Here is a 47,566-nt window from a genome sequence, read left to right on the forward strand (position 1 = left end):
ATATATATAACATAAAATATAAACTTAACATTATGATTTATTCTTATTTTAATCCACAAATATAAAATAAGAAATATTTGCAGCTAAAAAATATTCTATCGTGCACAGCTGCTATGAAAGTTTTACAATTTTCTACCTATAATACAGAAACTACCCCCTTTGAAGTTTTTGGTGCAAAAAACACATCCAACGGAACTTATGGGATATTCACGCAAAAGATGATCAAAAATCATCAACGAATATTTAACAATAACGAGAGAATAGATATACAAATTGCTGTTCCTAAAAATACTTTTACGGCTGAAAACTGAAGAAACAAACAGCATAATCGAATGACTGAAGAGCATAATTATTGATAAATATAAGGCAATTGATTGATGTATAAAGAATATTCACTGTTTTGCCTAGTGAATGATCCTCCCCAATACCGTAAAATTCTTTCATTTCAAACCTGTTCCATATTGAATCAACCAAAACTATGTCTCTTGTACGTCACAAGAATAGCTTCGCGTATGGGGCAAAATTATATAAGAGAGGCATGCCTTTTCATCAACCGTCTTAAGCGCCAAGGGCTGTATCACAACATTAGGAGCCGGCCCAAATGTGCAATGGAATTGCTATTTTTCAAGTGTAAAGGTGCGGCTTGCTCTTTGATAATCATAAAGAGGATGAGGCTCTACGAATTTATCATCATACCATTCGCGAACGCCGTCACGAAATGAGCTGTGCTACTTTAAAAAAACGAGCGTTAGGGCCTTTTAAAAAGATCTCTTTGAAGAAAGTCCTTAAATAACCGCTCATTTCTTCTTCTTATAGCATATCTTCTCCTAAAGCAGAGTAAGATTTCTGAGTGCCTAAACAACCCATCTCACCGCTATAGAACTTTTATAACGATTATCCTGAATAGATAATTTATAAATAGTATGCTGCATCGTGGTTTTAGCATAAGCTAACCAAGCGAAGTTTTATGAAATACATTATTTCATTACTTTTTATGATCATGAAAAAAGCTTTTCTGAAGCAAAACTTTAAATCATAGAGAACACTACAATATAATTCGTTTTGTTATTTACAATAAAAACATAATGATATAAAAGCTGATTGGGTACTTGCGCCATCAGGGGAATGAAGTAAGCATCAAAGCATACCAAATACTAAAGGCATATCTATGTGTAAGAAATCTATTTATAAGAAAAATTTTTTGTTATGTACAATTGCTGGAACTTTCATTTTTTCTCATTTCGGTTCAACTTATGCAAATACACCACCTCCTAAAATTATTGATGAGTTTAAGTTAGAAAATGGAGAAGAAAAGACTCTTAATAATGTTTTTATCCGCAATGGATTGAGCGCTGTGTACGCCTCTAAAAAAGCAACTGCCACAATTACAAACTCCACAATACATTCAGCTTCGTTTGCATTTGCGGTATCACAAGGGGGACGCATTAATGCTAAAGAAGTTAACGCCAATGCCTTGTATACTGGTCTATCAATTACAAATGGTATCATTAACATTGAAGATTCATTCATAGAAGCCAAAAGAAAATCCGGTATTATTTATCATAGCATTTTAGATTTTTTTCTAAAAGATGGTGAAGAAGTTATTAATAAAGCAATTCTTACCAACACAAAACTTCTTGTAAGAGAAGGTGTTGGTATTTTGGGACCTTCATCTTCAAAGTCTGTTGCCGAACTTCAACTTAGAAATTCAGAAATTCGTGCTGATGTATTATTACAAAATAGTGTAAAAAAGAAAACAGATTCAGATCCTCATCCTGTGACTTTTGTATTAACTGCCGATAATTCGATTATGGAAGGAAGGGCAAGAACCTTAGCAGTAAATACGACTGTTTTTAATTTAAACAACAATAGCAAATGGTATTTAAATGTAAGTAAACATGATATAAATCGTGATTTTAGTTCATTTAATTATGCGCTCTATGACATTGAGCAACGAACACTGTCTACCATTTCAGTTTTGAACTTTAATAATAGCTCTATTGTGTTTAATATGCCACATACGCTAGCACAGGGTCAATATCAAACCTTGAGTGTAGGACGAACCATTGAAGTTCCTCATTCACAAGAAAACAGTGACTCCGCAACAAAAGCCGTTTACAATGCAACAGGCAATGCAAGGATTTATTTCAATACAGAATGGAGTGATGGTCTGACAAAAGAACAACAAAAAACTGACCGCCTTCTTGTCCACGGGGATGTGTCAGGTACGACAACAATTCATTTCAATCGTCTTTTAAAAGGTGTGCCATTAAAAACAGAAGCTTCTATTCCCGCGAATATGCGTGGTTTGTCACTCATACAAGTATCTGGACAGGCAGATAAAAATTCTTTCAAATTAAAAAATGGCTACGTCACAATGGATGGGTTGCCGTATAAATATATACTCAATGGCTATGGACCGACATCAAAACTTGGGAAAGCAGAACACGCGCAAAGCCATTTAGGAGAAGTATCTCAACAATCAAAAGAAAAGAGCTCCTCAACCGACAAAACTCCCGTTGTAGTAGGGGGCGCGGTTTTAGGAGTTGAGAATAATATAAAAGGTGCATCAACATCAAATTCTGAACAAACAGACAGCGTACAAAACCATTTGAGAGAAAATAAAAATTTCTGGGATTTCCGCTTGCAAAGTGCAACGCTCGATAATGAAGGAAAAATCAGAGCTCTCGTTCCTCAAGTGGCAAGCTATTTGGTGATGCCTAACACTCTATTCTCAGCGGGATTGGCTGATGTAAACAATCAAAACGCTTTGCTAAACACGATGCAAGAAAAAGGCTTTGAGACAAAAGATCATAAAAACAAAGGCATCTTCTTCTCGGCTTATGGAAATAAGATGACATTATCCTCCCACCGTACGCCATTACAATATAGCTATGGAGCCGATATTCACTATGCTGCTTTACAAGCAGGCTTTACATTAGCCGCTCTAGAAGATCAAAACATGACCACCAATTTTGGTCTTTTAGGGACATATGGGAAATTAGCTTTCACTCCAAAAGATATGGAAGGCGCTGACAAGAGTACACTCAATAAGTGGTCAGTGACTGCATACAGTGGCCTGTATCATAAAAATGGGACATATGTCCATGCACTCTTCTCCTATGGGAGGCTTAAGGGAGATATCACTACAGCCCTCATAGGGAAGACTGCGGAATTGACAAACGCTGGTACATTTAGTGCATCGGCAACCATTGGACAAAAGTTTGAAACCGGTACGAAAGGATTAATCTTTGAACCACAAGCACAAGTTACTTATCAACGTCTTATGCTTGGCACACTCTCAGATGTTGATCGCTTTGATGTGGATATGGGCAATCCGCATCAATTGTTGGGGCGTGTTGGTGGGCGCTTAACGCAAACCACACTTCTTACTGAAAACAGCGGTATTTTTTCTTTCTATGGTAAAATGAATATTATGAAAGCTTTTTCTAACAATGATACAATACAGATTGGTGAATCGTTCCAACTTGATGCTATGGGAGCAGCCATTGAAGGTGGACTTGGTGTGAATGCACAATTGTCCAATAACTTCTCCCTTCACGGTGATGTTAGCTATCAACAAAAGCTTGAAAAAACCGGACTATCGGGAGCAAGCTTTTCAGGCGGAATACGCTATCAGTTTTAAATCAAAACTGTGAAAACAGCCTATTCATTCTATTCAATTTAACAAAAAGGCAGCACAATATGCTGCCTTTTTTGCAATTTTTCGTCAAGAGCTGTCAATAACAGTGCTTTCTATACACCTTTTTTGAGAGGATTAATTCATTCAAAGCAAATGCAATAAAATTCTTTATCCCTCAATAACTGTTGAATTCTCAAGAGAGCGGCCTTTTTGATGTATAAAATCAAATAGATTCAATAAAAATTTTTGTATATCGATTTGACTTCAAAAAATTCATCGTGAACAATTCTATATGCAAGAAAATCAACTAAAAGCTTTTTGTAAGCGCACAACAAATCATCTCCAAAAACTTTGTAGCGTTTTTATAACAACAGCTTTAAGCAATAAACATCCTTGTAAAATATTTTTATTCTTAACACTTTAAAACAAAAATACTTATCAAGCTCAGTTTTCTGAAATCCATCATCGCTGGATTGCACTTTCTATTTTAAAAACTCTTCTCAGACCAATTTTTTAACGATAAATAACAAAACATAATATTCGTTTTGTTATTTACAATAAAAACATAATGATATAAAAGCTGATTGGGTACTTGCGCCATCAGGGGAATGAAGTAAGCATCAAAGCATACCAAATACTAAAGGCATATCTATGTGTAAGAAATCTATTTATAAGAAAAATTTTTTGTTATGTACAATTGCTGGAACTTTCATTTTTTCTCATTTTGCTCCAACTCATGCAAATATACAACCTCCTGAGATTCCTACGGTCCAAGTCGCTAATGGAGAAGAGAAAAACCTTAATAACGTTTTTGTTCGTGGTAAATATGATACCGTAGTTGCTAAAAAAGGTCGCGTTAGCATTACAAACTCAATAATGCACTCAGGCTTTACTTTGCTTTCTGTCGCATCAGGTGGTCAAATTAATGCTAAAGGTATTGTGGGAAGGGCAGAAGAGCGTGGTTTGTCACTCACAAACGGTATAATCCATGTTGAAGATTCAACCATAAACGTTGTAGGTCACAGTAAAAATTATGGTATCAACTTTGGTTATATTCTAAGCTCCACAATACAAGAAGGAGAAGAAGTTGTAAACAAAGCCATTCTTAATAATACAAAACTTCTTGTAAAGGATGGTGTAGGTATTTTTGGTCCTTATTATTCCAAAGCTGTTGCAAATGCGGTATACCTTAAGAACTCAGAAATTCGTTCTGATATGTTATTAAAAAACGAAGGCTCCCCCTTCACTGAGATTGGACCCACCACTTTTACATTAGACGCTGATAATTCAATTATGGAAGGAAGAGCTAAAACACTTCCTCAAAATACGACGGTTTTTACCCTAAACAATAACAGCAAGTGGCATTTAAAAATTAGTTTATTTGAATTGGAAAATAGTTTTAGTCTATATGATTACAAGCTCCTTGATCTTAAACAACGTGCGCAATCTGTCATTTCAGTCTTAAACCTTAATAACAGCTCTATCATATTTGATGCGTTGCATAAACTAGCAGACAATCATTATCAAACCTTACATGTAGGAAAACATCCACAAAAAACAGAACAAAACAGAAGCTCCGATGCAACAACCGTTTACAATGCAACAGGTAACGCAAGGATTTACTTTAATACCGAATGGAGTAGTGGTCTTACAAAAGAACAACAAAAAACTGACCGTGTTCTTGTTCATGGCAATGTCTCAGGCACCACAACGATCTATTTCAACAATCTTTCAACGCACGCAGAACCATTCGATAATAAAGAAGCAAAAGGGGCAATTCGTTTGAATATGCGTGGTCTCTCACTCATTCAAGTTTCTGGAAAGGCAGATGAGAATTCTTTTAAACTTGCCCATGGCTACACTACAATGGGAGGCTTACCTTATAAATATATACTCAATGCCTATGGACCAACATCCAGCCACGGGAAAGCGGATAATCAGCAAAGCTTTTTTCCAGAAGGTGAAGGATTTTGGGATTTCCGTCTCCAAAATGCTACTCTTGATTTAGGGGAAAAAATCAAAGCTCTTGTTCCCCAAGTGGCAAGCTATTTGGTAATGCCTAACGCAATATTTTCCTCTGGATTAGCTGACGTAAGCAATCAAAATACACTGTTAGATGATATGCACTCAACAGTTTTTGGATTAGAAGGTCATAAAAAGAAAGGTGTCTTCTTATCAACTTATGGCAACAAAGTAACCTTATCTTCCAGCCGTAGTCCATTAGAATATGGTTATGGTGCGGATGTTTGCTATGCTGCCTTACAAGCAGGCATGACATTAGTAACGCTAGAAAATCAAAACTTAACCGCAAATTTGGGTCTTTTAGGCACATATGGAAAGCTCGCTTTTACGCCAAAGGATATGGAAGGTTCTGACAAAAGCACACTAGATAAATGGTCCTTTACGGCCTATGGGAACCTCCACCATGACAATGGTCCTTATATTAATGCACTCGTCTCTTATGGCTTCTTAAATGGACATATCACAACAGCCCTTATTGGCAACACCACAGAGTTAAATAATACGGATATATTGAATATATCAGCAACCGTTGGACAAAAATTAGCAACCGGTGTTGAAGGATTGTCCTTTGAACCACAGGCGCAACTGATTTATCAACATATTGCATTTGGTATGCTTTCAGATATCGATAACTTCGAGGTTAATATAAGCACCCCACATCAATGGTTGGTCCGTATTGGAGGGCGTTTAACGAAAACCATACTTCCTATTGAAAACGATCGTGTTCTATCTTTTTATGGTAAATTGAACGTCATAAGAGCTTTTGGTGAAAAAAACACGATCGATATTGCTGAACCTTTCCGTCTCGATTCTATGGGATCGTCCCTTGAAGGTGGGCTTGGCATTAACGCGCAACTTTCCAAAAATATCGCACTTCATGCTGACGTTAATTACCAACATAAACTTCAAAAAGCTGGATTCTCTGGAATTAATTTTTCCGGTGGTATGCGTTATCGCTTTTAGAAATCTTAGCTTTCACGTTTGACACATAAGCAGCGCTGGAATGTAAGCAGTGCTGCTTATATTTTACCCATTACAAAAAATCGTAATGTGTAAGAGAGTAGTTCATTTTTTATCAAAACAAAGAAATATCTTAAGGAACGTCTTTATGCATAAGAATCTTTTGTTATGTACAGCCGCTTGTACTTTGTTTTTTTCTTCTTTTGCCTTCACGTCTACCAGTATTGCCTCTAGCCTAAGCCATGAAACACGCCGTTTCCTTGAAGGAATTACCAAATTACCATCTGTTTATGTCGTTTCACCATACAAGGATAGTTCATCCTTAAAAACAGATCGTGGAATTACACAGCTAGAGATAAACAAAAATACGCAATCTGATATTGATCCCCAAATAAACACTGCTTCCTCAGCATCAAAAACAGCTCGTGACACATCCACACAAGCTCATGTGAAATTGCCCACAAAGATTGATAGCACCCCCATCGTTCATACTGAGAACACATCTTCACTTACAAATGATAAAACGACCATAACTTCTTCTGCTCTTGATGGAGAAACAAACGGCAAAACGCTTACACCACAAATAGAAAATTCTTTAGTCATGCCTATTGCGATGTTTACTGCTGGGATTTCTGATGTCAACAATCAAAATATCCTGTTAGACAATATGCAAATAACAATGTTTGAACCCAAAAATTATCAAGAGAAAAGTATTTTCTTCTCCACTTATGGCAATAAGAACACATTTTTCTCTCACCTACAGTCAAAACAAGAGAGCATTCAAAAAGCACAAGATAATGTTCAAGCAGAACAAGGGGGCATTCATGTAGATATTCGTTATGCTGCTTTGCAAGCAGGGGCAACATTAATCGCGCTAGAAGATCAGAATATCAGCACCAATTTTGGTTTTTTCGGAACATATGGAAAATTATCTCTTGCTCCTAAAAATGCAGAAAGCTCTCATAAGAAGATGTTTGATAAATGGTCCCTCACCGCCTATGGAAACATTCAGCATGACGGTGGCATCTATGCAAGTGCATTTCTTTCTTATGGAATTTTTAAAGAAAAGATGAGAAAAGATTTCATCAAAGATACCCCCAAAGTCAATAATCATACAATATTAGGAGCGGCTGCAACTGTTGGTCAAAAATTATCAACCAGTTTTGCAGGTGTCATCCTAGAACCACAAGCACAACTTGTTTATCAGCGTCTCATACTTGGCTCTTCCCCACATAACAATTCTTCCTCAAATGACAGCGCTTCTTCAGATGAGGATAACTCTAAAATAAACATAAGCAAACCTGATCAATGGTTACTCCGTATTGGTGGGCGTTTAACGCAAAACAAAGGTCATGCCCTTTCCTTTTATGGCAAACTGAATCTGATCAAAACTTTTAATAATAATTTTCAACCTGCTGCTATGGGATCTTCAGTCGAAGGTGGTTTTGGTCTTCAAGCGCATTTATCGCAAAATATCGAGCTTCATAGTGATCTGAGCTATCAACATAAATTCAAAAAAGCGGGTATCTCTGGAATAAATATTTCTGCTGGAATGCGCTATCACTTTTAAAAAATACTTGTATTGCTATCTTGAAATATAAAGAGCTCTCATTATGTTTCGTTTTGTCTCTTACAAAAGAGACATAATGAGGTCAAAGTTTTATCTTTGTATTAAGAGAGGGGGAAAATATTTAGGAATACATTTATATGAAAAAAAGCTTCTTATTCTATACAGTTTCCAGTATTCTGTTTTATTCTTCATCAAGCTTGTCTTATACTGTTCATCATGGAACTTCATATAATGAATATGATGGTGTTTCACGCGCGAATTTGCAAACAACAAGTGAGGCATTATACCCACCTCCACCAATAGGTGCTAACTCAGAGAAGTATCCAGCTCCTCCTATTACTATAGATACATCCACATTTTTTAATCAATCTAGAAATACAAATGGATATAAAACAACTTATCCAGCTCATTCTTCCTTTTTACCTTCAGCGCCCAGCGCACTTACGCCGCCTCCCCCATCTAGCGCCACAACAATAACCACTTCTCCTAAAAAAACTGAATCTACAACGCCTCCTTCGACAAGAACTATAACGCCCAAGGTTTCTTCTCAAAATTCTGAAGAAAACAATCCATCCACAAAATTAACGAATGAAAATGTAGCTTCTTCCTCGAGTAAAAAGCCTGCACCTAGTCAAGAAAGTAAACAAACATCAAAGACTGAAGCGACAGAAGTAGCAAAATCGAGAAGACGTTCAGGTGTGTCCTCTTCCTCCACAGACCCTTACAGCGAAAAAACACCTGCGAATTCTGCTGTATCTTCCCAGCCAAAAGCTATACAATCTTCACCCAATTTACAACCAACATCCGCGCAATCTGAATCTGTGCAAAAAGTACCTGCAAATTCTGAACCTACAGGACCAAAAGTTACAAGACCAACCATAAAGGCATCACCAGCGCCTAAAGAGCCAAACCTCTCATCAATATCTTTAAGACCCGCAGCTGGAAAGCCGACATCACAGGAACCATCAGAATCTGTAAAACAAGCGCCCGCGCAATCTTCATCTCCACAAAAAGCACCTGAAAAATCAGAGCTTGCACAAATCGAAGATATAAGCGCTAGAGTTGTAGCTAAGAACGGTGAAACTGTTACTCTGCATAACAAAAAAATTCAAGACAGATGGAATGCTGTCCATGCAGAGGGGAACAATTCAAAAATCCAAATGAACAAGGGAAACATTGATGCCGGTTTTATTGCTCTGAGTGTATCAGAGGGTGGAGAAATTGATGCCACAGATATTATGGCAACAGCAGAAACAGCTGGTTTGCTCAACATAGAGGGGACAATCAATCTAAAAGATTCAAGTATCCATGTCACAGGGGGATCTGAAGCGAGTGGTATTATTTTCCGTAATAATCTATATCGCGCCCCTCAAAGGAGACACCCACGCAATGCTGCAAGAAATGCCACCCCCGTTCAAGAAGAAGTTCAAAAACAAGATATTGCCGGTAAAGTAAATCTAGAAAACACAAACCTTTTCGTTGACCATGGGGTTGGGATCAACCTTTATGGAACAAATACAAACGGTGTCGTCAGCCTTAAAAATTCAACAATTCATGCTGATGTTTTATTAAAAAATATAAAAAACGAAAGTGCCTTTACAAACACCCTTACACTGATTGCGGACAAGTCTTCTTTAGAAGGCCATGTAAGAACTTCTAAGGATAATAGAACAGTTTTTAATCTAAAAGAAGCAACGAAATGGCTCTTAAAACCCAATAAAAACGCTGTCAATAATGATCGTATCTCAGATGACAATACTGTTTCAAATGACTATGGACAGTTTGGTCTTGATAAAATTTCATTCTCTAATCTTTCTGTGTTGCGCCTTACAGACAGTGCCATTATGTTTGATCAGCCTATGGAAGAACAGTACCAGACATTGTTTATAGGACCTAATCTTCCGCAAGAAGATGAAAAAGCCCGTCCAGGTGTGGTTTATAGTGCAACAGGTGTTTCAGAGATTTATGTAAATACTCAATGGAACAAACATTCTCCTGTCACGGAACAACAGACCGACCGTATTGTGATTAATGGAGATGTATCAGGAAACACCATTGTTCACATTAATCTCCAAGAAACAGATAAAAAAATAATGGATGACTCTGCTGTTTGGCGAGAACAAATGGCGTCACTTCCTTTAGCGACACATGGGGTTTCAATCATTCAAGTTTCCGGACAAGCAAATGAAAATTCCTTCACGCTCGCAGGAAACTATATGACAATAGGTGGACAGCCTTATAAATATGTCCTCGCAAGTTATAAACCAGGAACCTCTCATGAAAGCCAAAATCTTTTTGGCAAGAAGAATGATTTCTGGGATTTCCGCTTACAGAATGCCTATATTGATAAGGATAAAAAAGTTCGAGCACTTTTACCACAGGTGGCAAACTATTTAACCCTGCCCAATACTTTATTTTCTTCTGGATTTGCTGATATCAACAATCAAAACACCTTGTTAGACGCGATGCAAACAACGGTATTTGGTGCAGAAGATCATCAACAGAATAATCTCTTTTTCTCTTCCTACAGCGAGAAAGTCACCTTATCTTCCAACCGCGGTCCACTGCGCTATGGTTATGATGCTGATGTGAACTATGGCGCTTTACAATTGGGGGTCGTATTAGCCGCCTTAAAAGGAAAAGATATAAGCACACATTTGGGTCTTTTAGGTACATACGGAAAACTTGTCTTTATACCAAAAGAGATGCAAGATTCTGAAAAGACAACCCTTGATAAATGGTCTCTCAGCGCTTACAGCGCCATTAAGCATAGGAATGGTCTATATCTTAACACACTCCTTTCTTACGGAAGGTTAAAAGGGAATATTACCACAGCTCTTGTTGGAAATGCTGCAAAATTGGATGGTACTGAGATCCTTAATCTTTCTGCAACCCTTGGTCAGAAATTAGCAACCGATACAAAAGGGCTGGTCTTTGAACCACAAGCGCAATTGATTTATCAAAACTTCATGTTTGATATTTTCTCAGATGCCAACGGCTTAAAAGTAGATATGGGCAATCCGCATCAATGGTTGGTTCGTTTGGGTGGACGTTTAACAAAAACGATAATGGCTGTTGAAGAAAACAAGGCTGTTTCCTTCTATGGTAAAATGAATTTTATCAGAACGTTTGGTGATGGTAAAACAATAAAAATTGCTGATACCTTTGATCTTGATCCTACCGGCTCTTCAATTGAGGGAGGCGTGGGGGTGAATGCCTATCTTTCTCAAAAGATCGTGCTGAACGGCGATATTAGCTATCGACAAAAACTGCAAAAAGCGGGTATCTCCGGTATCAATTTTTCTGGCGGAATACAATATCGTTTTTAAAGCAAAAGCACTTTTAACTTCAATAAAATAAAAGAGCAGCACAATGTGCTGCTCTTTTATTTAAACTTATATTTTTAAAAATTCTCAAAAGTCATTACACAATCAAAACTTTTTGCTTGCACATCATAAGCGGAGAAAACCTGCGTGACGTGAAACGGTACAAAAAAACATGCCTCTTTATGAACCACAACAGAAAGCAACACAGGAAATTGGCAAAGTGAATAATAACACCAGCTTACTCCCTTGATATGCATAAAAATAGCAGCCTTTTTTCTACCACTCATAGAGGCTTTATATACTTCATGAAACGCCCCATACCTATTCATGAGCATTACCGTGAAATGAGTGTGAACATTGGAAAAGTTTTCTCCCAAATAAACATGTGAATGGGAAATCTATTCTATTTGGGGGCTTTTATTTTGTATGCGGAGTGTTTTCTCATGAAAGCTCTCCCTCTCTCATTATAATATCTCAGCCGTGTTAAAAACAAAACAAGTTATTTTGGTTGTTGTTTAAGAATAACCCCGTAATAGCTGCCTTAAATTAACAACCCAGTTTTTTCCTTTATGAAAAACAGATCTGAAAACATAAGTTTCGTGAGCGAGTCTTAAAAAATTTGAACGGCAAACAGTATCTCATTAAAAAGTCTACCCATTCTAAGAAAAATGATTTTTATTGCCAAACTGCTGAAATTACTTTATGAATAAAAAGGTGTTTTGGTCGCATACGCAACGACCAATAGGGATTAAAAGCCTGAAGACTCAAACATGAATTTATCCCACTTTGTGGGTATCTCGGGATTCCGGGAGATTTTTCTATATCCAAGTGCATCTCAGCACTAAAAGCAAAATGCTGATTTGAGTTCAGTGCTTTTAACTCCCGGAATACTTATGCGAGGGCGCTCGCAACCGGAAGGGGGAAAATGCAAACTCAGAACCTTAATATTGATCTTTTTGTCGGCAAAAAAAATTCGCTTGCCACGAAAAATGTTGGGAATGTCTCAAAAAAACATTAGGACAACACTTAAACGTAAGTTTTCAACAAATCCAGAAATATGAAAAAGGCTTAAACCGTATGAGCGCAGGACGGTTAAAGGAAATTTCCGATATCCTAAATGTTCCGATTTCCTTTTTTTACACGGATATCATCACAAAAGAAAACACCCCGTACCATCATGAAGAAATCGCATCAAGCAAAGAGGAGTTTTTGCTTTTAAAAAGTTTTAGAGTCCTGACATCTGTTAAACAAAAAGCCATTTTAAAATTAATTTCTGATCAAACTTAAAATATTTTAAATGATCTTTATACTTTAATCTTCTTTCTATATTAAAGAACAAAGCGCTAATTTCTATAAATAAGTTTATTTTTAGCAAATTTTACTTAGCTGATTTCCTACGATATGGAACACGATATTTTCTCTTCATAAGCATTCATGCTTTTCATAAGCATTCGCAAAAGGATTTAGAAACGCACCATGGCAACAGCGTTTTTTTCTCCTAAGATCTATAACAATCCAGCTTCTCATCAAGCCGTTTTCGCTACTGACCGCTCCATAAATGCATTTCCTAAATATCTCTGCGGCTATCATTTCTGTAAAATAACATATTGATTTATCATGATAAATCATCCTTTTTCTACTTTAATACCAAATAGTGTAGGATTCTCTCGTCGCCCCCTTCTCCTATTGATAAATCAATCAAAATCACTTGTTTGTACACACCAGCAAGAGTGGTATATGAGTAAAAAAGAATAAAAATGCTCCAATAATCTCAAGTGCCAAAAGCTATCACAACATTAGATCTGCAAAATGACATTGCTAAAAAATATGACAATGCCAACTTACTTCTTTATAAGGATAGGAGTGTTCTATAGACTTGATATTATTCCCATGGAGGCCTTTTATACCTTCATGAGACCGCCCCCATTACAGGCACCATGGCATCACAAACCGCCATTACGAAATGGATGTACAAGCCTTGAGAAAGTTTCTTTAAAACAAGCACATATGTTGGGAACAATAAGTATATTATTTTTGAATCATTCTGTTTTGCATGAAGGGCGTGATCCCATTAAAAAACGCAATAAACAAAAATATGAAGAAATGTATCAGCTTCACTCTTTAAAAGACAGTGCTTTAAATTCTTTTAAAAGCCGTAAAGCTAAAAAATGATGGTAAAAATTATCACCTTTACAGCTTTATAATTCTCCCCCCAATGAAGCTGCCTCCCCTTTTCAAATATGACAATCTCTACAGAGATACGCTCACTCCAATCTGGCATACAAAAGCGGCAACAGAAGAGAAAATACTAAACCATCTTAACTCTTATCTCAAAACATAGAGCTTCCAGTGACTAACCGCTTCATATCCCTAAACGCAAAGGAGGCTGTTTTACAAGTCATCATAAGAAGGAATCAAATTTTCTTCCCTCTTCTCCGAACGAAAAAATGAAGTGCCCTATTAACTCTGTCTTTAAAACAATGCTCTCTAAACAATTTGCCTTCTCTTAAAGCCAGTTCCACTTGGCTCCCCACAAAGGTAAGTGCTTCACATCAGCTTAAAAGAGACTGTTTAAAAAACTCTGTTTTATAGCATAGCGGAATGACCATTTAAATACCCAAGCGCGCTTAAAACCTAGAGGGGAGATCAACAAACATACTCTTTATTCAAACCAATGCCCTACCTTATCATTATAATCATATAGAACAGCGGATATGAAGCAAATTTAGGATTATTCTTCTAATTCTTTTACAAGTCCAGATAGCTGCATGGCTTGCGAAAGATCATTAACTGTACTTAAATGCGTTTGAAGTAATTCACTATTACGATGTATCTTTTTTTGTAAATCAGACAGCAAGCTTTCAACCTCATGCTCAATATCTTGATTCATGTAGCGTCTTACATCGCTCATAGATTTATTAAGATCACGCAAACCACGTATTTTACATGAATTTATCTCTTCGTAATCTGGAACACCATTGCTTTCTAGCATATTGCTTTCATAATCAAGCACTTGAGCTAATCCTTTAACAGCAGCGACAAATTTTGTCATTGCCCAATCACGATCAATAAGATTATTATCAAGAGCTTTTGCTTTTGCGGCAAAACTATCATCACCATATTGCACGACAGACATTTTTATTTCCCCTTCAATCATATTGTTTAATCTTTCTTTCAAATGAGGGAGACTAAACAGTTTTTTCAATGCTGATACACTCAATCACATTCGTAGTGCGAACATTGCCAAGACGACAGAACGACAATCGCCAAAAGCGCGTACCACTTCAACTTTCAATACATTCTCTGAAATATTTCTTGCTTTGCTCCAAAACCATTATTGCTACTATAAGCATTCACCAAAACGCTATAAACTTCAATCTCTGCGCAACAATATCGAAACTTCCAAATTTTCTCTGTCTATTTCGCCTTGCCTATTTTACCTGTGTTTATTTTATCATCACTAAGCCTTCAACAGAAAACAACAAAACCCTGACGACAACCTTGATAATAAAAAACACCTGCCAAAAAAATTCGCAGCATATAAAGACTTCAGCCCCTTAAGAACTTCAGCATTTCACCGATAGCAGCACTTTACCCTCCATAAACTTTATGGCTTTCCCTGCGCCTAAACCTGCACACTCTTTGGCGCCATAAGATAGCACCCTACAAGATTAGTTCGCATCCATTCAAAAAGGCAAACTCTCACACTGTGCTCTTTCCGTATACATGCAGTATTTTGCACAAAACACAAAAAGAACGCTCTTTATGAACAGATCAGCCATATAGCACTATTAAAAAAGATATCTTAAAATAGCTAAATAGCCATCTATCTCCCTTTTTCAATTATCATTTCGCTTTTCTTTGCAACGAGCAACTATATAAGATTTTTTGAACTTTTTCAAGCATTTCTTCACTCATCCGTTTGATATGCCCTCAATCACATACTCAAACGCTTGTTTGAAAAAAAACAATCTCCTAAGGGCGCCTAAACCCATTTCGCACAACCCTATTTTGCATCGCCCCTATGAATGGTATAATAATAAATCCCCGATGTAATGAATAAAATCCATTAAACCCCCATCTTTACGATTCATAAAAGAGCAATCTGCACCATCCTACACTCAAGCCCCCTCCTCATAATGAAACAGTCCTTAGCTTAAGAGCCAAGTTTATAAGGAGCATTTGTTTTCCTTCTAAATCGTTTTTTATTCACCAGAGAGCTTCTCCATTTTTGATGCGTGCAAAAGACATGAATTTGAGTCGCTCAACTTAGGACAGATTTGAAATGAAAAAAATTTTACGCGTGTTAAACCTCTCATTCAATATGAAAAACAGTGAACATTCTTTATAAATTAAAGTATTGTTTGAAAAATATTCACCACACACCCGAGAACAAAAAAAACCTCATGCGTAAATTTTACATGGGCTCCACCACCGCTCGAAACGATAATAATACGGCACAATTACGATAAAAAATACCACAAAAAGGCATAGAAACTCAGAAGAGAAAAGATGAAAAGGCGTACAAAACGGCCAACGCCCCACAGATCCAGAAAAACCATCTCAGTATAACTGGCTCACCTCCTCACTGAGGCTATAATAGCCTCAAATAAAAAGCAATTTTGTAAAAATAGTTTGAGAAAAACATTTGAGTATAAACAATAATAAGCCCATTCAGAATGATTTTTTCCTCTCTTAAAAACAGAGAAAAGTAAATTCCAACTTCCCAATTTTGCCAGAACTAACCGTAAGGCTTAAAGCTGTTCTTCTTATGATAAAGCCTATTTGTATTAAACGCGAAAAAAACGCCCCCAAATAGATTAATCCCATATTTTATTATGTATGTAAGCAAAAGATTAAAAAATCAGTGCGCACGTGTGACAAAATGAGCAGCAAGAAAGCATCTGCTCATTCCGGTGCAACATTACCACAATTAAAAACACTTTTTAGCTGAACAGATGACAGTATGTCCTCTGTTCCACAAAGAGTATAAACCGTAAAAGATTAGCTCTTGAAATCAAAAGTGCCCTAAAAGTTAGGGAAAAAAATCCCAGAAACGTAATAGTATCAATAACGGTCTCATCCCTCATTGAAATAATAACTTGCGGAATTTTATTTTTTAATGAAAGCCAAAAATAAATTCCATATACGCTTGTTTAACGTGTCGACAATTTTTAGATTTGTCTCTAGAAGATTCCTCCATCTTTTCACATTTCATTCCCCATTCTTGCATCAATTTTTCATCTTTCTTAAAATCTTCTACGCTATAAGTCTTTTCGCAACCAGCAACAACAAGTCCAATACAAAGAAACAGTACTGTTATAATGATCTTGTTCATCAATAAATTCCCCTTCTTTTAAACGGATAAATTTAGGGCCTCAAAAAAAGTTCTACATATGCTTGTCGAAGATTTTTACAATTTTGAGAAGATTTGAACGATGAATCGTCCTTCTCACATTTCTTTGCCCATTCCTCGTATAATTTTTCATTTGTTTTAAATTCTTTTACACTATAAGTTTTTTCACAACCAGCAACAGCAAGTCCAGTACAAAGCAGCAATGCTGTGATAACAACTTTATTCATGATTTAATTCCCCTTCTTTGAGACTAACAAAATTTGGACACCTATGAGCATCCCTTAAAATTGCACATTCAGTTCATTGTGCATTTTCAAAAATCTTAAAATCCACCTCTGCAGGTAATTTTTCGCAACCTGTGACGATAAATCGCATACAAAGAAAAATACAACTCTCAATATTTCTTATGATTTAATTGTTGTCTTACTATTTTCTCGTTTTATTCATCTTTTTGTTATTTCCGAGAAATTCTTTAAAGTCTTTTCAGAATTCTCTTGAACAAGGTCCGCATTGGCTTGTACAAGATTTATGGAATTTGGGGACTTCGTAATAGAAGATAGCTCTATCTTATTGCATTTCTCTTTCCACTCTTTGCGTAATTTTTCATCTTTTTTAAAATCTTCTACACTGTAACTCTTTTCACAACCAACAGCGATAAGCTCTGTGCAAAACAACAGTGCTGTTAGATTGATCTTGTTCATGATTTTAACCCTCTCTTTATTTTATAGTCTAATAACGACATCATTGGCTTTACAAAATCCCTACAGCGTGCTCTTGCGTATAACGTTCCTTTGACAAATACGAACACTTTCAATGCCAATATCCAATATATTGAATGGTGAGAGCTACGTTATTAATCAAACTTGCATTTGTAACGCTATCGACACAGCGGCTCTTTATATTTGAACTGTTTAGACTTCAGCAGCAATTTTGATATCTTGACATTTTCAAAAAGCTTTTTAATCACTTCTTTTCTTTCAAGAATTTTTCTTCAAGAACCACTTCATTATGAGAAGCAGCATCAATATTTTATCAAAAATTCATCACGCCAAGATCCAGAGCAAATTTTCTGCACACAAAACAACATATCTTTTAATGATTTGATTGCGCCCTTACTTATTTCTTAATCCACCGAGAAAGAAAAAATTTAAACTCCCCCCCCTACATTTTTAAATGCCAATAGAAATTCTAAAAAAGCGATCTTATATATTCATGATAGCAGAAAAAAGATGACTCCTCGCCTACCATCAAGTGACATTCAATACTCAGTCTATAAAATCATAGAAATGAAAGAAATAATTTTCACATCATGCTCAATGATTTCTTTTGGTGATGAGGAAAGCTTATAGCACAGCCATATCAGTCAATTTTATTGATTTTCCCCCCTTATAAACATGAATATAATGTTAAGAAAAGGTTTACGTAACAGAAAAAAATAATCAACGCTACTGTTAATTTACATGATTTACCCATGTATTTTAGTAAAATAAATAAAAAATAACTTCACATTTAAAATCATGATCAAAACAATTTTTATGGAAGAATAAACTTCCCTATCCAGCGATGATACAAATGATAAAAGGGGAAGAGGATCACATCCCTCGGAGAAAAGTTGAAACGAGATTTTTTCACAAACTCATAACGCTTTCATGGGATAAATCTTATGAAAAACAACTTAAATGAAACAACCCGCGTAAAAAAGATAGACGCTTTTCTCACGATTAACTTCCTGTAAAGCCGAGCGATATCATCTTTTTAAAAACACTCAAACCAACACACAGTTATTATCGTATATCTATATTGTATATCATCTTTCATTTTCCGTATTTTTTTGAAAGCAATTCGCGCACCTCATCGGCCATTTTAGTTCCACGACTTGCACAACTTACCTTCATTAACCGATGCAACGTTTCTGGTATATCGATCGTGAGGCGCTTCATCCCTCCATTCGTGTTTTCTTTGTGGCTTCCTACCCATGCATCAGCCGTTAAAGGAATGGATTTATTGGTTGGTTTCGTACCAATTTTAATTTTTTTATTCATCACGCTAACTCCTTGATTTCCGCTGCAACAGCTTCAATCTCTGTGGCTGCTGGTCCTTGCTGATCAACTTCGTAAACAGCCTTGCCCTGTGCAGCAGATTCTGCAAAAATCACACGCTGTGCAACGCTAGAAGAAAGAACATGCACGGGATACACACCAAGAGCTTCGTTTACATCACGCCCTATCGCTGTATTGACTATTTTACGATTAATAACAAAAGCAGATTTGAGATTTTCTTTATAAACGCGTGCCTCATCAATCAGCTTTACAATTCCATCAGCAGCCCAAATATCATAAGGACTAGGCAAAACAGGGATCAGCACAAAATCCGAAGCCATAAGAGCACTCCGCGCAAGATCAGTCACACGCGGAGGGCCATCAATAATAATATGATCATAACTATGACCAATCTGCGTAATCTCTTTGTGAACCGTTGCACGCGGTAAACCAATAACTGAAAACAAAGGAGCCTCTTCACGCGCAGCAGCCCAATCCAATGCACTCCCCTGTGGGTCAACATCAATAAGCAATACGCGTGCACCGGTACGCGCAAAACTGGCGGCAAGATTCACGCTCAACGTGGTTTTTCCGACACCCCCTTTTTGATTCAAAAGTCCAATGATCATTCGTTACATCTTTCAGTATTATCGTTTTTGCGATTATACAGAAAACAATAAAAGAAGCAAGCATCCAACACCTGTAAAACAACCACTTCTGTTAATTTTTACGAGAAAAACGACAGCCCCCAATTTTAGCTTTATAATATTCCTTTAGCATGCGCCTAAAATATTATGACGCTGGTATTTTTAAGGATAAAAAGATAAATTTAAACAAGCGATAGGCTCTTCTTCCACAACCTTAAAATGAAAATTTTTTAAATCCACACCAATCGATCAATAATGCTCTTACCATAATCTCCTTTGGATTTTGCCCTTTATGGGGTCCTACGTCTCGACAAAAAAACCTCTGTCCTGAACAGACAACAAATTATCAAAAAGAATTTAGAATTTTACATATTGAATAAGAAAACCGAAATCTATAAAATGCGCTCATTTTCCCTCTCTTATCTTCAATCAATCAAAATCACTTATCTGCGATCATCAACAGAGCGGACATAAGAGAACAAACACTGAAAAAAGGAACCAAAATACGTCTTATAAAGTGTCTTAAATGTCAAGAACTATTGTCCCCATCACTGACTCGTGTATGATCATGCCGGCTTTCTCCTTTTCTTGAACTAAAGAGGGGTATATACAATGAATGTTATACTCTTTAAATGGATACCTTTCCACACGACAGAGTGAAATGAGCTTGAGAAAATAAGGGAAAACAAGCAACACAATCGGGATTCTATGCTTCGCAAGCACAATGAGTAATCCATAAAGAGTGTTATCTTTCATAATGCTCAATCCATTGAGCCCCCTCTTTACGCTTGAAAAGGAACAAACCGCTCCCTTCACACAATTTTGCCAACTCGTGAGGGGGACACAATCTTGGCTCTTGAAACGGTTCATGAAAAGGCGTTTTTCGTCTTTTCCTGTATCGTTTCACTCCCCATGAGGCTTTCGTTTATAACGGCAAGCAAGAGATCGTGACTAATGCGACATGAAACTGACTTGAAACAAGAGAATCTTACGATCTTCAGAGTTCTAATTCAAATTAAACAACGCTAGATTATCATTATAAGTCAATGTATTGTCAAAGATCTACTAACAAACATATTGTGCAATCGGCTCTGTTGCACCTTACACCGCATTTTTCCAAGCAAGACTTCTCGACAAAAAGAATATTTTTGTTAAAATGCCTTTGAAAAATTTTACCTTCTTTTATGTCCTTTGATAGACCTGAGAGTATCGTAAAAATCGTGCAATTGGGAATAAACGAAAATGAATTTACAGCAAATTGCCCCTGATATTTTTATCGGCGCCCAAGTGAGCATAGAAAATATCAAAACATTGGCAGAAGCTGGTTTTAAAACGATTATCTGTAACCGTCCCGATTACGAAGAACCTCATCAACCTGATTTTTTGAGCATTAAAACGGTCGCACATGACTATGGTATAAAAGCCTATTATATTCCCATTTCCCCTCCGACCATAGCAAAATCAGATATTGAAACTATGCAAAAAATTTTAAAAACTGCGTCTCTGCCTCTTCTCGCCTATTGCCATCATGGAACGCGTTCGCTGCATCTTTATCGTTTAGCACGTCTTTAATCGTAGATTTTATGGGTTTTCCATACACTCTAAAGGACAAAGATTCTTAAATTCGCACTGATCTTTAAAAAAATTATCTGTCAAGAATATTTGTCTTACAGCTTCCACTTGGGCTTCCCCCTTTAAAGGAACTACTTCATAGGACTCGATAAGCAAATTTTGCTCTTAAATAGACAACAAGCATGCTTCCCCCAAAGCAAAGCCATGAAAATATATGCAAATTGATGAAACGATAAACTTTAAAAAAGTCATCGCTGTTAAATTTTGTAAAATTCTAAGGTTAAAAGTACAAGAAATTTTAAAAGACAGCATTCCTTCTTCTTCTCATCTACTTTTGCCAAAGATGCTGTGTGCTTATTCATTCACGATTCATCATGGGTTTTAACGGATCAGAAAGAAATAAGCAGTAAACTTTTAAGTGATAACAAAAACCTTAAAGTTCACTTTTAAAAAGACAATGCCTAAATCAGATCTTCAGCTATTCGATTCTCCCTCTCAACAACGAAAAAAACATATCTTCCATGATATTTTGCAATATATCGTTGTGATGCTCATCACTTTAAGTGCTATTTTTGCCAGTCTTCTCTCTTTTTCAGATACACTTAGAGCTTATTTTTAAAAGTAAGCAGCCGATCCAACTTTGAGAGGGGTTGAACAGTCTTTAGAATTTCTTTTGCTTTTTTTTCATCGCGGTGCATTTGTGCAATCAAAGGTCCAAGCCCATCAAATTTTTCTTGTCCGCGCAAAAACTGGAAAAAAGAAACGGTACAGCTTTCCCCATAAAGGTCGTCGTTAAAGTCAAACAAATAGGTTTCCAAAAGTGGCACTCCATCTTTAACAACCGTTGGACGACAGCCAAAGCTTGCAACCCCATCATACAAAACACCATTGGCACGACGCAAACGTACCGCATAAACACCATGAGCCAAACGAACCTGAGGAGGTAACATCTGATTAGCTGTAGGAAATCCCAAAAGACGTCCAAGTTTGTCGCCTTGAATAATATTGGAGCATACCCGATAGTGATACCCTAATAAATCGGCTGCTTTGTCTACTTCCCCTTGTGAAAGAAGTTGCCGAATAAAACTAGAGGAAATGATCAACGGTTGTAAACCTTGAGAAAGAACAACGCATGTATGAGAAACGCAAGGAACTTGCACGACCTGAAATCCCTCTTCTTTCCCTCTTTGGCAAAGAAGATGGACGTTTCCACTTTTCTGATGACCAAACTGAAAATTTTCGCCTGTTACCACAACGGAAACATCAAAAGCCTCCTTTAAAATCGACTTGATAAATTCATCGGCTGAAAGAGCGGCAAACTGAGCATCAAACGGCTGTTCAATCACGCCATCAAAGCCAAGAATTTTAAAAATTTCAGCTTTTTCAGCCGCCTCTGTCAAACGATAGACAGGCGCTGAACGTTGAAAAAAACTTCTTGGATGCGGTTCAAAGGTTAACACAACAGCGGGTTTCTTTTTTATCCGCGCAAAATCAAGCGCTTTTTGCAACACCCCCTGATGCCCACAATGAACACCATCAAAATTTCCCAGTGCCAACACGGCTCCCTGCCAAGCTGAGGGGAACATATGGACTCCCTGAAGATGTAAAAAATTAGCCATTACTGAAGCGCCCACATGATTGCTTGTGGCCAATAACCATGACGTTCTAGAAAAGAATGCAAAGCTTGCTTATCCACCACACCATTTTGCATATAATCATAACGATGAATCCCCCCCATAATATAAAGAGCATCAAGACCAAATTGCGTCGCCCCTTTAATGTCCGTCAAAAGACCATCACCAATAGCTAAAACTTGACTTTTTTCTACTTTCCCACGTATTTTTTGAAGTTTTTCAAAGGCACATTCATAAATAGGTGCATGAGGTTTTCCAGCAATGCGGACTTCCCCCCCTAATTGTTGATAAAGACGCGCCAAAGCACCAGCGCACCAAAATTCCTTATTTCCATAATGGACAATCACATCAGGATTAGCACAAATAAAAGGTAAATTCCGCGCTCTTATGCGACGAAACATCTCTTCATAAGCAGAGGGTTCTTCATCAAAATCTTCAAGAAAACCGCTACAAACAACAACAGAAGCCTCCCATTCTTCAACAAATTCACACGTCAACCCTTCAAACAACACCAAATCACGGTGTGGACCAATGAAAAAAACTTTACGCGGTGCAGCGCAAATAAGATCCCGCGTGACATCCCCTGACGTAATAATAGCATCATAATAGTCACGATGAATATTCATGCTTTGTAATTGAACCGCAACATCTTCCCGTAGTCGAGGAGAATTGGTTAATAAAATGACAGTTTTTCCCATTTGCCGCATTTTATACAACGCTTTCAATGCTGGTTCAAATGCCTGTACACCGTTATGCACAACACCCCACACATCACAAAAAACAGCATCATAACGTTCCATAACAGTCTGAATATGGGTAAGTTCATTCATAGTGCACCTATCTCTCTTTGTCATTGATCAAGCTGTCTTTTACTTCAAAACTACTTACCGAAAGATAATATTTCAGTCATCTGCTTTCTCAAACCATATCCCAACTTTGCAATGCTTATTTAAAGATCATAAGAAATGATAAAATAAATAAGGTATCGTTAAGTCGTACAAAATTCTAAAACGCTTTATAGCAAAAGCTTATTATTCCACAATGCTCATTTTTTGCATAAAAACTTCAATTCTCACAATAACTGCATTAATACAGTTTTTTAACGAAAACACTCAAGTTCTTAATTTGGAAAATAAACAGATAAAAAAACGCCTAAAAATTACTTCCATAACGATAAAATAATTGATTTATAATCATCTTTTATTATTCATACCTGATGCAAAGCCAAAATAGCTTTTTTTATTTCAAATTTTTTTATATTAAAATAATCAAAACGCTTTGCTTGCACATTAAATAATTAGAATGAGCAACAAAAATACTTAAAGATAAAGAATAAAATCTCTCTTCCCCTCCAATGCAAAAACTATCGTAACATTTTGAACGAATAAAGAAATAAGTGCCGTCGTACATCTTTTTTCAGTAAAGATAGAAATATAGCTTTCATACCATTTATGGAATCTTTACCGTTATCACTTCACGAAATACCGTTGTAAAATGGGCTCAAGTATTGAGAAAGATCTGTTGAAAACAAGCATGTGAAGTGACAACAACCAAATCCATTTCGTTTTGATTGTGTTTTACATGAGGGCTGTTCACTCATGAAGATTTTTCCCTCTCATCATGATATCTTAACCACATAAGCAAAATCATTTTGGTTATTGATCAAAGACCTCTTTAGGCGCCCTTAGGAGAACTTAATCTTAAAACCCACGGGGTTTGTTTCTCCCTTCATCAAATGCAGGGCTGATGACATAATTTTGATAAGCGCGTCTTAAAAATTTGAAAGACAAACAGTCTCTTAATTCAAGAAATCTATCCATTTCAAGAAAAACGATTTTTATTGTAAAGATCCTAAAATTACTTTATGAATCAAAAGATGTTTTGGTCGTATACGTGGCGGCCAAGTTGGTCTTGAACCCCCTAAGCTCTAGCGTGAAAATGAACCCACTCTGTGGGTATCCCGGGATTCCGGGAATCTTTGCACTGTCCAGGTGCTTCCCAGCACTAAAAGCAAAAAAACTGACTAGAGCTCAGTATTTTCAAGCTCCCAGAATACTAATGCGAGGGCGCTCGCACTAGGTGGGGGGGGGGGCAAATGCAAACCCAGAACCTTAATATTGATCTTTTTGTCGGCAAAAAAATTCGCTTGAAGCAAAAAATGTTGGGAATGTCTCAAAAACATTAGGAGATGCTTTAGGGGTAAGTTTCCAACAAATTCAAAAGTATGAAAAAGGCTTAAACCCTTGTGAGCGCAGGGCAGTTAAAGGAAATTTCCGATATTTTGAATGTTCCGGTTTCCTTTTTTTACACGGATATGATCACAAAAGAAAATGCCCCGTACCATCATGAAGAAATCGCATCAAGTAAAGAGGAATTTTTGCTTTTAAAAAATTTTAGAATTCTTTCGTCGGTCAAACAGAAAGCCATTTTAAAATTAATTTCTGATCAGAATTAAAATGTGTTAAATGATTTCTATCCTTTAATCTGCTTTCTATTCTAAAAACAAAGTACTACAACTTATAAAATAAAGCGTTTTTTACAGGTTCTCCTTGGTTTACTTTATTGGATAGGAAGCCACGATACTTGTTCTTTAATAGGCATTCATGTCGCTTCATAAACATTCCTCTGAAAATATCTCAACAATGCATCATGGCAAGAGAACTCTCATTAAGCCATCATGAAAACAATTCACGATACAAACCTTAAATATTGAGTGACACTTCTTTTGACTGTTCCAAATTTTAGAGAGGTTCTGTCCTCTCCACCTCTTTTCATGTTTAAAAGCACCAGCTTACAATCTAGTGTCTTGTCTAACAGTTCTACTTGGTCTCACATTTCCATACCTCAAAGGACAGTGTTCTATGAGGATCTGCGAGCAAAAACGTCCTAAAAAGTACTTCCTGCGCACTTTTAAGCACAAAAATGCTTAAATCCAGTCCAGTCTGTAAATAATGCAACACTTCGGCTTTTTAAGTGAGCACATCAACTTGGTTTATTTTATATCACCAATCTCAAAGAACAATATTTCATGAAATTATAAAGTTTGTCCTGATTTCATACACTTTTACAATAAAACATCTAAGAGAAATCCATAAAACCCATCATGGGTTTGCAAACGGATTATAAGCCCCATTATCTCGCCGCCATTTTAAAGGTTCAGTAAAATCGCTTGACCAAAGACCAATCTTGTTATCACGTGCTTTTTCTTCTGCATGATGGTACTGTGCTGGAATGGGATTTTTACCCTCTTTTGAGAGAATCAACATCCCTTCTGTAAGGCCTGCCTCGGCTAAATCACCCCCCTGAACAAAACATTGCGCATAATAAACACCATTGTGCATAAAAGCACGCTTACAGGATAAATCCTGCCCCAGTGTTTTGGTAACAAGCCAAGCCATTGTAACCGCACCACAGGGCCATTCTTGATCCTTTAATTTTGCTTTTTGGCGTGGTGCGCATGTGTCCACACCATAAAGATGAATATCACGGGTAAGATGGGATCGCCAAGATTGTGCAGAAGGCGTTAATAATTTAAATGTAACCCCACTGGTAACCGATGCCCTACCATGAAAAACAACAGTATTAGGTGCAACATCGTTTGATGCAACACTCTTCTGCCGCTCAAGCGCTGGTTTATTTTTTTCGACCGTTGATTCATTTTTTTCTAAGGACTGTTCGGTGTTCAATTGACTCAATTTTTTTTCTTGCTTGTAGAGATCAATAATATCTTGGATATCTTGCGTTTTTAATGTTTGAAGAATGCTGAAATCTATTTTATCTTTATATTGGCTTAATCCCCACACTACGGAACCCATAATGTAAATAATAACAATCAATTTAAATAGCATCTCTTAACACACTCACTCAAAAAATTCATTGTCTTTCTATCCTTTCACATTATTTATCAGTAATCTCCTTGTTTTTAAAGAAAAAAATCAAAATATCTGTGTTGCATATTAACTACATTTTGTAAAGAATAATATTCTTTCCCGCCTGATCAGAAGCACAACTTAAAATTGCCATTTTCATATAACACAATCTCAATTTGAAAAGACTTTTGTCTCTTTAAAAAGAAGCGTTTGAGAGTGAAAAGATCCACGATCAAAACTTTAAAAACAAAAAAACGAGAGTTTAGACTGTCAGACAATAACAGAATTCTCCCGTTGTTAGAGACAATGGAATGTCGACAGAGGAACAAATATAGTTTGTTAAAGAGAGGTAAAATGACAGATTATAGATTTCAGAACATCATTTTTATCATAACGATGCTGTTTTTTACAGCAGTGTTTGTATCCGATCTTTCTTATGCTGCTACGTCTACTGGAGGAAGTGGTTTTGGGAATCTTGATGGTGTTTTAGGTAACATTGTCACAATGATGACGGGTTCAACAGCAAGGCTCATTGCCATTATATGTGTTGCTGCGGTGGGTATTGGCTGGATGTACGGCTTTATTGATTTACGCAAAGCAGCTTACTGTATTATTGGTATTGGCATTGTTTTTGGGGCGCCTACTCTCGTCACAAAGCTAGCAGGCACAACATAAAATGAACGAAGATACCCTTTTCCTTGCCTGTACACGTCCAGCCATGTTTGCTGGTGTAACAATAGAAGCAATGGCGCTCAATGTCATGGCGACAACCATTCTCTTTATTTTGACCAGTGATTTTACCATGATGGGTCTTGGAATTGGGATGCACTTTATTTTGCGCGAAGTGACAAAATATGATCACAACCAATTTCGCGTGTTATTTGCGTGGCTCAATACAAGAGGAAAACAAAAAAATCTTAGCCGATGGGGAGGCGGTTCTACCTCCCCCTTACGCCTTGTCCGCACTTATAAGGAACTAAGCTAAAGGAATAAAGCCGGTGAAACAGATGTCAATGATGAAACGGGAAACTTTGCCTGAAGAATATATTCCCTATGTACGCTATATCAACCAGCATGTCACTGCTTTAAATTCACGCTGTTTAATGGTTGTGATGGCTGTTGAAGGTGTAAATTTTGACACGGCAGATATTGATCAACTCAATTCTTTACACAACCAATTAAACACCCTTTTGAAAAATATCGCCGATGAACGGGTTGCCTTATATTCTCACATCATCCGTCGTCGTGAAACGATTTATCCAGAAGGCCATTTTCTTTCATCTTTTGCAACAACATTAGATGAAAAATACAAAAAGAAAATGGTTTCGCAAGAGCTGTATCGAAATGATCTGTTTATTTCACTGCTTTGGAATCCCGCAGCGGACAAAACACAGCAACTAGCTTCGTTTTTTCAACGCTTAAGCAAAGCAAAAAAAACACAAACTGAACCTGACGCAGAAGCTATTCGTAAACTCGAAGAATTAAGCCAAGATCTCATGCAAGGTTTGGAAGAATATGAAGTCCGCCTCCTATCAATCTATGAACATGAAGGACTTTTATTTTCCGAACAAAGTGAATTTCTTCATCAATTGGTGGGAGGAAGACGTGAACGTATTCCTCTTACATTTGGCACCATTGCCTCAACGATTTACTCAGATCGTGTTATTTTTGGAAAAGAAATTATCGAAATTCGCCATGAAAGCAATGAACGCTTTGTCGGCATGTTTGGCTGGAAAGAATATCCTTCTAAAACACGCCCAGGAATGACCGATGGTTTGTTGACGGTCCCTTTTGAATTCATCTTAACACAGTCCTTTGTTTTTAAAAGTAAAGCGGCTGCCAGTGCAATTATGGGCCGCAAGCAAAATCAAATGATTAATGCAACCGACCGTGCGAGCTCACAAATTGATGCACTAGATGAAGCTTTGGATGATTTAGAGTCAAATCGTTTTGTTTTGGGTGAACATCATATTTCTTTAGCCGTTTTTGCGGATAATCCGAAAATATTGACTGAAAACCTTTCAAAAGCACGTTCCCATTTAACGAATGGGGGAGCCGTAATTGCCAGAGAAGATTTAGGGTTAGAAGCCGCATGGTGGGCGCAATTGCCCGGAAACTTTAGCTATCGTGCGCGTTCAGGTGCCATTACCAGCCGAAATTTTGCCGCTCTATCGCCCTTTCATTCTTTTCCTGTTGGAAAATTGAACGATAATGTTTGGGGGGCTGCTGTCGCATTGCTAAAAACACAAGCTGGTTCACCTTACTATTTTAACTTTCATTATGCTGATCTTGGTAACACGTTTGTTTGTGGTCCATCGGGGGCTGGTAAAACAGTGATTGTTAATTTTCTTCTTGCACAATTACAAAAACACAATCCGACCATGGTTTTTTTTGACAAAGATCAAGGAGCGGAGATTTTTGTACGCGCTGGAGGTGGAAAATATAAGCCTTTAAAAAATGGACAGCCCACCGGTATTGCCCCCTTAAAAGGCATGGAATACAACGAAAAAAATAAAATCTTTCTTCGTAATTGGATCTTAAAGCTGGTGACCAGTGAAGGACAAATCGTGACCGAAGAAGAGCGACAAGATATCGCCAAAGCCATCGATTCCTTGGAAAATTTACCCCCAACACAACGCTCTCTTGGTGCTCTCCAACTGTTTTTTGACAACACATCCAAAGAAGGGATTGCCATAAGGCTACAACGCTGGATTAGAGGCAATGACTTAGGATGGGTTTTTGATAATGATCAAGATGATCTCAATTTAAATGCACAATTTATTGGCTATGACATGACCGATTTCTTAGACAACGAAGAAATTCGGCGCCCTTTGATGATGTACCTCTTTCACCGCATTCTTGATCTGATTGATGGACGGCGCATTATTATTGTTATTGATGAATTTTGGAAAGCTTTAGAAGATGATTCCTTCAAAGCTTTTGCGCAAGATCGGCTCAAAACAATCCGTAAACAAAATGGCATGATGCTCTTTGCCACACAAAGTCCTAAAGACGCTTTGAACTCCACAATCGCACATACAATTATTGAGCAATGCCCCACCCAAATATTTTTTCCCAATCAAAAAGCAAATTACAATGATTATGTTGAAGCTTTCAAACTCACTGAGCGTGAATTTGAGCTGATACAGTCAGAATTAAGCAGAGAATCCCGTCGTTTTCTCGTCAAACAAGGACAAAGTTCCGTCGTTGCAGAACTGAACTTACGTGGAATGAACGATGAGATCGCCGTTTTAAGCGGCACAACCAAAAATATTGAACTTATGAATGAAATTATCAACGAACATGGCGCAGACCCTGAAAAATGGCTGCCCATATTTTATCAAAGGAGAAAAAAACAATGAAAAAATATGCCTTAGTAACACTGTTATCTTTTTCTTTTATTTCTCATGCTGTATCGCAGACCTCTCCTGATGCCGATGAATATTATAAACAAGCACTCGAGAGCACCCAAAAATTAGATACTGCAAAATCAGAAACAGCTGAAACCATTTATAAGACTGCAACTGAATCTGTAAAAAAAATCAAAGATATAAGCAGTCAACTTGAACAAGTTAAATCACAAATAAATACAGTCACAACAGACACTAAAGAAAAAAATAAATCCGAAGAATTACAGAAACTTCAAGCCACTCGACAAGGCCTTCAAATAGAAGTTTCTCTTCTTCAAGCCGATCTTCAAGCAAATTCTTTAAAGCTTCAGTCTCTTAATATGATTCAAGCCAGAGATACAAAAACAAAAGAGGAAATACGTGAAGAAAAAGAGCAAGAAAAACGTAAAATACTTCAATCACAATTAAAAGAAAAAGAAGAAAAACTAAAAGAAAAACTTGTGAGTACTGGTACAAATGTCGAACTATAACTTCCCTACATTTGACAAGTTTTCTCCATTTGCAAGTATTTCTGGGTATATTTTAAAGCCCCTCGACAATGTAATGGACACAACGGTGAGTAGTTTATCTTCTGCTATTTCAGCGCCCTTAAATCTTGCAGCAATCATTTTTATTTTTCTTTATGGCTATAATGTTATGACAGGTCGCGTTGCACTTTCAATGCAGAGTCTTCTCAATAATGTTGTTAAAATTGTTGTTGTGACAACGATGGCAACGAATGCAGAGACGTTTAATACGTATGTTAAAGATATTTTCTTTAATGATTTGTCCAACGCTATTGGAAATGTGTTGAACAGCAATCCTGCAAACTCCAATGTTTTTGATTATATTTTGTTAAAGGCAAGTGACCGCTATCAAGAAGTTTTATACAACGCTTGGTTTTTTGAAAAGATCGTTGTGGGGCTTCTTGGTTCTATCATGCTTCTCGCCGTGATTCTCTTTTGTATAGGTGGTTTTATTGTGCAAATGTTTGCACAAGTTGCGCTAGTGATGATTATAGGTCTTGGGCCTCTATTCATCAGTTTATATTTGTTCAATGCAACGCGAAAATACAGCGATGCATGGATTACAACTCTAGTCAATTTTACCATTTTACAAGTTCTCGTAATCATGCTTGGAACCATTATATGTCAAGTTATTCTACAGGTTCTCAACGTTTCATATGAATCAATCTATATTCTTTTCCCCCCTGTCATCGTCATTTCTATCATAGGGGTTGTTATCTTCCGTGCGCTTCCTGGTATTGCCACAGCGCTGTCCTCTGGTGGCCCATATTTTAACGCTGGTGTCTCTTCAGGCGGACAGGTTTTCTCAATGCTTTCCAATGGTGCAAGATCAAGTGGTAATGCGGTAAAAAGTGCAGCTTTACGAGCCTCAGGGGCGGCCAGCAACGCAGCTAAAAGTGCAGCAGGTGCGCTGGCAAAAGCAGGGAGATTTGGAGGCGGTCGTGGTCGATTTTAAGATAAATCACCTCTTTAAAAGAAGAGGCATTTTTGTTTTTTCTTTGCGTGCGCCCTTTGGCGCACGCGCCATGATCTTCTTCCATGAAAGACTTAACATCTTGGGCCTTATAACAAAACCAATCACAATCTTGCATCCCATAAACTTGTAAAAGTGTTCAGAATAAAAGGCTCTCATGCATTGTATTCCAAGATATCTGTGAGTTCAAAAAATGAAACAAAAAATAACTTTTGTTATGATCCTAACAATCGCGCTTTCCGGCTGTGCCTCTTTGAGTGGCCCCAAAAAACCACCACGTTGTAACGGCAAACATACACGTGCTTTAAATAAAGATAAGTGGAATTGGGAAAATAAAAACGTTGCCCTCCTAGAAAAGGCCGTAAAGCCTGTGACCACTCCCATCATTCTCAATACTTTGGAAAGTGAAAAAGCAACAGGCAACTTAGCAATTTATCCAGCTTTATTAAAGCCTGCTATTCATGAAGCACGATCTGATAAAACTGTGGAGGTTCCGCATGAAAAGTGATGCCCTTGAAGAATATATAAAAGAAGCCCGCTCATTTGACATTGATCGCATGCATGGCATGCGCGTGCGGATGAAAATTTCCATGGCTTTAACAGTGCTTTTTGGGTTGATGACGATTGCGCTGGCTTTGGCTGTCGCAGCTTTAACGCCATTAAAAACGGTAGAGCCTTTTGTTATCCGCGTTGATAACTCAACAGGCATCATCGATACTGTAAGCGCTCTAAAAGAGTCCCCTAACGACTACGATGAAGCGATAACGCGTTATTTTGCTAGCCAATATGTTCGTGCGCGTGAAAGTTTTCAAGCATCAGAAGCAGAAAACAATTTTCGCTTAGTCTCTCTTTTATCTTCTCCAAAAGAACAAAACCGTTTCGCAACATGGTACGCGGGCAATAATCCAGAAAGTCCGCAAAATATTTATCATAACATGATTGCAGCGGTCACAATCAAATCAATTTCTTTTATAAGCAAAGATCTTATCCAAGTTCGTTATTATAAAACGGTCAGAGACTTTAATGAAAAAGAAAATATTTCCCATTGGGTTTCAATTTTAAATTTTTCCTACGTAAACGCACACATTTCAACGTCCGATCGTCTCATCAACCCACTTGGTTTTCAAGTATCGGAATATAGATCTGATCCAGAGGTGATAAAATGATCAGACTTTTACAAACACTCTTTTTAATTTTTACGATCACTCAAGGCTTTCATACAGTTTTCTCATTTGCGGAAACAGCCCCTGTCAGTGCCCGTAAAGATAACCGCATTAGATTTGTCAATTATGACCCTTACAACGTGGTACAAATCATTGGTTCCATTCGCTCTTCAGTTCAACTGGAATTTGCCGATGATGAAGAAGTAACTTATGTAGGGATTGGAAATTCCGTTGCTTGGCAAGTTGCGCCAGCTGGCCACTTTGTTTTTCTAAAACCGCGTGAAATCCAACCTGTGACCAATTTACAAATCGTCACAAGCCGCCAAGATGGGCTACAACGCTCTTATCAATTTGAGCTAAAAATCCGTGACGGCGATGTTTCAGCCGGCAATGAGACATATTTCTTGGTAAAGTTTCGTTACCCAGAAGATGAAGCCTTGCGTAAGAAATTAGCCGAAGCTGCAAAAGCCGAACAACGTGAACAAAACTTTGTCAATGATATTTTAAATATCCATGAAGATTTTGGACCACGCAATTGGGCTTATGAAGCCCAAGGCTCTTCCCTTATTGAACCTGCTTCTGTCTATGATAATGGGAAAACAACCACCTTTACCTTTTTAGGCAATATTGAAATCCCTGCTATTTACCTTGTAACGCCTGATGGGCAAGAAGCCCTTATCCCTAAATCAATTAAAGGCAATAAGGTTATTGTCCATGCGACAGCGGCACAATTCACGCTAAGGCGTGGAAATGAAGTGTTGTGCATCTTTAATAAAAGGTTTGTCCCAGCAGGAATTAACCCTGAAACAGGGACGACATCACCATCTGTACAACGTAAAGTGAACATAGGAAACAGCCATGAATAACGCCGTGGATGAAAAAAACATTAATGATCGCGATACCATAAAAAATGCTCAAGGAAAAAGTCAACAGAACAATGTAGGCAAAGCAATCGGCCTTGTTATTCTTTTCGGTGTCTGTCTTTATTTAGCCTATTCAACACTTGTCACAGACAAAACACAACCGACAGAGAAAAAACAACCGATTGAATCTTTAAAAGAAGCAAAAGTTATCAAACAAACAGAACTTTTTCGCCCTGCAAAGCCTACAGCACCCTCCCTGGAACAGGCCCCCAAAAATAACGCTCTGTTACCTAAAGTTGAGCTACCAACACCCAACATCAATCAATTAAATTCTGATGATCCCCTGTTGGAAGCCGCACAACGTGCTCCTGTATTAGCTTATGCGAATGCACAATACGGTAACACAGCTTCACAAACCAATAAGGGCGCTTTGCCTCACCAACAAGACAGCAAGCCTGATGAAACATTTAATCATCTTCTCAAACCCACAGTGCTCGAAGGTATTCGTGCATCAACCCTTGGCAATCGAAATTATATCATCACGATGGGAACTTCTATCCCTTGTATCTTAGAAACAGCCATCAACAGTGATCAACAAGGTTTTGCCAGTTGTATTGTCTCCAGAGATATTTTATCCGACAATGGTCGTGTTGTTCTTCTTGATAAAGGCACTCAAATTGTTGGTGAATATCGCGCTGGATTGAAAAAAGGCCAAAAACGTCTCTTTGTATTATGGAATAGAGCAAAAACCCCCAATGGTATCATTATATCCTTAGCTTCACCGGCAACAGATAACTTAGGACGCTCTGGTATTGACGGTGATATTGATAATCATTGGTTAGAGAGGATTGGATCTGCACTTCTTGTATCCCTAATAAAAGATGCAACAAGCTATGCCAATAAACGTTTATCAAAAAAACAAGACAACGAAGAGACTGAAACAATCTCTTCAGGACAAAACATCGCAAATATTCTTATCGAAAATTACGCCAATATTCCTCCAACCTTATCCAAAAACCAAGGGGAAATGGTGAATGTTTTTGTTGCCCGCGATTTAGATTTTTCCGGCGTTTATAAATTGAAAGTCATCGAAAACAAAAAACAGATTATTAATCGAGCTGTTTCAAAAAACTTTTATAAAAATTCTGCGATACCTTTAAAATGAACCAAGCCTTACACACCATGAGCGACGAAACCGTCGCGATTGTTCTGACAAAACTTGAACCGATCAGTGCTTTTTTGAAAGACGAGAGTCTTTTTGAAATTGTTATCAATCGTCCCTATCAAGTGATGACGGAAGGGATTGATGGATGGAAAACAATAGAAGCACCGGCTCTGTCTTTTAATGAGCTTATGGGAATTGCAAAAGTTGTTGCGTCCTATTCCAAGCAAAATATATCCGATAAAAATCCAATATTATCCGCGACTCTGCCAGGCAATGAGCGCATTCAAATTGTCATTCCTCCAGCTGTTGAAAAAGACACGATTAGTATGACAATTCGTAAACCATCATCCCAGAGTTTTTCTCTGGAAGAACTCGCTCATAAAGGTCTCTTTTCGCAGTGTGAGCAGGTCTCTTTCACACCATTGAATGATTATCGTACGCGTTTTAATGAACTCAAAATCATCGAGCATAACTTAGCCAATGCCTACTGCAATAAGGACTTTGTTTCCTTTTTAAACCAAGCTGTAAAATGCCAGAAAAATATTTTGATTGCGGGAAAAACCGGTTCGGGAAAAACAACATTATCAAAAGCATTAATCGCCAAAATTCCTCAAAACGAGCGTATTATCACCATTGAAGACACACAAGAATTGGTGATCCCGCACCCTAACCGTGTCTCGATGATCTATTCAAAAGATGGACAAGGCTTAGCTTTTGTTGGCCCTAAAGAGTTGCTTGAATCATCTTTACGGATGCGTCCTGATCGTATTCTTTTGCAAGAACTTCGAGATGGTACAGCCTTTTATTATATCCGCAATGTCAATTCCGGTCATCCAGGATCCATTACGACAGTTCATGCCTCAACAGCTCTTGCTGCCTTTGAGCAAATGACCCTTTTAGTCAAAGAAAGTGACGGGGGGAGTGATTTAGAGCGTGATGATATTCGAGGTCTGTTAATTTCAATGATTGATATCATCATCCAATGCAAACGGGTTGAAGGAAAATTTAAGGTCACAGAAATTTATTATGATCCCTTCAAACAACGAAACATCTTTGGAGGAGACTAAAACAAGATTACATTGGTTGAAGTTTTTTTTAAAGAAACAATTGCATATAAAAGGAAAAATGTATGAAAACCAAAACAACAGAAAACAGAGCAAATCTTTTATCGATACCAGCGGAAAAATTAAAACAACGCCGCCAAGCCGTTGATGCCGCCATCAGCACCCATGCGATAGAAGGAATAACGCTTCATTCCACAACACTCAAAATTTTAGAAGAATACGCCAAGGGTAATATTTCACTCGAAGAATTTAACACTCTTATGGATAAAGCTAGATTATAAGGAGATAACAATGCCCAAAGCAAAAGCAAAAACAAAACATATAGATTCTCCTTCAGCGCATCATTATGTCTATTCTGGTACCAATACGCTCAAAAATAAATATGGAGAAACAGATTTTATAACCTTCGTTAAAAAATCTAGGCGTGATACAGAAAAAGCGATGATTAATCTGCGCGAAGAACCCCTACCAGAAAAGTTCGATACCGCCTATCTGTGCCATATCCACAAACAATTGTTTAGCAACACATTTGAATGGGCTGGGCATCTCCGCCATCTCCCCTTTACATTTAAAGATGGCTCCACTGCTGTCATGCCAGGAATGCAAAAAAAAGATTCGGAGTTTTTTTTTGCAATCGGTGATGAGGTCCAAGAAGGCTTACAACAATTAGATCAAAAGCTTGCCCAAAAAGATAATTTGCAAGGTTTATCGCGCAAAGAATTTAACTCTAAAGTAGTAGAATTGTTTACTACTCTTAACCATATCCACCCTTTCAGAGATGGTAATGGACACACACAACGGTTCTTTTTTGAAAAACTTGCTCAAGCTGCAGGCCATCAACTTGAATTTTCGCTTGTCACAAAAGAACGCATAATGCTTGCCAGTATTGCAGCAGCTGAAAACGGCGATCTAGAACCCATGCAACATCTTTTTGAAGATATTTCCAATCCAGAAAAGACATGTCTTTTACAGGAATTTATGGACAACATGAAGGATCTGGGACGCAAGGTTAATGATCGCCTTGTTATGCTTGCAAAAGAAGGTGAAACTTACACAGGCTCCTACAGAGGTGCTGGTCATGTAAGTTTTACTTTCAATGTAAAAGGTGCTTACATCATCGGAAATAAAGAACATCTCACGCCAGAACAACTCAAAACATTAAAACCCGGTGATAAAATTACCTTTACAGCTCCCAAAACCCAAGAGCTTGAACAAATACTCATTCCTGAAGAAAAATTAGCCCCTTTGACAAAAAATGAAAAGGCTGAAATGATTGCAGAAGATGCTTGTGTTAAGGCAAGCCTAAAACAAGTCCAGCAATTAGCAAAAATTGTTTATGGCAGCGCAAAAAAATTAGACAAACAGATGGTCGCGATTATTAAAAATCCAAACTTAGGCCAACAGCTTGCTAATCAGATTGAACAAGCCCCAAACTCTGTTGCTCATCTTGCAGGTTCGAGTTTATGTGGACTCCAAAATCAGGCACGAGCAAACGCTAAAAATCATCTTGAGATGCTCTGTGGTGCTGTTGTAAATTTCACCCATGCTGTAAAACATGCGGAGAAGAAAATTACTCAAGAACATGCAACAGAACAAGAACGCCTTGCAAAAATAGTAGAAATGCCAAATCAAAGCTTGCAAGATCTTTTTGCCTTACCAAAAGAATTACAGCAAGAAGCTTTAGCAAAAAATCCTAGACTTCAAAAAGAGTTGACCAGCTTTGTCAAAAACATCAATAGCCGTCTCTCAGAAAATGAACATAAAGCTGTCAAAAATAATGATTATGATACATTAGCTCAAAGCATTGGTGTATCAGAAAATAAAGCTAAGCAAATTACACAAACGGTTAAGCAAGCCAAAGAAGTACACCAGAAAACCTACGCACGCACAGTCGACCGTTCAAATGTACTCGCGATATCCAGCTAAGAATGGATAAAACTTTCCTCTTTCATAAGAAGAGCGCATAAACAAAAACGGATGAACATTATCTGCGCTTTTGTAAAAGAGAATATTACACCCCTTAAAAAAGAGCATTTTGCAGCATATTCTGAAAAAATTGAGAGTAAAATACAATGAAATATACCAAAACACAAATGGTCCTTATTTTAACTCCTATTGCGTTAGGTGCCTTAACAATATTTCTTATCCCTCATTTTTTGTTGCTGATAACAAATGGACTAAAGAACGATCAAATTTATTGGACTCTTCGTTCAGAGCCTTTATTAGTCTTAGCCCTAACAGCAACTGTTTCATTGTTGTATAGTCTCTCGCAAAAATTGCACCTGCGTAAAGCAATCGCTTTTGTTTCCCTGGTCTTTTTGGGAGCTATTGCTCTTTACTATACTTGGAGTGAAATAAAGCGTTTAAGACCCTATGTTGGACAACAAGGAATAACGTGGAGCTACGCACTTCAATTCATGGATCCCATGGTTGTCTTTGGCATCATCATTGGTGGTTTTTTTTCCATCATTCAATTCAGCACAACCTCTCCACCTCAAAATAAAGTCAAGCGTGCAAAAAAGGGTGTTTTTGGAGATGCCTCATGGATGAATTTAAGAGAAGCAGCAAAAATCTTTCCTGCTGATGGACAAATTGTTGTAGGTGAAAGATACCGAGTTGATCAAGATAGTGTGTGCCAAATCCCCTTTGCACCTGGCAATAAAACAACATGGGGTAAGGGTGGAACAGCACCTTTGCTAACCTTTAATCTTGATTTTGGTTCAACCCATATGATTTTTTTTGCTGGTTCTGGTGGTTATAAAACCACAAGTACAGTGGTTCCTACGTGTTTAACCTATCCTGGGTCTATTATTTGTCTTGATCCTTCAACAGAAGTTGCCCCAATGGTCAAATTTGCGCGTCAAAAAATGGGCAATCGAAATGTTATTGTTCTCGATCCTAATTCACTTTTAACAAAAAATTTTAATGTCATCGATTGGCTTTTAGATGACAGCGTACCCCGCACACAACGTGAAGCGAATATTGTAAGCTTTTCCAAACTGCTTCTTACAGATAAAAAATCAGACAATTCTTCAGCGGAATATTTCTCGACACAAGCCCATAATCTTTTAACGGCTCTTCTTGCTCATGTCATATTTTCTGATGAATATGAAGAACATGAGCGCAATTTAAAAACATTGCGTGGAATTCTTTCTCAATCAGAAACAGCAGTTGTCAATCAATTACGCATGATTCAAGAAACGTCCCCTTCACCTTTTATTCGCGAAATGGTGGGTATTTTTACAGAAATGGCAGAACAAACCTTTTCAGGCGTTTATACAACTGCCTCAAAAGATACCCAATGGCTTTCTTTATCCAATTACGCAAATCTTGTCTGTGGCGATGATTTTTCCTCATCGGATATAACCGATGGCAATACAGATGTTTTTCTCAATCTCCCCGCCAGCATTTTAAACAGTTATCCAGCAATCGGACGTGTAATTATTGGGGCCTTTCTCAATGCCATGGTTACCGCCGACGGTAAATATAAAAAGCGTGTTTTATTTGTCTTAGATGAGGTTGATCTTCTAGGCTATATGAATATTTTAGAAGAAGCGCGTGATCGTGGACGTAAATACGGAACATCCCTGATGCTGTTTTATCAATCCTCTGGTCAGTTGGTCAATCACTTTGGAGAAGTAGGAGCACGTTCATGGTTTGAAAGCTGCTCCTTTGTCAGCTATGCAGCCATTAAAGACCTTCAAACAGCAAAGGACATTTCAGAACGCTGTGGTCAAATGACCGTTGAAGTCGCTGGAACGAACAAATCAAGAGGCCTATCTTTAGGAAAGAGTTCTTACAACATCAATTACCAACAAAGAGCGCTCATTTTACCCCACGAAGTTATTCAAGAAATGCGTCAAGATGAACAAATTATTCTTATGCAAGGACACCCCCCTCTGCGATGTGGTCGCGCCATCTATTTCAGAAGAAAAGAAATGTTAGCCGCAGCGGCAAAAAACCGCTTTGCCCCACAAAAGAAAAACTAACCCCCATGATGAGATATTGACAAAAAATAACAACCAAGCAGCATACTGTTAAAAAAAAACGATGAACAAAAAATCACCACACCCCCATACAAGAAAAACAGGGTCAAAAAATCGGTGATTTTTCCTTTTTATATTTTGCGCGTCGCTTTACCAGCGCCCATGATCTTTTAAAAATCTTCATAAAACACGCCCATACACAGAACCAATAGCAACCCCACCATCTCCACTTGGGAACAGAACAACATTCCTACGAATATTTTCCATACACAATTTAGTCAAAACTTTGATTTATAATGATAATTCATCTTATTGTGTTAAATGAGAAACTAAATAGCCGAAGATTCTCTCATCTTAAATCTATTCCATGCTAAATCAATTTAAATTCTGTCGCTTGCACGTCACAAGCGGGGACTCTTATATGGTGTAAAACTGTACAAGAAAAACATGCCTTTTCATGAAACGCCTCAAGGACCAAAGATTGAACCGCACTATTTTAGTGCTGGCAAAGTGTGCGCTGGTCCCTGCTTCTTTATGAAGCGTAAAAATGGGAGGCTCAACAGATTTTATACACTTCATGGGAGCTTTACCGTTATTGTACCATTTATGAGCACCATCGCTAAATGGATTGAGATATCTCTTTAAAACAAGCCCATGAAGATGCACCCCAATGCTGTTCTATTTCATGTAAAAAGCGTATCTTCTGTTAAAGAATGAAATAGACAAAAGATTTATCTTTGGGACAAGGAACTCTCAAAACCCCGACACGACAAACATTGATTTTTCCCCAAAAACATTCAAGATATACATCAAAATGAATAAATCATTTTTATACAAGCTTTTCCCTCTTTACGATATCATTACGTGTTCTATTTTAATGATCAAGCGCTGAAGAAAACGCTTTTCTCGTCAGCAAAAGAAAGGTTCCTCCCTCTTATGGATCTTAAATCTTAAAGCAGCGCAAGACAATAACAGTAACAACACCAAGTAAAAAAACAGTATGGAGAAAAATTCTTGATGACTGCTTTTATTCATAGACTTCCCAACTTGAATCCTGTGTATGAAAAGCCCCCAAGCTATCTGATAATCAAGAGCTATTTTCTCCGTCATATTAGTGTTCTTCATCAAAGCGCTCTTGCAAACAACTTTACTAAGGGCAAAACAGAGAAAATCTTAAACAACATTTTTTTTGACTACCTCACCTCAAAGAGGAAAGAGCACTTTCTCTCATAGCACTCAAAATCTCAAAGGAATACGCGAAGGGGAATTTTCAACATGATCCGCGTTTAAGGCGCACATATTAACCACCACCCTATCCTTTAAGGAGAGACGATATGTTAGAGCAAAATTATCTCTATAAAGGGACCTCAACCCTAAAAAATAAATATTGCATCAAAGACCCGAAAAAACTGTATGAACGCTGCGCTCATGACACCGCCAGAGAAGCTGTTAATTTTCGTCATGAAGCACTTCCTCCCAAATTTGATGCCGCTTATCTCAAATTAATTCACTGGAGTCTCTTCCACAACACTTTTGAATGGGCAGGGAAAACCCGTGATACATACTTTACATTTGAAGATGGTAGCTCTGCCCGTATGCCTGCAATGCGTCCCAAAGGCTATGAAGTTCCTTATGCCATCGGTCCACAGATAAAAAAAGAACTCAAACAACTTGAAAAAACACTGAGCGAAAAGAACAATTTAAAAGGTTTATCGCGCCAAGAATTTTCTGAAAGTGCCGCTGAAGTTTTTATGGCGCTCGAGCACGCACACCCTTTCCGAAAAGGCAATGGACGCGTTAATCGAATGTTTATGGAAAAACTTGGACAAACAGCAGGCCATACCATTGACTTTTCATTCATCACAAAAGGACGCATGACAGCAGCCAGCATTGAAGCCATGCAATATGGCAATCCCCAACCAATGAAAGATCTTTTTGAAGATATCACACATCCGCAAAAATCTGTTATTCTAAAAGAATTCATTTCCCAAATGAGAAAAGCTGGACTGGATGAAATTAACAATCATGTTGTTGTTACCGCAAAAGAAGGTGTATCCTATGAAGGCATCTTCAGAGGCACTTCAGCAGAAAATTTTGTTATAGAAGTAGAGGACGCTTTCGTCGTCGGACACAAAGATGATCTTTCCCCAAAACAGGTCAAAACATTACGCAATGGCGACCGCCTCTTCTTTGAAAAAACCAACGTTCAAAGTGTAAAAGAAACACTCATTCCACAGGAAACATTAGCCCCTCTCAACCCAGAAGAGTTATTCGTAAAAATTTCAAATGACGCTTATGTTGAAGCAAACCGAAAAGAAATCGAAAGTTTATCAAAGCTTGTTTATGGTAAAGCACACGCCTTAAAGACAAAATTAGATATCATAACGGCAGCTCCAAGCTTAGGAAATCAATTTGCTAATGAAACTCTACAAAATCCTCAATTAATTTCTAAACTTGCAGGGAGAAAAATACTTGGCATAAAAAGTCCAAATCGCAGACAAGCCGAACAAGCTGTTCCACAACTCAGCCAAGCCCTTAAAAATTATAGTGCAATAACCCAACAAACCAAAGATGAAGCTCTAGAGCAACACCGAAGAGAACAAAAACGCCTAAGCCACGTGGTTGAGAAACCTGGAAAAAATTTACAAAACCTTTTTGCTTTACCAGAAGAACAACAAAGGGAAGCTTTATTGCATTCTCCGATACTCCGACAAGAACTCCATCACTTTTCCCGCCAACTACACAATCGTCTCTCTTCAGACGAGCGTAAAGCCATACAAGAAAATAATCATACAAGACTAGCGGGTCTTCTTGGGACATCGGAAAGCAGGGCCAAAGAAATTGCACAAACTGTCAAGAACACCAAAGAAGCACTCTGTCAAGCCCGTACTTTAAAAGTTAGCCGTTCCTCATCGCTGGCTCTTACCGGCTAAAGAGGTGCTCTCTTTTAGCTTCCAACAAAACGCTTGATCCCAATCATTGCATCGCGCTTGCCCCTAAGAATTGTTTGAGGATGTTACAAAAAAAGTCCGAACAATAGATCCTGTAATTTATTATAACTTATTGATAAGATTTCACAAAAAAACTTTATAAAAGACATAAATCTCCATTACATATCCATATGAATAGCGCGAAATCTTTGGAAGCCATTCAATTTGATATCTTCTTTTGTCTCAAAAGGTATCAAAAAAGTGGGGAATGCCCCCAAAGAGGTTTTCTAAAATATTGAAAGGAAACAGCCATGAAAAAAAGCCACCCACAACCAACCCCCCAAAATCCAGAGCCCCTCTACGCAACAGTTGATAAATCACGCAAAAGAGGAGAACCGCGCATCCCAAGCCCGGAAGAAATACAAGCAGTAAACAGAAGACAGTCCCCCTCAAACAGGATTCCTTCTGCTGATCTTGGCGGGAGTGGAAATGGCGCGCAAGGTCCCCTCCAAGAAGGTTCCAGCTACAACACACCGAGAACAAGTACCTATGATACGCCCCCTTCTCAACGAGCACAAGAAACTGTCTATGCCCCCCAATACCCACCGGCAGGAACGATCTATGCCCCTCAATACCCCTTAAGAGCTACCCGTGCCGCAGCCAATAGGGGTTCGCGTTCCCCCTCCCCCGAAAACCCCTCAAATCCCTATGCCGTCGTTAATCTAGCGACGGGCGAAACAGAGTTTGAAGAACGAAGAAATACCCTCTATGACTCACCAAACGGGAGCACTCAGGATGTGCGCACTTCCCAAAGACAAGAGGAACATCTTTATGCAGAAATTGATCCGCGAACACAAAGCGGGCGTGCTCCCCAACAACCAATAGAAACTGTCTATGCAAGTCTTGGCATGGGTGCCGAAGGCGGGCAAGAATCCCAACAATGGGAAAATCCTCTCTACGAAAGCGTTGGTAAAGGAGCAACACCTACCCCTCCCAGAACTGCGAAAGATGTGATTACCACAAGGCTTTTACAAAACGCAGACTTTCAATATGGTGTAAGAGAAATCCAAGTCTGGTGCAAAACCGTCTATGGTAAGGAACATATCTTGAATGAACGACTTGCGAAGATTCTTGATAACCCTCAGGATGCAGATCAAGTCTTATGGGATCTTGCAGCCCATCCTGAAAGTGCTGGTAAGCTTGCTGGTCGGCAAGTCCTTGGTATAAAAAGTCCCGATCGCAAAGCAGCGGAAGATGGTTTTTCTCCCCTTTGCTCAGCTCTTGAAAAGCATATATATCACACACAAAAGCTCCATAAAGCGTTTACACGTGATCTAGAAAAAGAAAGAGGTCAAAGACAAGAAAATCCAGAAAGAGACGAACACAGACATCACCATCACCACCATCGTCATCGTCACGCAAGAAGACGAGACCAAGAGAGTCCAGAGCACAACCCACAAAGACAAGAGGGCAACAAAGGAATGGCTTATGCTATGTAAAGTGGCATAAACATATCATCTTTTTTGCAGTGCATTTCTTGGCGCCAATCGTCTCCTAGCTGTTGCGCCAAGAATTGTTTTAGAATGTTACAAAAAATAGTCCTAAAAATGAATTCTATAATTTATTGTAACTTATTGATAAAATTTCATAAAAAAACTGTATAAAAGACACAAATGTCCGTTACACTAATCTTGAATAGCGCAGATCTTTGGAGGTCATTCAGTTGGATATCTTCCTTTTATAAAAGTTATCAAAACTAAAAGTGGGGAATGCACCAAAGATGTTTTCTAAAAATATTGAAAGGAAACATGCATGAAAAAACATCAACCACATCCTTCTGCAAACCCAAAAACCCTCTATGCAACAGTGAATAAACAAAACAGAGGAGGCCAGCGCAAACCAACCCCAGAAGAGGAAGTTCTATACGCAACCGTAAGCAGCGTTTCTCCCTCAAGAGGACGCCATCATCAAAGGAGAGAAGAAGCTGAAACCAACTACACAGAAGTTGCTCCCCAAAAACACGAAGAGGAAGTTCTATACACATCCGTGAGCAGCTTTTCTCATTCAAGAGGCAGGCGCCATAATCAAAGGAGAGAAGAAGAAACCGACTATACAAAGGTTGCTCCCCCAAAACGTGAAGAGGAAGTGACATATGCATCTGTGAGCAGTATGGATCCTCTTTCAAAAGGCGGACGCCATCATCAAAGGAGAGAAGGTCCTGAAACAGACTATGCAACGGTTTCCCCACAACAAAGAGGAAACCCCTCCCTCACAACTGAGCAAATAACTGTACAGCTTTTAAAAACTCCAAAGGTGCAAGCCTATGCGGAAGAGATTATGCATTGGAGTACGGTTGTTTATGGAAAAGACAATATTTTACAGCAACGCTTACAAGACATACTGACAGATCCCAGTAAAGGAAAAGATCTTTCATATGAAGTTGCAGCAAATCCTGAAAGCATTGGAAAGCTCGCTGGCCGCCAAGCACTTGGTATGAAAAGTCAAACACGCAAACAAGCTGAAGATGGCTTTAAACCGCTCGTTGATGCCATTGATGGTTATACAAATGCTGTAAAAGAAACAAGGGATAGACTCTTGCAAACCCCTCAAGCGGAACAAAGACGCCAGCAAGCTGAAAGGACTCATCACCATCATCATCATCACACAAGAGGACAAGAACACCATAGTCCAGAGCACAGCCCACAACGACAAAGACATGGAGAAAGAGGAATGGCTTTTGCTATGTAAGCCGGCATAAACGTAAAAACAAATCAATTTTTGTTTTTCATATAACCTTTTTTTGCAGTAAGTTTCTTGGCGCAAATCGTTTGTTTGCGGTTGCGCCAAGAATTGTTTTAGAATGTTACAAAAAACAGTCCTAAAAATGGCCCCTGTCATTGATGATAACTTATTGATAAAATTTCACAAAAAAACTGTATAAAAGACACAAAGCTCCATTAGCTTTGTTGCAAATAGCGCAGATCTTTGGAGCGCATTCCGTTCGATATCTCCCTTTGTCTTAAAGTGATCCAAGTATAAAGGGCGAGAATGTTCCAAAGAGGTTTTCTAAAATAATTTTTGAAAGGAAACATGCATGAAAAAAGATCACCCTCACCCTTTTCCATCCTCTTCAATACAAGAACTGATAAGGCTCTATGACAGAGCCGCAGCAGAGGTCTCAGGTCCCCCCCCTCTCCCAGAAGCGCCTCCAAAAAGCAAAAGATTATCAACAATACCAGAACAAGATGAGGACACACTCTCTCTTTTAGGAGAAGAAACGACTAAGCAGACAAGTGCACAAGCATCTGTTAGAATGACGCATTCAACAACGCCTCTTTCAAGCACGCGCGCGACCCAAAGACCACAAGAAGCTCAAACAACAGGCCCAACAGTTTCTCCACAAGCCGCCCAAAGCGCAGCAAAAATTCTCTCAGAAGAAGAAATCATTCAATTGCTTCCCCATAATTCACTGGTTCAAACCTATCAAGAAGAAATTGAGCGTCTATCCGCAAGTGCCTATGGCAACCCCCATATTTTACAAGAAAAAATGCAGGAAATTCAAAGAAATCCTCAAGCGGGAGAAGAGCTCTCATGGCGCATAGCTGCTCATCCTGAAAGCATCGCTAAACTTTCCGGCAAAAGTATGTTGGGCATCAAAAATAGAGAACGCCGACAAGCAGAAGAGAGTTTTTCCGCTCTCTGTATCACCGTTGATTGTTATACAGAAGCCGTAAGACAGGCAAGAGAGAGCCTCTCACAATCTCCAGAGCAAGAACTCAAAAACTATCAACGCCTCATGGGGAAAGAGGCTGTCGCTAAACTCCTAAAAGAACCGGATCATCCCCAAAGGGAAAGAGAAAGTCTTTCAGAAGCAGACATGTTCACCCAAATTCACCAAAATTCAAGAGTCAAAAGACACCATACCCAAATCCAATATTGGTCCACTGTTGTTTTTGGTCAATCAAACATTTTGCAATCACAAGTGGAAGAGCTTTTCCAAACCCCTGAAACAATAGAACCGCTCGCACAGCAACTTGCCGGAGATCCTAAGTCTATTCATAAATATGCTGGTCGCAACTTTGGGGGCTTTAAAAATCAAGCCCGCAGACATGCTGAAGCGGGTCTTTCTCACCTCATTGATGCCCTTGACAATTATGCAACGGCTGTCACACAGGTAAGAGAGAGTATTTTACAAACCGAGCAGGCAAAACAAGAACGCTATGAAACATCTGAAAGAATACAAAACGTTCAGCAACAACAAAGCGTCTCTCAGTCTGCTCAACACCATGAGCCTTCAACGGGAACGCATGAAGGAATGACACCCTCTACACAGCAAAGAGAAAGAGAAACAGATTGTCGTCCTCGCAAAACTGCGTCCCCAAAAACGGTGGCTTTTGCCAGCTAAACAGACATAAGTTGTCACGTAAATTCAACATCTTGGCGCACAGAACAGAGGTGCTTTGCGCCAAGAAAGAGAGAAAGTTAAAACAAATTCATTCCCCATCACTGAATCTAAGCTATTGATAAAACAGTCTTTAGAGAGTGATCATAATCAGTATCAAAAGAGTCAAATCCTGTGAGACCATTCAGTTTCATATCCTCTCTCATAAAGTCCAAGTGAAAAAGCATAAAACAGAATAAACGCCAACGTACATTCTTAAATAGTATTTAAAAACAATATTGGAAGAGTTTGAAAGGAACATACATGAAAAAAAGACCCCCCTCCCCTTTTATCGCTGCAATGATGGAAAAATTTCAACAACAGGCTGAAGAAGCCCCCACCAGAACATCCCCTCCCCAAGTTTCTCAAAATTTTCCAAAACCACCTGCACAAAAACATTCAGAGACTTTATCATCCACCCCAAAGG

The 47,566-nt window shown here is 38.2% G+C and carries 33 protein-coding genes and 2 pseudogenes; 26 read left to right on the top strand and 9 right to left on the bottom strand.

The annotated features are described in order from the left end of the window. Positions 1 to 113 precede the first annotated feature (113 nt). From HWX04_RS03930 to HWX04_RS03960, 7 genes and pseudogenes are all read left to right on the top strand, one after another. Positions 114 to 311 (top strand): hypothetical protein, encoded by a 198-nt coding sequence (locus HWX04_RS03930; protein WP_175868918.1) that lies wholly within the window; start codon positions 114 to 116, stop codon positions 309 to 311. A gap of 857 nt (positions 312 to 1,168) precedes the next feature. After that, complete coding sequence (locus HWX04_RS03935; protein ID WP_175868919.1) at positions 1,169 to 3,646, top strand: autotransporter outer membrane beta-barrel domain-containing protein; 2,478 nt, start codon at positions 1,169 to 1,171, stop codon at positions 3,644 to 3,646. Positions 3,647 to 4,294: 648 nt separating this feature from the next. Then, positions 4,295 to 6,628 carry an autotransporter family protein gene (locus HWX04_RS03940; RefSeq protein WP_175868920.1) on the top strand — a complete coding sequence of 778 codons (2,334 nt, stop codon included), beginning with the start codon at positions 4,295 to 4,297 and terminating at the stop codon, positions 6,626 to 6,628. A gap of 145 nt (positions 6,629 to 6,773) precedes the next feature. Further along, complete coding sequence (locus HWX04_RS03945) at positions 6,774 to 8,195, top strand: autotransporter outer membrane beta-barrel domain-containing protein (protein WP_175868921.1); 1,422 nt, start codon at positions 6,774 to 6,776, stop codon at positions 8,193 to 8,195. Between the two features lie 137 nt (positions 8,196 to 8,332). Continuing rightward, positions 8,333 to 11,524 carry an autotransporter outer membrane beta-barrel domain-containing protein gene (locus HWX04_RS03950; RefSeq protein WP_175868922.1) on the top strand — a complete coding sequence of 1,064 codons (3,192 nt, stop codon included), beginning with the start codon at positions 8,333 to 8,335 and terminating at the stop codon, positions 11,522 to 11,524. Between the two features lie 922 nt (positions 11,525 to 12,446). Continuing rightward, positions 12,447 to 12,808 (top strand): annotated as a pseudogene (locus HWX04_RS03955) (helix-turn-helix domain-containing protein). A 624-nt stretch (positions 12,809 to 13,432) separates the two neighbouring features. Next, the gene (locus tag HWX04_RS03960; RefSeq protein WP_175868923.1) at positions 13,433 to 13,693 is read left to right on the top strand and encodes a hypothetical protein; all 261 of its coding nucleotides are present in this window, start codon (positions 13,433 to 13,435) and stop codon (positions 13,691 to 13,693) included. A 559-nt stretch (positions 13,694 to 14,252) separates the two neighbouring features. On the opposite strand, the gene HWX04_RS03965 is transcribed toward HWX04_RS03960, so the two are convergent. The 6 genes from HWX04_RS03965 to parA form a co-directional block, all read right to left on the bottom strand. After that, positions 14,253 to 14,657: a flagellar protein FlgN gene (locus HWX04_RS03965; protein WP_175868924.1), complete on the bottom strand. Its 405-nt coding sequence runs from the start codon at positions 14,655 to 14,657 to the stop codon at positions 14,253 to 14,255. 1,983 nt (positions 14,658 to 16,640) lie between these two features. Continuing rightward, positions 16,641 to 16,859: an EexN family lipoprotein gene (locus HWX04_RS03970; protein WP_175868925.1), complete on the bottom strand. Its 219-nt coding sequence runs from the start codon at positions 16,857 to 16,859 to the stop codon at positions 16,641 to 16,643. Between the two features lie 32 nt (positions 16,860 to 16,891). Then, positions 16,892 to 17,104: an EexN family lipoprotein gene (locus tag HWX04_RS03975; protein WP_175868926.1), complete on the bottom strand. Its 213-nt coding sequence runs from the start codon at positions 17,102 to 17,104 to the stop codon at positions 16,892 to 16,894. Between the two features lie 216 nt (positions 17,105 to 17,320). Continuing rightward, a complete protein-coding gene (locus HWX04_RS03980) occupies positions 17,321 to 17,578 on the bottom strand; it encodes an EexN family lipoprotein (RefSeq protein ID WP_175868927.1) in 258 nt (85 codons plus the stop codon). A gap of 1,113 nt (positions 17,579 to 18,691) precedes the next feature. After that, entirely contained in the window at positions 18,692 to 18,919 is a 228-nt protein-coding gene (locus HWX04_RS03985; RefSeq protein ID WP_175868928.1) for a hypothetical protein, read from the bottom strand. Then, positions 18,919 to 19,545, bottom strand: coding sequence for a ParA family partition ATPase (parA, locus tag HWX04_RS03990; RefSeq protein ID WP_175868929.1), 627 nt, complete (start codon positions 19,543 to 19,545; stop codon positions 18,919 to 18,921). The genes HWX04_RS03985 and parA overlap by 1 nt, the downstream gene beginning before the upstream one ends. Before the next feature lie 1,260 nt (positions 19,546 to 20,805). On the opposite strand from parA, the gene HWX04_RS03995 reads away from it, so the two are divergent. Continuing rightward, on the top strand, positions 20,806 to 21,135 hold the full coding sequence (locus HWX04_RS03995; protein ID WP_175868930.1) for a protein tyrosine phosphatase family protein: 330 nt from the start codon (positions 20,806 to 20,808) through the stop codon (positions 21,133 to 21,135). Between the two features lie 602 nt (positions 21,136 to 21,737). On the opposite strand, the gene HWX04_RS04000 is transcribed toward HWX04_RS03995, so the two are convergent. Beyond that, positions 21,738 to 22,754 (bottom strand): bifunctional riboflavin kinase/FAD synthetase, encoded by a 1,017-nt coding sequence (locus HWX04_RS04000; protein WP_175868931.1) that lies wholly within the window; start codon positions 22,752 to 22,754, stop codon positions 21,738 to 21,740. Further along, the gene (locus HWX04_RS04005) at positions 22,754 to 23,599 is read right to left on the bottom strand and encodes a TIGR01459 family HAD-type hydrolase (protein ID WP_175868932.1); all 846 of its coding nucleotides are present in this window, start codon (positions 23,597 to 23,599) and stop codon (positions 22,754 to 22,756) included. The genes HWX04_RS04000 and HWX04_RS04005 overlap by 1 nt, the downstream gene beginning before the upstream one ends. Before the next feature lie 1,265 nt (positions 23,600 to 24,864). Here HWX04_RS04005 and HWX04_RS08540 point away from each other — a divergent pair. Further along, positions 24,865 to 25,224 (top strand): annotated as a pseudogene (locus tag HWX04_RS08540) (helix-turn-helix domain-containing protein). A gap of 646 nt (positions 25,225 to 25,870) precedes the next feature. Here the strand turns inward: HWX04_RS08540 and HWX04_RS04010 are convergent. Then, a complete protein-coding gene (locus tag HWX04_RS04010; protein WP_175868933.1) occupies positions 25,871 to 26,617 on the bottom strand; it encodes a hypothetical protein in 747 nt (248 codons plus the stop codon). A 375-nt stretch (positions 26,618 to 26,992) separates the two neighbouring features. Between HWX04_RS04010 and HWX04_RS04015 the strand changes: the two genes are divergently transcribed. From HWX04_RS04015 to HWX04_RS04095, 17 genes are all read left to right on the top strand, one after another. Continuing rightward, entirely contained in the window at positions 26,993 to 27,313 is a 321-nt protein-coding gene (locus tag HWX04_RS04015) for a TrbC/VirB2 family protein (RefSeq protein WP_175868934.1), read from the top strand. Position 27,314: 1 nt separating this feature from the next. Next, positions 27,315 to 27,623 carry a VirB3 family type IV secretion system protein gene (locus HWX04_RS04020; protein ID WP_175868935.1) on the top strand — a complete coding sequence of 103 codons (309 nt, stop codon included), beginning with the start codon at positions 27,315 to 27,317 and terminating at the stop codon, positions 27,621 to 27,623. Between the two features lie 22 nt (positions 27,624 to 27,645). Further along, positions 27,646 to 30,000 carry a VirB4 family type IV secretion/conjugal transfer ATPase gene (locus HWX04_RS04025; protein ID WP_175868951.1) on the top strand — a complete coding sequence of 785 codons (2,355 nt, stop codon included), beginning with the start codon at positions 27,646 to 27,648 and terminating at the stop codon, positions 29,998 to 30,000. Further along, positions 29,997 to 30,518: a type IV secretion system protein VirB5 gene (locus HWX04_RS04030; protein WP_175868936.1), complete on the top strand. Its 522-nt coding sequence runs from the start codon at positions 29,997 to 29,999 to the stop codon at positions 30,516 to 30,518. The genes HWX04_RS04025 and HWX04_RS04030 overlap by 4 nt, the downstream gene beginning before the upstream one ends. Next, positions 30,505 to 31,509: a TrbL/VirB6 family protein gene (locus HWX04_RS04035; RefSeq protein ID WP_175868937.1), complete on the top strand. Its 1,005-nt coding sequence runs from the start codon at positions 30,505 to 30,507 to the stop codon at positions 31,507 to 31,509. The genes HWX04_RS04030 and HWX04_RS04035 overlap by 14 nt, the downstream gene beginning before the upstream one ends. Before the next feature lie 211 nt (positions 31,510 to 31,720). Then, a complete protein-coding gene (locus HWX04_RS04040) occupies positions 31,721 to 32,035 on the top strand; it encodes a type IV secretion system protein VirB7 (RefSeq protein WP_175868938.1) in 315 nt (104 codons plus the stop codon). Then, on the top strand, positions 31,989 to 32,693 hold the full coding sequence (locus HWX04_RS04045) for a VirB8 family type IV secretion system protein (RefSeq protein WP_210259580.1): 705 nt from the start codon (positions 31,989 to 31,991) through the stop codon (positions 32,691 to 32,693). Before HWX04_RS04040 ends, HWX04_RS04045 begins: the two co-directional genes overlap by 47 nt. Continuing rightward, a complete protein-coding gene (virB9, locus tag HWX04_RS04050; protein ID WP_175868940.1) occupies positions 32,690 to 33,556 on the top strand; it encodes a P-type conjugative transfer protein VirB9 in 867 nt (288 codons plus the stop codon). The genes HWX04_RS04045 and virB9 overlap by 4 nt, the downstream gene beginning before the upstream one ends. Next, positions 33,549 to 34,718, top strand: a complete 1,170-nt coding sequence (gene virB10 / locus HWX04_RS04055; RefSeq protein ID WP_175868941.1) for a type IV secretion system protein VirB10 — start codon at positions 33,549 to 33,551, stop codon at positions 34,716 to 34,718. The genes virB9 and virB10 overlap by 8 nt, the downstream gene beginning before the upstream one ends. Next, positions 34,715 to 35,785, top strand: a complete 1,071-nt coding sequence (gene virB11, locus HWX04_RS04060) for a P-type DNA transfer ATPase VirB11 (protein ID WP_175868942.1) — start codon at positions 34,715 to 34,717, stop codon at positions 35,783 to 35,785. The genes virB10 and virB11 overlap by 4 nt, the downstream gene beginning before the upstream one ends. 62 nt (positions 35,786 to 35,847) lie before the next feature. Beyond that, positions 35,848 to 36,063 carry an antitoxin VbhA family protein gene (locus HWX04_RS04065; RefSeq protein ID WP_175868943.1) on the top strand — a complete coding sequence of 72 codons (216 nt, stop codon included), beginning with the start codon at positions 35,848 to 35,850 and terminating at the stop codon, positions 36,061 to 36,063. A 10-nt stretch (positions 36,064 to 36,073) separates the two neighbouring features. Further along, positions 36,074 to 37,708, top strand: a complete 1,635-nt coding sequence (locus HWX04_RS04070) for a BID domain-containing T4SS effector (protein ID WP_175868944.1) — start codon at positions 36,074 to 36,076, stop codon at positions 37,706 to 37,708. A 146-nt stretch (positions 37,709 to 37,854) separates the two neighbouring features. Beyond that, positions 37,855 to 39,771 (top strand): Ti-type conjugative transfer system protein TraG, encoded by a 1,917-nt coding sequence (gene traG, locus HWX04_RS04075; protein WP_175868945.1) that lies wholly within the window; start codon positions 37,855 to 37,857, stop codon positions 39,769 to 39,771. 1,331 nt (positions 39,772 to 41,102) lie between these two features. Next, positions 41,103 to 42,701, top strand: a complete 1,599-nt coding sequence (locus HWX04_RS04080) for a BID domain-containing T4SS effector (RefSeq protein WP_175868946.1) — start codon at positions 41,103 to 41,105, stop codon at positions 42,699 to 42,701. Between the two features lie 308 nt (positions 42,702 to 43,009). After that, on the top strand, positions 43,010 to 44,197 hold the full coding sequence (locus tag HWX04_RS04085; protein ID WP_175868947.1) for a BID domain-containing T4SS effector: 1,188 nt from the start codon (positions 43,010 to 43,012) through the stop codon (positions 44,195 to 44,197). Between the two features lie 313 nt (positions 44,198 to 44,510). Further along, positions 44,511 to 45,446, top strand: a complete 936-nt coding sequence (locus HWX04_RS04090; protein ID WP_175868948.1) for a BID domain-containing T4SS effector — start codon at positions 44,511 to 44,513, stop codon at positions 45,444 to 45,446. A 346-nt stretch (positions 45,447 to 45,792) separates the two neighbouring features. Next, positions 45,793 to 47,103, top strand: a complete 1,311-nt coding sequence (locus tag HWX04_RS04095) for a BID domain-containing T4SS effector (protein WP_175868949.1) — start codon at positions 45,793 to 45,795, stop codon at positions 47,101 to 47,103. Positions 47,104 to 47,566: the final 463 nt, after the last annotated feature.

The sequence above is a fragment of the Bartonella gabonensis genome, assembly GCF_903679515.1.
Lineage (GTDB): Bacteria > Pseudomonadota > Alphaproteobacteria > Rhizobiales > Rhizobiaceae > Bartonella > Bartonella gabonensis.

Bases quoted from the DNA above. Each gene is read 5' to 3' on its own strand.
- HWX04_RS03970 (WP_175868925.1), bottom strand. From the start codon at position 16,859: ATGAACAAGATCATTATAACAGTACTGTTTCTTTGTATTGGACTTGTT.
- HWX04_RS04045 (WP_210259580.1), top strand. From the start codon at position 31,989: ATGAAGCACGATCTGATAAAACTGTGGAGGTTCCGCATGAAAAGTGAT.
- HWX04_RS03975 (WP_175868926.1), bottom strand. From the start codon at position 17,104: ATGAATAAAGTTGTTATCACAGCATTGCTGCTTTGTACTGGACTTGCT.
- virB11 (WP_175868942.1), top strand. From the start codon at position 34,715: ATGAACCAAGCCTTACACACCATGAGCGACGAAACCGTCGCGATTGTT.
- HWX04_RS03945 (WP_175868921.1), top strand. From the start codon at position 6,774: ATGCATAAGAATCTTTTGTTATGTACAGCCGCTTGTACTTTGTTTTTT.
- HWX04_RS04015 (WP_175868934.1), top strand. From the start codon at position 26,993: ATGACAGATTATAGATTTCAGAACATCATTTTTATCATAACGATGCTG.
- HWX04_RS04020 (WP_175868935.1), top strand. From the start codon at position 27,315: ATGAACGAAGATACCCTTTTCCTTGCCTGTACACGTCCAGCCATGTTT.
- HWX04_RS04005 (WP_175868932.1), bottom strand. From the start codon at position 23,599: ATGAATGAACTTACCCATATTCAGACTGTTATGGAACGTTATGATGCT.
- HWX04_RS04090 (WP_175868948.1), top strand. From the start codon at position 44,511: ATGAAAAAACATCAACCACATCCTTCTGCAAACCCAAAAACCCTCTAT.
- HWX04_RS03960 (WP_175868923.1), top strand. From the start codon at position 13,433: ATGAGACCGCCCCCATTACAGGCACCATGGCATCACAAACCGCCATTA.
- HWX04_RS03965 (WP_175868924.1), bottom strand. From the start codon at position 14,657: ATGTCTGTCGTGCAATATGGTGATGATAGTTTTGCCGCAAAAGCAAAA.
- HWX04_RS04000 (WP_175868931.1), bottom strand. From the start codon at position 22,754: ATGGCTAATTTTTTACATCTTCAGGGAGTCCATATGTTCCCCTCAGCT.
- HWX04_RS03985 (WP_175868928.1), bottom strand. From the start codon at position 18,919: ATGAATAAAAAAATTAAAATTGGTACGAAACCAACCAATAAATCCATT.
- HWX04_RS03995 (WP_175868930.1), top strand. From the start codon at position 20,806: ATGAATTTACAGCAAATTGCCCCTGATATTTTTATCGGCGCCCAAGTG.
- HWX04_RS04065 (WP_175868943.1), top strand. From the start codon at position 35,848: ATGAAAACCAAAACAACAGAAAACAGAGCAAATCTTTTATCGATACCA.
- HWX04_RS04070 (WP_175868944.1), top strand. From the start codon at position 36,074: ATGCCCAAAGCAAAAGCAAAAACAAAACATATAGATTCTCCTTCAGCG.
- HWX04_RS04030 (WP_175868936.1), top strand. From the start codon at position 29,997: ATGAAAAAATATGCCTTAGTAACACTGTTATCTTTTTCTTTTATTTCT.
- HWX04_RS04040 (WP_175868938.1), top strand. From the start codon at position 31,721: ATGAAACAAAAAATAACTTTTGTTATGATCCTAACAATCGCGCTTTCC.
- HWX04_RS03935 (WP_175868919.1), top strand. From the start codon at position 1,169: ATGTGTAAGAAATCTATTTATAAGAAAAATTTTTTGTTATGTACAATT.
- HWX04_RS03940 (WP_175868920.1), top strand. From the start codon at position 4,295: ATGTGTAAGAAATCTATTTATAAGAAAAATTTTTTGTTATGTACAATT.
- HWX04_RS03930 (WP_175868918.1), top strand. From the start codon at position 114: ATGAAAGTTTTACAATTTTCTACCTATAATACAGAAACTACCCCCTTT.
- HWX04_RS04085 (WP_175868947.1), top strand. From the start codon at position 43,010: ATGAAAAAAAGCCACCCACAACCAACCCCCCAAAATCCAGAGCCCCTC.
- HWX04_RS03980 (WP_175868927.1), bottom strand. From the start codon at position 17,578: ATGAACAAGATCAATCTAACAGCACTGTTGTTTTGCACAGAGCTTATC.
- HWX04_RS03950 (WP_175868922.1), top strand. From the start codon at position 8,333: ATGAAAAAAAGCTTCTTATTCTATACAGTTTCCAGTATTCTGTTTTAT.
- HWX04_RS04035 (WP_175868937.1), top strand. From the start codon at position 30,505: ATGTCGAACTATAACTTCCCTACATTTGACAAGTTTTCTCCATTTGCA.
- parA (WP_175868929.1), bottom strand. From the start codon at position 19,545: ATGATCATTGGACTTTTGAATCAAAAAGGGGGTGTCGGAAAAACCACG.
- traG (WP_175868945.1), top strand. From the start codon at position 37,855: ATGAAATATACCAAAACACAAATGGTCCTTATTTTAACTCCTATTGCG.
- HWX04_RS04080 (WP_175868946.1), top strand. From the start codon at position 41,103: ATGTTAGAGCAAAATTATCTCTATAAAGGGACCTCAACCCTAAAAAAT.
- HWX04_RS04010 (WP_175868933.1), bottom strand. From the start codon at position 26,617: ATGCTATTTAAATTGATTGTTATTATTTACATTATGGGTTCCGTAGTG.
- HWX04_RS04025 (WP_175868951.1), top strand. From the start codon at position 27,646: ATGTCAATGATGAAACGGGAAACTTTGCCTGAAGAATATATTCCCTAT.
- virB9 (WP_175868940.1), top strand. From the start codon at position 32,690: ATGATCAGACTTTTACAAACACTCTTTTTAATTTTTACGATCACTCAA.
- virB10 (WP_175868941.1), top strand. From the start codon at position 33,549: ATGAATAACGCCGTGGATGAAAAAAACATTAATGATCGCGATACCATA.
- HWX04_RS04095 (WP_175868949.1), top strand. From the start codon at position 45,793: ATGAAAAAAGATCACCCTCACCCTTTTCCATCCTCTTCAATACAAGAA.